The 57671-nt window shown below is 65.7% G+C and carries 55 protein-coding genes and 4 pseudogenes (1 of these 59 running past the window's edge); 33 read left to right on the top strand and 26 right to left on the bottom strand.

All coding sequences use genetic code 11. The annotated features are described in order from the left end of the window. Both AU072_RS20075 and AU072_RS28365 read left to right on the top strand, forming a co-directional pair. A protein-coding gene (locus AU072_RS20075) for a TIGR03617 family F420-dependent LLM class oxidoreductase (protein ID WP_064415425.1) crosses the window boundary here: on the top strand, positions 1-848 show its 3' portion. 169 nt of this gene lie to the left of the window's left edge; the window shows 848 of its 1017 coding nt (coding positions 170-1017); its start codon lies off the left edge, out of view; the stop codon is at positions 846-848. A gap of 485 nt (positions 849-1333) precedes the next feature. Continuing rightward, positions 1334-1651 (top strand): hypothetical protein, encoded by a 318-nt coding sequence (locus AU072_RS28365; protein WP_165596289.1) that lies wholly within the window; start codon positions 1334-1336, stop codon positions 1649-1651. A gap of 162 nt (positions 1652-1813) precedes the next feature. On the opposite strand, the gene AU072_RS20065 is transcribed toward AU072_RS28365, so the two are convergent. Further along, a complete protein-coding gene (locus AU072_RS20065) occupies positions 1814-2167 on the bottom strand; it encodes a hypothetical protein (protein ID WP_064400417.1) in 354 nt (117 codons plus the stop codon). 77 nt (positions 2168-2244) lie between these two features. Between AU072_RS20065 and AU072_RS20060 the strand changes: the two genes are divergently transcribed. From AU072_RS20060 to AU072_RS20050, 3 genes are read left to right on the top strand one after another with little or no spacing between them, the layout of a single operon-like run. After that, on the top strand, positions 2245-2589 hold the full coding sequence (locus AU072_RS20060) for a type VII secretion target (RefSeq protein WP_064416707.1): 345 nt from the start codon (positions 2245-2247) through the stop codon (positions 2587-2589). Between the two features lie 9 nt (positions 2590-2598). After that, complete coding sequence (locus tag AU072_RS28060; protein ID WP_064415422.1) at positions 2599-4323, top strand: WXG100 family type VII secretion target; 1725 nt, start codon at positions 2599-2601, stop codon at positions 4321-4323. A gap of 5 nt (positions 4324-4328) precedes the next feature. Next, positions 4329-4739: a hypothetical protein gene (locus tag AU072_RS20050; protein WP_064400414.1), complete on the top strand. Its 411-nt coding sequence runs from the start codon at positions 4329-4331 to the stop codon at positions 4737-4739. A gap of 233 nt (positions 4740-4972) precedes the next feature. On the opposite strand, the gene AU072_RS20045 is transcribed toward AU072_RS20050, so the two are convergent. Next, a complete protein-coding gene (locus AU072_RS20045) occupies positions 4973-5728 on the bottom strand; it encodes an SseB family protein (RefSeq protein WP_064415421.1) in 756 nt (251 codons plus the stop codon). A gap of 145 nt (positions 5729-5873) precedes the next feature. Continuing rightward, complete coding sequence (locus AU072_RS20040) at positions 5874-7610, bottom strand: DUF4407 domain-containing protein (RefSeq protein ID WP_064415420.1); 1737 nt, start codon at positions 7608-7610, stop codon at positions 5874-5876. Positions 7611-7821: 211 nt separating this feature from the next. On the opposite strand from AU072_RS20040, the gene AU072_RS20035 reads away from it, so the two are divergent. The 3 genes from AU072_RS20035 to AU072_RS20025 all read left to right on the top strand — a co-directional run bounded on the left by AU072_RS20035 (position 7822) and on the right by AU072_RS20025 (position 11217). Beyond that, complete coding sequence (locus AU072_RS20035; protein WP_064415571.1) at positions 7822-9114, top strand: alpha/beta hydrolase; 1293 nt, start codon at positions 7822-7824, stop codon at positions 9112-9114. An 84-nt stretch (positions 9115-9198) separates the two neighbouring features. Further along, a complete protein-coding gene (locus AU072_RS20030; RefSeq protein WP_064345961.1) occupies positions 9199-9510 on the top strand; it encodes a hypothetical protein in 312 nt (103 codons plus the stop codon). A gap of 87 nt (positions 9511-9597) precedes the next feature. Further along, a complete protein-coding gene (locus AU072_RS20025) occupies positions 9598-11217 on the top strand; it encodes a peptide chain release factor 3 (RefSeq protein ID WP_064415419.1) in 1620 nt (539 codons plus the stop codon). 23 nt (positions 11218-11240) lie between these two features. On the opposite strand, the gene AU072_RS20020 is transcribed toward AU072_RS20025, so the two are convergent. Both AU072_RS20020 and AU072_RS20015 read right to left on the bottom strand, forming a co-directional pair. After that, complete coding sequence (locus AU072_RS20020) at positions 11241-11939, bottom strand: mycothiol-dependent nitroreductase Rv2466c family protein (protein WP_064415418.1); 699 nt, start codon at positions 11937-11939, stop codon at positions 11241-11243. Between the two features lie 127 nt (positions 11940-12066). Then, complete coding sequence (locus tag AU072_RS20015) at positions 12067-12612, bottom strand: TetR/AcrR family transcriptional regulator (protein ID WP_064415417.1); 546 nt, start codon at positions 12610-12612, stop codon at positions 12067-12069. Positions 12613-12762: 150 nt separating this feature from the next. On the opposite strand from AU072_RS20015, the gene AU072_RS20010 reads away from it, so the two are divergent. The 5 genes from AU072_RS20010 (at position 12763) to AU072_RS19990 (ending at position 18377) form a co-directional block, all read left to right on the top strand. After that, entirely contained in the window at positions 12763-13098 is a 336-nt protein-coding gene (locus AU072_RS20010) for a hypothetical protein (protein WP_328586837.1), read from the top strand. A 176-nt stretch (positions 13099-13274) separates the two neighbouring features. Then, complete coding sequence (locus AU072_RS20005; RefSeq protein WP_064415415.1) at positions 13275-13559, top strand: type VII secretion target; 285 nt, start codon at positions 13275-13277, stop codon at positions 13557-13559. Between the two features lie 49 nt (positions 13560-13608). Beyond that, positions 13609-14934 carry a hypothetical protein gene (locus AU072_RS20000; protein WP_235629846.1) on the top strand — a complete coding sequence of 442 codons (1326 nt, stop codon included), beginning with the start codon at positions 13609-13611 and terminating at the stop codon, positions 14932-14934. After that, entirely contained in the window at positions 14922-15704 is a 783-nt protein-coding gene (locus AU072_RS19995) for a hypothetical protein (protein ID WP_064415413.1), read from the top strand. Before AU072_RS20000 ends, AU072_RS19995 begins: the two co-directional genes overlap by 13 nt. A gap of 153 nt (positions 15705-15857) precedes the next feature. Further along, positions 15858-18377 (top strand): SEC-C domain-containing protein, encoded by a 2520-nt coding sequence (locus AU072_RS19990; RefSeq protein ID WP_082680768.1) that lies wholly within the window; start codon positions 15858-15860, stop codon positions 18375-18377. A 213-nt stretch (positions 18378-18590) separates the two neighbouring features. Here the strand turns inward: AU072_RS19990 and AU072_RS19985 are convergent, their stop codons facing one another. The 7 genes from AU072_RS19985 to AU072_RS19945 form a co-directional block, all read right to left on the bottom strand. Further along, positions 18591-19001, bottom strand: coding sequence for a PIN domain-containing protein (locus AU072_RS19985; RefSeq protein WP_120271078.1), 411 nt, complete (start codon positions 18999-19001; stop codon positions 18591-18593). Continuing rightward, positions 18998-19255, bottom strand: coding sequence for a type II toxin-antitoxin system Phd/YefM family antitoxin (locus AU072_RS19980; RefSeq protein ID WP_064415412.1), 258 nt, complete (start codon positions 19253-19255; stop codon positions 18998-19000). The genes AU072_RS19985 and AU072_RS19980 overlap by 4 nt, the downstream gene beginning before the upstream one ends. 72 nt (positions 19256-19327) lie before the next feature. Continuing rightward, positions 19328-20014, bottom strand: a complete 687-nt coding sequence (locus tag AU072_RS19975; RefSeq protein WP_133147305.1) for a hypothetical protein — start codon at positions 20012-20014, stop codon at positions 19328-19330. A 266-nt stretch (positions 20015-20280) separates the two neighbouring features. Beyond that, positions 20281-21432, bottom strand: coding sequence for a serine hydrolase domain-containing protein (locus tag AU072_RS19970; RefSeq protein ID WP_064415410.1), 1152 nt, complete (start codon positions 21430-21432; stop codon positions 20281-20283). Between the two features lie 130 nt (positions 21433-21562). After that, positions 21563-23842, bottom strand: a complete 2280-nt coding sequence (locus AU072_RS27720; RefSeq protein WP_082680767.1) for a DUF2357 domain-containing protein — start codon at positions 23840-23842, stop codon at positions 21563-21565. A gap of 2 nt (positions 23843-23844) precedes the next feature. Then, positions 23845-26001, bottom strand: a complete 2157-nt coding sequence (locus AU072_RS28195) for an McrB family protein (RefSeq protein ID WP_133147304.1) — start codon at positions 25999-26001, stop codon at positions 23845-23847. A 155-nt stretch (positions 26002-26156) separates the two neighbouring features. Further along, a complete protein-coding gene (locus AU072_RS19945; RefSeq protein ID WP_064415405.1) occupies positions 26157-26747 on the bottom strand; it encodes a TetR/AcrR family transcriptional regulator in 591 nt (196 codons plus the stop codon). 73 nt (positions 26748-26820) lie between these two features. Between AU072_RS19945 and AU072_RS19940 the strand changes: the two genes are divergently transcribed. Both AU072_RS19940 and AU072_RS19935 read left to right on the top strand, forming a co-directional pair. Continuing rightward, entirely contained in the window at positions 26821-28383 is a 1563-nt protein-coding gene (locus AU072_RS19940) for a phytoene desaturase family protein (RefSeq protein ID WP_064415404.1), read from the top strand. Positions 28384-28505: 122 nt separating this feature from the next. Next, positions 28506-29096 (top strand): DUF7255 family protein, encoded by a 591-nt coding sequence (locus AU072_RS19935; protein ID WP_456237912.1) that lies wholly within the window; start codon positions 28506-28508, stop codon positions 29094-29096. Between the two features lie 63 nt (positions 29097-29159). Here the strand turns inward: AU072_RS19935 and AU072_RS19930 are convergent, their stop codons facing one another. Both AU072_RS19930 and AU072_RS28425 read right to left on the bottom strand, forming a co-directional pair. Further along, positions 29160-29714, bottom strand: a complete 555-nt coding sequence (locus AU072_RS19930; protein ID WP_064415402.1) for a class I SAM-dependent methyltransferase — start codon at positions 29712-29714, stop codon at positions 29160-29162. Positions 29715-29979: 265 nt separating this feature from the next. Beyond that, positions 29980-30417, bottom strand: coding sequence for a VldE C-terminal domain-containing protein (locus AU072_RS28425; protein WP_328586836.1), 438 nt, complete (start codon positions 30415-30417; stop codon positions 29980-29982). A 473-nt stretch (positions 30418-30890) separates the two neighbouring features. On the opposite strand from AU072_RS28425, the gene AU072_RS19920 reads away from it, so the two are divergent. From AU072_RS19920 to arr, 7 genes are all read left to right on the top strand, one after another. Next, positions 30891-31352, top strand: a complete 462-nt coding sequence (locus tag AU072_RS19920; RefSeq protein WP_064415401.1) for a DUF3592 domain-containing protein — start codon at positions 30891-30893, stop codon at positions 31350-31352. A gap of 1 nt (position 31353) precedes the next feature. Further along, positions 31354-32058 (top strand): peptidoglycan recognition protein family protein, encoded by a 705-nt coding sequence (locus AU072_RS19915; RefSeq protein ID WP_235629844.1) that lies wholly within the window; start codon positions 31354-31356, stop codon positions 32056-32058. A 467-nt stretch (positions 32059-32525) separates the two neighbouring features. Then, entirely contained in the window at positions 32526-32825 is a 300-nt protein-coding gene (locus tag AU072_RS28360; RefSeq protein ID WP_064415400.1) for a DUF732 domain-containing protein, read from the top strand. 36 nt (positions 32826-32861) lie between these two features. Continuing rightward, positions 32862-33953 carry a hypothetical protein gene (locus AU072_RS19905; RefSeq protein WP_064415399.1) on the top strand — a complete coding sequence of 364 codons (1092 nt, stop codon included), beginning with the start codon at positions 32862-32864 and terminating at the stop codon, positions 33951-33953. Positions 33954-34015: 62 nt separating this feature from the next. After that, the gene (locus AU072_RS19900) at positions 34016-34714 is read left to right on the top strand and encodes a M15 family metallopeptidase (RefSeq protein ID WP_064415398.1); all 699 of its coding nucleotides are present in this window, start codon (positions 34016-34018) and stop codon (positions 34712-34714) included. 290 nt (positions 34715-35004) lie between these two features. Continuing rightward, positions 35005-35946 (top strand): alpha/beta fold hydrolase, encoded by a 942-nt coding sequence (locus tag AU072_RS19895; RefSeq protein WP_064415397.1) that lies wholly within the window; start codon positions 35005-35007, stop codon positions 35944-35946. A 193-nt stretch (positions 35947-36139) separates the two neighbouring features. Next, the gene (gene arr, locus AU072_RS19890) at positions 36140-36568 is read left to right on the top strand and encodes an NAD(+)--rifampin ADP-ribosyltransferase (protein WP_064415396.1); all 429 of its coding nucleotides are present in this window, start codon (positions 36140-36142) and stop codon (positions 36566-36568) included. A 9-nt stretch (positions 36569-36577) separates the two neighbouring features. Here the strand turns inward: arr and AU072_RS19885 are convergent, their stop codons facing one another. Together AU072_RS19885 and AU072_RS19880 are read right to left on the bottom strand one after the other, a co-directional pair. Beyond that, positions 36578-36751, bottom strand: coding sequence for a CsbD family protein (locus AU072_RS19885; RefSeq protein WP_064415395.1), 174 nt, complete (start codon positions 36749-36751; stop codon positions 36578-36580). A gap of 58 nt (positions 36752-36809) precedes the next feature. Then, on the bottom strand, positions 36810-37619 hold the full coding sequence (locus AU072_RS19880; protein ID WP_064415394.1) for a DUF1206 domain-containing protein: 810 nt from the start codon (positions 37617-37619) through the stop codon (positions 36810-36812). Positions 37620-37739: 120 nt separating this feature from the next. Between AU072_RS19880 and AU072_RS19875 the strand changes: the two genes are divergently transcribed. Beyond that, on the top strand, positions 37740-38165 hold the full coding sequence (locus AU072_RS19875; protein ID WP_064415393.1) for a lipoprotein LpqH: 426 nt from the start codon (positions 37740-37742) through the stop codon (positions 38163-38165). A gap of 62 nt (positions 38166-38227) precedes the next feature. Next, the gene (locus tag AU072_RS19870; protein ID WP_235629843.1) at positions 38228-39766 is read left to right on the top strand and encodes an MFS transporter; all 1539 of its coding nucleotides are present in this window, start codon (positions 38228-38230) and stop codon (positions 39764-39766) included. Here the strand turns inward: AU072_RS19870 and AU072_RS19865 are convergent. The 4 genes from AU072_RS19865 to AU072_RS19850 form a co-directional block, all read right to left on the bottom strand. Next, positions 39749-41134 (bottom strand): WS/DGAT/MGAT family O-acyltransferase, encoded by a 1386-nt coding sequence (locus AU072_RS19865; RefSeq protein WP_064415392.1) that lies wholly within the window; start codon positions 41132-41134, stop codon positions 39749-39751. The two genes, AU072_RS19870 and AU072_RS19865, sit on opposite strands and share 18 nt — an antisense overlap. A gap of 58 nt (positions 41135-41192) precedes the next feature. Further along, positions 41193-41654 carry a cyclic nucleotide-binding domain-containing protein gene (locus AU072_RS19860; RefSeq protein WP_064415391.1) on the bottom strand — a complete coding sequence of 154 codons (462 nt, stop codon included), beginning with the start codon at positions 41652-41654 and terminating at the stop codon, positions 41193-41195. Positions 41655-41760: 106 nt separating this feature from the next. Next, on the bottom strand, positions 41761-43311 hold the full coding sequence (locus AU072_RS19855; protein WP_064415390.1) for a serine/threonine-protein kinase: 1551 nt from the start codon (positions 43309-43311) through the stop codon (positions 41761-41763). A 142-nt stretch (positions 43312-43453) separates the two neighbouring features. After that, complete coding sequence (locus tag AU072_RS19850) at positions 43454-44002, bottom strand: YceI family protein (protein ID WP_064415389.1); 549 nt, start codon at positions 44000-44002, stop codon at positions 43454-43456. A gap of 130 nt (positions 44003-44132) precedes the next feature. Here AU072_RS19850 and AU072_RS19845 point away from each other — a divergent pair, with 130 nt between their 5' ends. The 4 genes and pseudogenes from AU072_RS19845 (at position 44133) to AU072_RS19830 (ending at position 48019) form a co-directional block, all read left to right on the top strand. After that, positions 44133-44405 carry a hypothetical protein gene (locus AU072_RS19845; protein WP_064415388.1) on the top strand — a complete coding sequence of 91 codons (273 nt, stop codon included), beginning with the start codon at positions 44133-44135 and terminating at the stop codon, positions 44403-44405. A 38-nt stretch (positions 44406-44443) separates the two neighbouring features. After that, positions 44444-44959: a 2Fe-2S iron-sulfur cluster-binding protein gene (locus AU072_RS19840; RefSeq protein WP_064415387.1), complete on the top strand. Its 516-nt coding sequence runs from the start codon at positions 44444-44446 to the stop codon at positions 44957-44959. Continuing rightward, positions 44956-45942 carry an FAD binding domain-containing protein gene (locus AU072_RS19835; RefSeq protein WP_064415386.1) on the top strand — a complete coding sequence of 329 codons (987 nt, stop codon included), beginning with the start codon at positions 44956-44958 and terminating at the stop codon, positions 45940-45942. The genes AU072_RS19840 and AU072_RS19835 overlap by 4 nt, the downstream gene beginning before the upstream one ends. Beyond that, positions 45939-48019: pseudogene (locus AU072_RS19830) on the top strand (xanthine dehydrogenase family protein molybdopterin-binding subunit). Before AU072_RS19835 ends, AU072_RS19830 begins: the two are co-directional and overlap by 4 nt. Positions 48020-48046: 27 nt before the next feature. Here the strand turns inward: AU072_RS19830 and AU072_RS19825 are convergent. The 3 genes from AU072_RS19825 to AU072_RS19815 are packed head-to-tail and all read right to left on the bottom strand — an operon-like array spanning position 48047 to position 51140. Next, the gene (locus AU072_RS19825) at positions 48047-49012 is read right to left on the bottom strand and encodes a quinone oxidoreductase family protein (RefSeq protein WP_082680765.1); all 966 of its coding nucleotides are present in this window, start codon (positions 49010-49012) and stop codon (positions 48047-48049) included. Next, a complete protein-coding gene (locus AU072_RS19820) occupies positions 49009-50535 on the bottom strand; it encodes an FAD-dependent monooxygenase (RefSeq protein WP_064415384.1) in 1527 nt (508 codons plus the stop codon). The genes AU072_RS19825 and AU072_RS19820 overlap by 4 nt, the downstream gene beginning before the upstream one ends. Then, positions 50532-51140 carry a TetR/AcrR family transcriptional regulator gene (locus AU072_RS19815; RefSeq protein ID WP_064415383.1) on the bottom strand — a complete coding sequence of 203 codons (609 nt, stop codon included), beginning with the start codon at positions 51138-51140 and terminating at the stop codon, positions 50532-50534. The genes AU072_RS19820 and AU072_RS19815 overlap by 4 nt, the downstream gene beginning before the upstream one ends. A gap of 45 nt (positions 51141-51185) precedes the next feature. On the opposite strand from AU072_RS19815, the gene AU072_RS19810 reads away from it, so the two are divergent. Further along, positions 51186-52067: an alpha/beta fold hydrolase gene (locus AU072_RS19810; RefSeq protein WP_064415382.1), complete on the top strand. Its 882-nt coding sequence runs from the start codon at positions 51186-51188 to the stop codon at positions 52065-52067. Here the strand turns inward: AU072_RS19810 and AU072_RS19805 are convergent. Then, positions 52042-52971 carry an NAD(P)/FAD-dependent oxidoreductase gene (locus tag AU072_RS19805; RefSeq protein WP_064415566.1) on the bottom strand — a complete coding sequence of 310 codons (930 nt, stop codon included), beginning with the start codon at positions 52969-52971 and terminating at the stop codon, positions 52042-52044. The two genes, AU072_RS19810 and AU072_RS19805, sit on opposite strands and share 26 nt — an antisense overlap. Before the next feature lie 415 nt (positions 52972-53386). Here AU072_RS19805 and AU072_RS28965 point away from each other — a divergent pair. Together AU072_RS28965 and AU072_RS28960 are read left to right on the top strand one after the other, a co-directional pair. After that, positions 53387-53479, top strand: a pseudogene (locus AU072_RS28965) (DUF2510 domain-containing protein); the annotation flags it as partial. A 231-nt stretch (positions 53480-53710) separates the two neighbouring features. Beyond that, on the top strand, positions 53711-54013 hold the full coding sequence (locus tag AU072_RS28960; RefSeq protein ID WP_234787617.1) for a hypothetical protein: 303 nt from the start codon (positions 53711-53713) through the stop codon (positions 54011-54013). 52 nt (positions 54014-54065) lie between these two features. On the opposite strand, the gene AU072_RS19795 is transcribed toward AU072_RS28960, so the two are convergent. Beyond that, positions 54066-54683 (bottom strand): rhomboid-like protein, encoded by a 618-nt coding sequence (locus tag AU072_RS19795; protein WP_064415380.1) that lies wholly within the window; start codon positions 54681-54683, stop codon positions 54066-54068. 65 nt (positions 54684-54748) lie between these two features. Between AU072_RS19795 and ppk2 the strand changes: the two are divergent. Both ppk2 and AU072_RS19785 read left to right on the top strand, forming a co-directional pair. Beyond that, positions 54749-55636, top strand: a pseudogene (gene ppk2 / locus AU072_RS19790) (polyphosphate kinase 2). Positions 55637-55675: 39 nt separating this feature from the next. Further along, positions 55676-56779: pseudogene (locus tag AU072_RS19785) on the top strand (DUF222 domain-containing protein); the annotation flags it as partial. On the opposite strand, the gene AU072_RS27710 reads toward AU072_RS19785, so the two are convergent. Further along, complete coding sequence (locus AU072_RS27710; protein ID WP_082697459.1) at positions 56734-57570, bottom strand: DUF222 domain-containing protein; 837 nt, start codon at positions 57568-57570, stop codon at positions 56734-56736. The pseudogene AU072_RS19785 and the gene AU072_RS27710 overlap by 46 nt on opposite strands. Positions 57571-57671: the final 101 nt, after the last annotated feature.

Below are 57671 nucleotides of genomic sequence, written 5' to 3'. Positions count from 1 at the left end.
CGGGTGTCGCGGTGGCGTTTCCGCGCAGCCCGTTCGTCACGGCGGCGACGGCGTGGGAGTTGCAGGAGGCGACCGGCGGCCGTTTTCGTCTGGGGTTGGGTACGCAGGTCCGCACGCACGTGGTGCGGCGCTACGGGATGGAGTTCGAGCGACCGGGCCCGCGGCTGCGGGACTACGTGCTGGCGGTGAAGGCGTGCTTCCATGCGTTCCGGACGGGCAAGCTCGAGCATCGCGGCGACTTCTACAGCCTGGACTTCATCACGCCGCAGTGGAGCGCGGGACCGATCGACGCGCCTGATCCGAAAGTGGATGTGGCGGCCGTGAACCCGTGGATGCTGCGGATGGCCGGCGAAGTGGCCGACGGAATCCACGTGCATCCGCTCGGCGAGCCGGGATACATCGGGCGGCATGTGCTGCCGAATCTGGCGCAGGGCGCGGCGAAGTCGGGACGCTCGGCCGATGACATCGCGGTGATCGTGCCGGTGATGACGATCGTCGGCGACACCGACGCGGAACGCGATCGTGAGCGGGAGCTGGTGCGCACGAGCATGAGCTTCTACGGCAGCACGCCGAACTACGCGTTCATCTGGGACGAGGCGGGGTTTGAGGGTACGACGGCGCGGATCCGGGAGAAGCAGAAGGCCGGCGACTACAAGGGCATGGCCGAGCAGATCACCGACGAGCACATCGCGGTGTTCGCCACGGAGTCGACGTGGGACGGTTTGGCGGACGCGTTGATCTCACGGTACGGCGGGGTGGCATCACGCGTGGTGCTCTACAACGCGCTGGCCGATCCGGCGCGGTTCGAGCCTTACGGCGAGGTGGCGCAGCGCATTCGGGCGCGATAAGTGGGGCGGCCACCGGACTCGCCTTGGCTGGGTCACCATTGGCTGCCACATTCGGTGCAGGTCCAGTTGTCCTTTCGACGGGTGCAGCCGCGGTAGTCGTCCCACGGCGGGAAGTCCAGATGGAAGACCTGTCCGAACTGTGCGCTTTGCGTGCTTGGGCGCCGCAGTACGGACACCGCGGATGCTGGGAGAACAGGTAGTCGATCAGGCTTGTGAAGCCGCCGTCGCGCATGGCGGTGTCGCAGCGCAGGCACAGTACGCCGGGCCAATCGGCGGGAAGTTCTGGCAGCCAACACTTGTCGGGTATCGGGCCGTAGAAATAGCTGGGCACGTTGGTGGCTTCCATGATCACCGGCTGAGGTTGCGGCCGCTCGGGAAAGTCGACCGTGCGGATGCGGAAGGCGTCGCGGGCACGCTCGCCGAGCAGGTCGAGGACGGCTCCGCATCCGGTGCACCGGCCGCAGGAGTGAAGGAGGGTGGCCGCCGTGGCCATCGTCGAATGGCCGAACCGCGTCGAACGCTTGCCGTCGGCGTCGCAGTCGGTCAGCGCGAGGACCATGCGCGTGGCCGCGTCGCCGCGAAGCTGCCACACCTTGCGAGGGTCCTCGTCGCCGGCGAACCTGACCACCCGCGCCAGGGTGCCGAGGTCCACCAGACCGGGGCTCGGTAGGCCCCAGGTGATCTCGGCCCGGTCGAAGCGGCCGTCGGGACCGATGCGGCCGAGTCGCGTCATGACCGACGGCGGATCGGTGTTCAAAACGATGGCCACCGGGTCGCCGATGTGGGCTTCACCGAAGCCGTAGCGCCACGGCCGGTACGACGAGCGATCCTCCAGCAGAGTGATCACCGCGTCCTTCCAGTCGGCTCCCTCGACGATGTGAAGACGTTCGATTACAGTTTGCGTCACTACACCATTATTCCAGGTGCATATGACAATTCACTGATTCAGGCGTTTGCTGACCGGGTCACCAGAGGACGGCGATGGCTGCAGCGGCGAACGACAGGACGCCGATCGACCAGAACATCGGGCGCGGTATGGGGTTGCCGGTGCGCTTCTGGCGAGCGCTGCCCATGCCGAGGACCCCGCCCAGGATCACGAGGATGACGAGCTTGATCCCGATCTTCGGATAGTTGAGTTCGATCCCGGCGGGCCACGGCGCGGCGAGCGCGAGGCCGGTGAGCAGCGAGAGCAGAAGGCCATAGTCCATGGCGCGGGTGGTGCGGAAGCGCCGGGCCAGGGCCTCGGCGGCCCAGCCGCCGAACGTGATCGCGAAGCCGACGATGTGCAGCAGTACAACTACGTTGCGTAGTAGTTCCATGGGATGAGCTTAACGCCTCCCCCGGAGATTTCCGGGGCCGAAATTGCTGCGTTGGCGGCCCCTCGGGCGGTGTTAGTGTGCGGCTGACGCTGGAAAAAGGGGGCATGGTGTCTGACTCGAACGAGCCGCTGAAGGTCGATCCGACCGAGCTGCGCATGGCCGCAGACCGGCTCGACGGCCAGGCCAGCGGGTTTCAATCAGCGCACCAGGCGGCACATTCACGAGCGGGGAACACCGCTCTCGGATCGGGGTCGGCGGCCGCCGCGTTGCCAAAGATGCTGGCGGCGTGGGAGGCCGACGGCGCACGGTTCGCCGGCGATTTCGCCAAACACGCGCAGGGACACCGCGAGGCGGCAGACAGTTACGTGCGCACCGACGCCGGCGGCGCCGAGGCGGTAGAAGACGCCGGCTCTGCGATGTGAGGTGCGGGCATGGCGCTGAGCCTTGGGGAGCTCAAACAGTGGCCTCCCGAGATCGCCGACGTGGCCCAGGCAGCACGCGAGGCCGCGGACAATCACACCGGCTCGGCTGAGTTCTATCGTTCGCTGATCACGGTGTCGACCTGGGAGGGTCAGGGCGCAGAGGCGGCCAAGTCGGCGATGACGGCCACGGCCGCAGACCACGAAGCGGTGGCCGACAATCTCGGCGCGGCGGCCCAGAGGATGGAGAACGTCCACCGCGACGCGGAGGCCCTCGCCGAGACCATCAAGGGCATCCTCGACGATGCCGCCGCCCAACCGGCAGTGGGCATCGATGAGTCCACCAATCAGGTGATCCCGCCCGATACCAGCCACATGACCGAGGAGTACGCCGCACAAGTGGCGGCCAAGGTCACCGACCTCAGGGAGCGCATCGCGGATGCGCTCGCCGACGGCGAGCGCATCGACACCGAATTGGCGGGTGCGATCACCGCGGCCAGCGGTGAACGGGTGGTGAAGACGGCGGGGTCGCTGGAGGACATGCTGCTGCCTGCCACTGGCGGGCGGCGTGACGAACCGAAGCCGGACGAGCAGTCGTCAACGCCGAAGAATCTCGATGAAGCACTGGACCGGATCGCCGAACCTGGCCAACCAGCGCAGCCGGTGCGGTTGGACCCGGCCGCGGTCGAGCAGTTCAAGGACCTCGCGCGCGAAACGATGTTGCACAGCGGGGTTCCGCCCGAGCAGATCGAACAGCGGCTCGACGCGATGGTCGCCGCAGCGCACAAACCGCTTGCCCCAGTCAAGACGCCCGAACGCGATGCAATGCCGAAACCCAGCTTCGAGGACGGCTTCGCCGACGGCTGGTTCGGCACCGAAGAGAGCATCAAGAATCTCATCGGGGCCAACGGGTTGGAGGACTTGAAAGAGTCGTGGACCGACTTGGCCAAGGGCACCTGGGAACGGGTGACGAACCCGATCGACTCGATGAAGGAGGATATCGAGCACCTGACGAAATACCCCGAGCACTATTTCGGTGAGGTCGCCGGCAGTACGGCCCTCACCGCGCCGAGCGCGATGTTCGGCGGCGAAGCTGCCCTCGGAGCGCGCGCTGCGATCCCCGATGACGTTATCGACATGCCAAGTCACACAGGCACAGTCGAGCACTCGACTCCGCTTGCTGATCTTCCGAGCCACACCGAGGCGCCATTGGCGACCGGTCATCCGCCACTGCCGCTGGGCGACGCGGGTTACTCACCCGATGCGCCCCTTGTTGCCTCGAACCTGAACGAAGCGTTCGTGAACGGAAGCCCGACGACAGATCTCGCTCGCGAGGTCGCGCAACTATCCACCCACCGATTCGGCGACGTAGATCGCGTCGTTCTTGGCAAATGGGATGGTCTTGACGGTGGATACATCGGCGAGGCTCGCGCTAATGGCGGGATCTATTACGACACGGGACCAGACACCTGGAACGCAATCGGCGACGGCCTCAGCAAGCCTGACGCAAACGCGGTCGGATGGCTCGTCAACGAGCAGTTCCTCAAGACCCAGATGGAAAGCGGTGTTGCCCGTATCGACTACATAGTCGAGGGCACGCGTTTTTCCTCAGTGGATGACGTTGTCCGAACCGACCCAGATTCGTTCTCCGCAATGGAGATAAAGTATTTGGTGCAGAATGCGCCATCATATGGATACGAGCGAGTTGGTAATTCATGGGTGAAAAAGGAAGGCTGACATAGATGGCCGACGACTTCTCAGATCAAGTGCAGTCTATTGTCGGGCCTCTTTTGTCCGAACTCGGCTTCAGACTCGATGGCGTTGACCTCAACGTTGACGAAGGCGGCAGGCTAGGCGCTGTTGTTTACTACCGGTCGGCAGACTGCAAGATACAGGTCTACCAATCCGCACGCGAGGGCAGTACAAATTGCATGATCGCGCCACTCGATGCGCCTAACGTATTCGGACCTCATGACAGGTCACTCAGCTGGCAGTACTTGACGAAATTCGTCCCCTTGCCGGATACGCCTCTCGAGGAGTTGGTTGAGTCGGTCAGCTTCAAGCCAAAGACGACAGCCGAGCAATTGCGTTGGGTTCGCGACATCATCGGCGAACACTTCGAAGCCGCGCGCGCCGGCATCCTCGGGCGGTGACTCAAGGCTTCCTACAAGGGGATTCGCGGACGTCGGATGACCTTGGCTGAAGGCGTCAACGACATCATCAGCAGGTTCAGCGTCCTTCATCCCGAACTGTCCCCCGAGGCTCTCGACCAGATTGGTCGATGCGTCGGATGGCAACTTCGCTGACTACTGACCCGCGTTGACTGTCCCAGGAGGGGAGCCTGGGCAGTCAGTATCTCGGGATACATTGACTCAGCCCGCGAGAGTCAATCGCCAATCTCGGCTGCCGAGAATGTAATTGACGGCCCAGCGGGGTTGATGACGATTCCTCCGTGTCGGTTCTTGCGGATCATGTCCAGCACCCGGAGCGTGGTGAATGAGCCCGGGCCATCGAACGCGTTGTGCGCGGCGACCTCGGGAGCGCTGGTGAAAGCGACCAGGGCGGTTGAGCCATCACTCAAAGTCATTGATCGGAGCAAAGTTTTGCCCGGTACGGAGTTCCCGTCGGCTCCCAGCAGTAACGGCCCCTCCGTCAGCAGAACTTCCAGAACGTCCTGCCTGTCGGCGTCTCCGGCATCGAATGCGGCGAGCGCCGCTTTCAACGGCTCGTTGCTCGGGTTGCCCAGCGCGAAATCGATGTCCGCCGCCGACAGCGCACAGGTCGGACCTGCAGGATCTATATAGAGCCAAGCATCCCGACGGCTCCGAGCGAAACTCAGCGCGCCAGTCGCCGGCGTGGCCATCGACTGAATGCGGGTGTCCGAATCGTAGAGGCGCGCAATCTCCTCCTGCCGGGTGAACACATAGAGTGCTCGGCCGCCATCGGGTCCCGCACCGCCGCGGAATTGCAGATGCGCTCCGGCGGCGAAAGTACCGTCCTCGGGCTCGTCGGACCCGGTGACGTCGAAAAGCAGTTCGCCGTACATGCACGACCGCAGCACATCGAGGACACCTCGCTGGTCAGGCTTCGCCCCGAACGCCTCAACCGCTCGACGAACCGTCGCGTTGTCGACGAGAGTCATGCGCCTCCGATCACGGTGAAGAACCTCCGTACGCATGAAATCACTCGGGCGCCGCAGGTACACACCGATCGATCAAGCGGGTTGGCACTCACGGACGACACCTGTCGCACCCACCATTCAGATGACGAGTCTTACGGCTTCTGGGTCAACGCCCCGGCGGAAGTTCCCGTGGGCCGCGACGTTCGTTCAGCTCACGCGTGCCACCCGCGCTCAACTCAGGGCGGCCCTCACCCCTCGTCACGGCCGACGACGTGTGTTCCGCGCCCACGCCTACCTGGCCGTAATCGTGACGACGGTCGTCGCCTCGGACGGTAGACACTGGCCGCACCTCACCCGTCGGATCCGAAACACGTTCTCTCGCATCGACTTCGCCCTCCTCGACGTGCGTCGTCACCTTGCGCGTGCGTCGCATCGAGAAGTGGATCTCCTCGGTCTCCTCGAGGACCTGCCGTGCGCTCCGCAACGGTCTTGTGGTGGTGTCGATCGCGTTGACGATGATCGGCGGCACCAGTGGACGTATCCAGCGCGCGGCGGCACGCGTGACATCCGGGATGCCCGGGATCAGCGGACGTCCGGACTCCTTGGCGGGCTCTACCGCGCGGTCTTCCTCGACGGGTGCGGGCAGGTTCTCCGCCACCTTCACATCAGGCGCCGGCGCCTCGGCCGCAACGAGGCTCGCCGCCTCGGCCTCCGCAGCTATCGGCAGGTACACATCCTCGGGCTCCGAAATACGTTCCGCACGTGTGGGAATCGCGGTGTCGACCGCTTCTATCACTCGGCGGCGCTGCTGCTCGCGATCGATCTCCAGCTGCGCCTCGACAGCCATGCGGGCGCTCGCCAGCTGCTGCTCGGCCCACATGGTGTCGATGGCCGCACGCACCTCGGCCCGCTTCACCGCGACCGCCGTGTCGGCCTCCAGCTCGGCGCGATCCCGCGCGACGTCGGCGGCGATCCCGCGATCCTGCGACGTCTCACCGCGCCACCGCCGAAGAATCAACGGCAGGAGGCTCAGCAGGACGAAGAAGCCGTCGACAAGGATCCGCAACACCAGCGCCCCCGGGTTCGCCAGCGTGTGGTCGTTCATCGCGACCCACTGCGCGCCGAGTCCCCGATCCGCATCTGTCGTCGCGGCCTGCCGGGCTTGCGCCAGCGCCTGCTCGGCGTCGGCGATCTGCGCATCGAGCGCAGGCGCGCGAAGATCGCGGTCGGCCAGCGCGGCGTCGAGGCTCCCCTGGGCGTCGGCGAGGAAGTCGTTTGCCGTCCGGTTCTCGGGCCCGGCGCCCGGCACGCCGGTGATGACGGTCTGCGGGCACTCGGGCCGGGGATTGAACTCGCAGCGCGCCACCACCAGCGCGTCCTGCCGGCGCTGCACGGCCCGCTCGACAGCGGCGTCGAGCTCGCTGCGCGCGGCCCGGCTGCGGTCCACGTCGGCTGCGGCCTGCGCGACAGCCGGGCTGGAATCGGCGGCCCGCGCCGCCCGCTCGTCGAGCAGCCGATCGACCGATCCGGAGAACACGACTACGGCGGCAAGCTCACCGATCACAAGCCCGACCGCGACCGCGACGGCAGCGCGTCCCGCGACACCAGAGCCACGTACGGGCCGCGCGGCGATCGCCCGGCTCAGGGCACCGATCAGCAGCCCGAACACCGAGGTCACCGCGATGACGGTCGCCAACGGCCAGGATGTCGACTGAGCCAGGGCGGAGGCGGCCACCAGCCATGCCAGCAGCGCCGTGACCAGCACCACCACACCGGCGCTGACCAAAGTGGACAGCTCGTGGCGGGCAGACACGTCGCGCGGCTCGCCGCCAGAGAGCCAGATGAGGCCCGACGCGGTCGGCGAGGCGCCAGTGCCGGCCTCAGAATTCCTGTGGACGCCCATGAAAACTCCAAACGTGCAGGTCAAGGCGTGACAGAGCGCTACCGACGGCCTTGTCGGCGATGTGCCAGGCGGAACCCCCCGCGGATCGCACCATCACGCCGTGCGAATGCGGGAATTCTCCCACAGCGGGGTGTCGGCCGTTCTCCGCGGACAGCGGGTCGCGCACGTATGGCCGTGTCACCGCACCGGCGCCGGCTCGTATGGTGACCGCATGAAGAAGGCGCGAATCGGCCGCATCGCCCAGCAGGTCGCGGCAATAGTTGTCACGGCAGTCACCGCGGCCTCGACGCTCAACGGCTACCGACCGCTGGTGCGCAAGGGCTACCCGTCGATTTTCTCGTTCGGGTTCGGTCTGGTGGTCAGCGAGTTCCCGCTCCAGACGCTGGCGAGCCAGCTCGGCGGGCTGGCGCTTACCGCTCGCCGGCTCACCCGGCCCGTGCGCGTGCTGTCTTGGGTGGTGGCCGCCGTCTCGGCAATCGGTCTGCTGAACTTCAACCGCGCCGGCCATAAAGCCGCTGCGCCGCTGACCGAGGCGTTGGACAGCGGCCTTGGTGCCGATCGCCGCAAGGATGCGACCGGCCTGTGGCGCCGGCCCGCCGGCGGTGGTACCGCCAAGACGCCGGGCGCTCTGCGGATGATGCGGATCTACCGCGACTACGCCCATGACGGCAACATCAGCTACGGCGAATTCAGCAGCGCCAACCAGCTCGACATCTGGCGGCGACCCGATCTCGACCGAAATGGTAAGGCGCCGGTCTTGTTCCAGATCCCGGGCGGCGCTTGGGTGACGGGAAACAAACGCGGACAAGCACATCCGTTGATGAGCCATCTCGCCGAGCTCGGGTGGATCTGCGTGGCGATCAACTACCGGCACAGCCCGCGCAACACGTGGCCCGACCACATCGTCGACGTCAAGCGCGCGCTGGCGTGGGTCAAGACGCACATCGCCGAGTACGGCGGTGACCCGGACTTCATCGCGATCACCGGCGGCTCGGCCGGTGGGCATCTGTCGTCGCTGGCGGCGCTGACGCCCAACGACCCGCGGTACCAGCCGGGCTTCGAAGACGTCGACACCCGGGTGCAGGCCGCGGTGCCGTTCTACGGTGTCTACGACTTCACCCGCTTCGACGACGCGATGCATCCCTCGATGCCCGAGCTGCTCGAGCAGATGGTCATCAAGCAGCCGCAGAAGTCGGCCTTCGAGACCTACTTCGAGGCCTCACCGGTGAACCACATCACCGCCGACGCGCCGCCGTTCTTCGTCCTGCACGGGACTAACGACTCGCTGGTGCCCGTCGAGCAGGCGCGGGCGTTCGTCACCAAGCTGCGGGATGTCAGCACCCAGCCGGTCGTGTACGCCGAATTGCCGTTCGCCCAGCACGCTTTCGACATGTTCGGGTCGGCGCGCGCCGCGCACGCGGCCGTCGCCGTCGAGCAGTTCCTCGCCGAGGTCTACGCGAACCGGCAGCAGGCGACGCAATCGAAAAACCTCCGCTCGTCGTGAGGCAGGTGCCGCCGCTATTGCCGTGACGAAACGGCCACGATTTTATGTGTCAAACAGGGCTGGGCCGGCGGTAGGCTCTCGAGCGTGGAGCCTGACAATCTTGAAGCCCGCGTGTCGGCGCTGGAAACCCAGGTGCGTGGGCTTGCGCAGCGGGTACAGGCGAGTGAGCAGGACGCCGCAGCGGCCCGTGTCCTCGCCGGCGCGGCCGACCGCGACGTCACCGAATTCCACACAGAGCTTCGCGACTTTCGTCGGGCCACTGTCTCCGGCTTCAACGCCTTGCGCGATGACATGACTGATTTGCGCAGCGAAATGCGCGGAAAACTCGAGGTAGCGGCCGCAGGCCAACAGCACATCGTTGACCTCTTGGAAAGGCTCATCGGCGATCAGGGCTGACGCTCGGCGAGCCGGCCAAACACGCCGTCTGCCATGCAACGTCTGATTGCTGGTTTGCGCCACGGAGCCAATACCATGGCTACCGCTATGACCGACACTGCTCTGACGGCTGCGCCGAGCGCCGACGCCGCGCCACCTGGCCGCATCTCCGCTGAGGCCGGCCGCCGCAGGACCTTCGCCGTCATCAGCCACCCCGACGCCGGCAAATCGACGTTGACCGAGGCGCTGGCGCTACACGCGCGGGCGATCACCGAGGCCGGCGCGGTACACGGCAAGGCGGGTCGGCGTGCGACCGTGTCGGACTGGATGGAGATGGAGAAGGCCAGGGGCATCTCGATCACCTCGACCGCGTTGCAGTTCCCGTACCGCGACTGCGTCATCAACCTGCTCGACACCCCCGGCCACGCCGACTTCTCCGAAGACACCTACCGGGTGCTGACGGCCGTCGACTCGGCGGTGATGCTCATCGACGCGGCCAAAGGTCTTGAGCCCCAGACCCTGAAGCTTTTTCAGGTGTGTAAGCACCGAGGGATTCCGATCATCACGGTGATCAACAAGTGGGACCGGCCCGGACGCCACGCCCTGGAATTGATGGACGAGATCCAGGAGCGAATCGGGTTGCGCCCCACGCCTTTGACGTGGCCGGTCGGTATCGCCGGCGATTTCAAGGGTGTGCTCGACCGACGGAGCGGAAACTTCATCCGGTTCACCCGCACCGCGGGCGGTGCCACCGCGGCCCCCGAGGAGCACATCGCAGCGGCCGATGCCCACGCTGCTGCCGGCGACGACTGGGACACCGCCGTCGAGGAGAGTGAACTGCTGTCGGCCGACGGCGCCGATTACGACCGCGAGCAGTTCCTCAGCGGCGAGGCCTCACCGGTGCTGTTCACGTCGGCGGCGTTGAACTTCGGCGTAAATCAGCTTCTCGACGTGCTGGTCGGACTCGCGCCGGCGCCCAGCGGAGCCGTCGACATCGAGGGCGCACGTCGCGCGGTCGAATCACCGTTCAGCGCCTTCGTTTTCAAGGTGCAAGCGGGCATGGATTCGGCACACCGCGACCGCATCGCGTACGCACGGGTGGTGTCGGGCACCTTCGAGCGTGGAGATGTCCTGACCCACGCGGCGACGGGCAAGCCGTTCGTGACGAAGTATGCGCAGTCGGTGTTCGGCCAGCAGCGCGCCACGCTGGACACCGCGTGGCCCGGTGATGTCATCGGCTTGGCGAACGCCGCCGCGCTGCGCCCGGGTGACACGCTGTATCGCGATGTGCCCGTGCAGTATCCGCCGATCCCGAGCTTCTCCCCCGAGCACTTCGCGGTAGCGCGCGGCACCGATCCGAGTAAGCACAAGCAGTTTCGCCGCGGGATCGAGCAACTCGAGCAAGAAGGCGTTGTGCAGGTGCTGCGCTCAGACCGTCGCGGCGATCAGGCGCCGGTGCTGGCTGCGGTCGGCCCCATGCAGTTCGAGGTGGCGGTGCACCGGATGGCGGCCGAGTTCAGCACCCCGATTGCGTTGGAGTCGCTGCCGTATCAAGTGGCGCGGGTCGTCGACCCCGCCGACGCCGAGTTCATGGACAAGCAGGTGTCGGCCGAAGTGCTCACCCGCAGCGACGGCATCATGCTCGTGCTGTTCTCCACCCCGTGGCGGCTCGACGGCTTCCAGCGCGACAACCCCGACATCAAGCTCGGGTCATTGGTCGCGGCGTAGGACGACGCGCCTAGGGCGCCGTATCAACCCGGCGGGTCGAACGTGACGACCTCGCCCCGATTGATCGACACCCAGTCCCTGGCCTCCAGATACGGGCGGAAGGTCTCGGTGATGGCCTGCTGGTCGGCGGGCGTTTTCGGCCGCTGCAGCTCGTAAAGGTGCGGGAACTCAGTCCAGGCGACGACGGAGTCCCACAGCCGCAGCGCCGCCTCCCCCGCCGGCGGGTCAATGAGCACCGGCCCGAACAGGCACTGCCCGTCGGGAAAGAACAGCGTCGGCACGCCGTAGCCGCCGGCGTCGACGACGCGCTGGTGGTCGGCCATCACCTCGTCGTTGGTGGTCGGGTCGGCGATGGCCTGGTCGACGAGCCCGGGTTCGAAGCCGAGTTCCTCCAAAAGGGCTCGGGCGACGGCCTTTTCGTGTGGTTTATGTCCTTCGACGTGGAGCGCTCGTGCTGCGCGTTCGTACCATGCGTCGAGGTCGGCCATCGACTGCCGGCGCAACAGCGCGCCGATGCGCATCATCGACCAGCCGTACGACCACTCGCGCTCCCACGGATGCTTCTTGCCGTCCTGGCGGTTGATTTCCTCGAGGCTGAAGAAGCGCCAGTTCACCTCCAGGCCGCTCAGAGCGCGCACCTCGCGGATCCACCGCGATGTCTGATATGCGAACGGGCACATGACGTCGAAGTGAAAATCAACGGCGACAGGACGATTAGTCACATCGGAACCTCGGATCTACGCGGCCAACGGTCGCCATCCTGCCAGCTGGACATGCCGGAGTCGACGGCCGCCGTCCCGTCCCGCGCGTCAGGCAGGCCGGCAGCGTGCGCCGTGAGTAACGGTGGGTTCAGGCCCGCACCGTCGGCCAGAGGAGGTCGAACAGTCGCTCTTCCCAGCCGTTCGCAATGCGGCCCGTGCGAGCGCGCTCGGCGATGACTGCGCCGACCACGGCGTCGATGAGGGTGGCGCTGTCGATGTCGGCGCGGAACGATCCGTCGGCCTTGGCCGCGTCGATCACTGATGTCAGTTCGGCCCGCTCCTTGGCCAGGATGCGGCGGAAGAGCTTGGTGAAGTCGGGGTCGTCGTCGGTGAGCATGGCGGCGAGACCGCCGAAGCCGATGCCGACCTCGATGGCCTTGACCGCCTCTGCGATGAGCCAGCGGAACCGATCCGGTGCCGGGGTCGATGCGGCGAGGGGTTCGGGAGAGGTCACCCGCGTCAGCGCGGCGGCAAGCATGTCGCGGCGGTCGCGATGTCGCCGGTAGATGGTGGTCTTGGCGATGCCGGAGCGCGCCGCCACCGCTTCGACGGTCACGGAGCTGGGCCCTTTGGTGCGCAGGAGCGCCAGGGTGGCCTCGGTGATGCCGTCGTCGACGTCGCGTCGCTGTGCCATCGCACCTCCTCTGGCCGGGAATATCTTCGGCTGCAAAAACGCTACACTAAGCGTAGCGCTACGATGCGCGTAGCGTTTCGTTGAAGCTTACGAGAGGTGCTTTTGATGTTGAAGGCGATAGGACGAATTCCACCGACTGCGGTTGGGTATGTGTCCCTGCTGCTGAGTTTCGCGGCGCTCGGGACGTTCGTTTACGCGCTGGCCGCGCAAAGTGCGGTGGCGGGGATCATCGGGGCCGGCATGGTCGTGTTGATGGTGGCGGCAGTGGCGGGCTTCCGCGTTGGTGCCCGCAAGCGCGCAGAATCCAACGACAGCGGTATCGAGATCCCCAGCGAGAACATCTGGGCGCGACCGCTGCGCCGCGAGCAGATCGACCACTATCTGTCGACCTACCGCGGTGCGCGCGACAACCACGAGCAGTTGTTGGACGCCGCCACGTCCATGCCCGCCGAGCCGACGAGGGAGCTCGAACGGCACGCCGCCTGACGCTTGGCACGCTGCGCCCGGGTGACACGCTGATCGCGATGCACCCGGGCAGTTCACATACCGAGCCTCGGTGCGAGACCTCCGGGGCGGTCCCAGAGGCGAAATTGGTGCGTCCCGGTGCGCCGTGGGCGTGTTAAGAATCTAGACACACCATCAATTCGAGGCGGGGTATGTCTGTGCTGGTCGATCCGGAGGTCCTGCGGGCCTTCGCCGCGCACGTCGATGTCATCACCGGTCGCATCACCGGTGCCGCGGTGGGCCCCACGACCAGTTCGGCGGCCGACGGATTGCCCGGGTCGACAACGCAGTGGGCGGCCCGGTCGGTCGGTGAACATTTCACCGAGGTGGCCGAGAACCTGGCGCAGGATGTAGCTCGGATGGGCAAGGCCGTGCGCGGTGCCGGGGACACTTTCGAGGTGACTGACGAAGCCTTGGCCGGCGAATTCGACGGGCTGTTCTGATCCGATGCTGCCCTCTCGCCCGACTCTCCAGAGTTGGAATCCAGAGTCGTTGACGACGTCGGCCGCGGCGATTACCACGGCAGCGCAGACAGTCGTCGATGGCGTGTCGGGTATCGACGACGCGTGCGAGCGGATGCCGGAAACGCGGGCATGGTCAGGCAACTCGCACGCCGCGGCGAGCACAATGTTCGGCCGAGCGGAGCGCCAAGCGTCGGCGTTCTCGGATTACGCCAAAGCGGTCTCAGCGGCGTTGAGTCGCGGTGCCGAGTCGCTCGGGAGCGCGCGTAAAGCGTTGTTGGCCAAGGCCGACGAACTCGACGCGGGCCCGTTGAACGTCAGCGATCAATGGGTCGTGCTGGTCGACCCCGTGTACATGTCTGAGGAGGCGATGGCCAAGCTGCAGGCGTTGGCTCTGCAGGAGCAGGCCATCGTCAACGCGATGCTGATCGCTGTCGGTGACGCCGACGACGCGACGGCGAACGCGGTGACGGCGGCAGGGAGCCAGTTCGGGTTCGTTGAGGCGGGATCGCCAACCGATCTGGGCGGCATCCTGCTACCCACGGCGCAGCGGCCCCCCGACGAGGTGGTCGACCCCCGAACACCCGTCGGCGCGGTGGCGCAGGAGGCGATTCGTTCCGCCGATCAGCAGCAGAATGTGCGGGAAGTCGTCGAGTCCACGAACGCGTACGGCGAGGATGTGACGACGGTGATCAAACAGGACGGCAGCAAGGCCGTCACCACCCGCATGGATCCGTTCGAGTGGCCCAGCAAGCAGAACTTCTACGAGCTCGAGGAGTTCGACAAGAACGGTGACTTTGTAGCGCGGACCAGTTCGTGGCATGACCTGTCCAACGACTGCGACTACACGTCGATCACTTTCGCCGACGGCTCGAACTGGACGATGTCGATGGCCCCCACCGGCCACCGACAGGCCGGCTTCACTACCGCAGACGGTCGGCACAGTGCGGTGCCCGTCGAGCTGATCGACAACATATCGACAGGTACCACAGCTGCCATGTCGGGCCTGGAGAAGCACATCGCGCGTGGCGGATCCTTGCCGATGGTCACCGCGGAAACGGCCGAAAATATCGGAAAGACAATGAAGTTCGGCGGACCGGCAGTGACAGTCGCGACAACGGTCTTTGACATGGTGATGGCTGAGTCGGACAAAGATCGGTGCATTGCACTGGTCGCCGGGGTGGCCGGCGGCGGTGGAGGCTGGGGCCTCGCTGAGTTCGGTGCGGCAGCTGGCGCAGCGACTGGTCCCCTGGCGGTAGGAGCCGTGCCGCTTCTTACCATTATCGGGGCCGTCGCCGGAACTGTAGGCGGCGTGGAAATGGGCAAGTTCATTGGTGAGGTCGTGTGTCCGTACTGAATCTTCCCGAACCCGCGAACTGGGCCAAGGTCAACCGACGCCTGTATTGGCTAGTCATCGGCGTATCGGCGGGCCTGCTCTATTTTGTCGTTCGCGGTATCTTGGCCGGCCTCCGAGGCAACTACTTGACGACCGTACTACTGATCGGCTTCGTCACTTTTCCAGTGTTGATGATGGCGGGCCTACTGCTGGCCGCCACAGGCAAGGCGCAGACCCGAACATCCCACGATCCAACGGGATTCACCGTCTGGCCGGACAAGCGGGTGGGCGTGCTGTACGTCGTGGGGCTGATTGTCATGGCCCCATCGGGTGCCCTTCTGGCGTTCTATCTGCCGCGAGGAGCAATCGATATCCCGATGTCCCGTGGGTTGCAGATCTTCTCACCACCGCTCTTTGCCCTAACAGCTTTGTTCTCCGTCATCGCTCTCGTCGCGTGGGTGCGGCGTGGCGGCATCGGCTACCTCAAGTTCACCCCGGCGATGGTCGAGATCGCCGACGTTCTGAAGACGAGGGTCTTGGAGTGGGACGACGTTGTCGATGTCAAGGACCACTCAGACACCAAGGACGGAAGGAAGGCCGGTAGGTCAGTGGTGCTGTGCTTGCGCGATGGCACCGAGGAAGTCATAGGCGGACTGAACTTGTACGTGCCGACCGGTGTGCCGCTCTATTGGATGGTGCGCCACTACTGGAAACATCCCGAGGATCGGATGGAGTTGGTGGATCGCCGTGCGACCGAGCGGTTTCGTGAGGGGCGATTCGCGCTCGATTGACGACCGAAGCGCTCGGTGGCGACAGGGCACGGTGCGCCGTTAGCCCTTCATCGCGTTCGTTTTAGGGCCCACCGGTAGGGACTCCGCGCACCGCCCGTCTCTGAGGACGTGACAGCTTCCCGGCCCGCCCCAGCCCGGCATAGGGTGGTCGCTGTGGCAGACACGCTCGACCCGATGCAAATCGTGGTCCGGATCCTGACCGAGAACGGCCCGCTGGGCAAGGACGTCATCGTGGCGCGCCTGAAAGACAACGGCGTGGCTGACGCTGGGGACGTCATTGATGAGTTGCTCGACGAAATGGCGAGCCCAGTAAGGCAATTGATCGACGAGCGCTGGACCTGGCTGCCAGCGGTGGTCGATGGACGGATGTTCACACACCGTGTCGACGCCGACGAGCTGGACCACGATTTCCTCCGGGTGTACCCGGACCTGGACTCCCTTACCGATCTTTGCGAGTACGTGGAATATCAGCGGTTCGCTGACGGCACAGCGGCGCACGTGGCAATGCCCGGCTACGACGATGATCTGCTCGAGGAGCGGCACATTCCGCTGGACGTAATTGACGAGCCCGGAGTGCTGCTGCTCGCGCCGGGCACGCTGGGAAGGCTGGGCGTGCGCGAGGGCGAGATGGTCGGGTTGCGACTGGAGTCGCAGGGGCTGGTGGTCGAGCGCATCGCCGCGACCGCGCAGGTATCGACTGTCGGTGCGCGGCTCAAGGCTCTCGTCGACGACGCCGACGAGCCGGTGTCCCTCCAAGAGGCGGTGTGGACGGAGTTGGTCGAAGATCCGAGCGCATTCACCGAGCCGCTCTCGCCGCTGGGTGAAATCATCGAGGAGAGCGGCCTCATCCATCAGACCGGTTTGCTGGCACCCGCCGAATTCGATTTCGATGCTTGGCGTTTCGAGCTGAACTGCAAGATGCTCGCCCGAGAGCATGACCTCGATCAGGACGACGCTTTCGCCCTCTACACGCTGATCAGAATCTTCGACCGGATGTCGATGGCGCTGGAGTCAGGCGAGGAATCCGTTCCTGAGTCGCTCTTCGCGCTGACGGCCGAGGTCGGGGGTGTGCTCGCCGATCCGCAGTTGGCGGCAGTATTCGCGGACAGGACGATCCGCGCAGGGCGCCGCGGCGCGGCCGCGCTGGGTCTGTTCGCCGAGACACTGGAGCCGAAGGTGCCTCGCGCCGCACGCGTCGCCTACCGGTGGCTGCGGGCCCTGGCGCTAGAGCAGCTCGGCGAAGTCGAGGCTGCCGAAAGCGAACTTCTGGCCGCCGAATCGATGGATCCCGACTGGCCGATGACGTTGTTGGAACTGGCGCGTTTCGCGTCCGATCGCGGCGACGCAGAACGTGGATTGTCGTTACTTCACCGTGCCGGTATCCCGCCCGATTATCACTTGGTCCAGTTACTGGAGCAGCACCGGGCCGAGGCACGCGCCGACATCGGCCGAAATGAGCCGTGCTGGTGCGGTTCTGGGCGCAAGTACAAGAAATGTCACCTCGGCCGCGAGGCGTTGCCGCTGCAGGATCGTGTCCGCTGGTTATTCGCGAAGGCCGCCCAGCACGTGTCGATGACTGACTGGGAGGAAGTACTTTTCGAGGTCGCCCTCGAACGCAGCCAATACTTCGAAGGTGATTCGCGCGAGGCCTTGGACGCGGCGATATCTGACTCGCTGGTAATGGACGCGGTGTTGTTCGAGGGCGGGGCGTTGGCCGACTTCCTCGATGTGCGTGGATTCCTGCTGCCCGAGGACGAGCGACTGCTCGCCGAGCAGTGGCTGCTGTCGGACCGGTCGGTCTTCGACGTCGAGCAGGTCCGCCCCGGCCAGGGTGTCACTGTGCGCGACGTGCGCACCGGCGACACCTACGACGTTCGGGAGCGCCAGGCCAGCCGCGGTCTGAAGCCTGGGCAGCTGATCTGCGCACGGGTGATTCCCGCGGGGGACACCATGCAATTCTCCGGATCGGTCGAACCCGTCGCACTGCACGAGAGAGACGCGTTGATCGAGCTACTCGACAACGAGCCCGACCCGGCCACGTTGGTGGAACAGTTGAGCCGACGGTTCGCGCCGCCGAGGCTGACCAACACCGAAGGCGAACCGACCATCCTCTGCGAGGCGACGGTGCGCGTCGGACCGGGGATCGAGGCAGCGCTCGACGAAAATTACGACCGGCCGGATGAGTCGCCGCTGTGGTTGGAACACGTTGTGACCCATGGCATGCGGCGGGTACGTGCCACGCTCGAGCTCGACGGGGACGCGTTGCGGGTCAGAACCAACAGCGAGCAGCGGATGGACCGAGTGCTGGCTGCCCTGGTGGCTCTTGACCCGGAAGTGGAGGTGCTCGACGACGCCCGCGTCTCCGTGCCCACCGTCCGCGAGGCCACCGCACTTGCCGAGCGGATGCCGCAGACCGGCGAGGGCATGCTGGACCCAGCCGATCCGCAAGTGAGCGCGGCGCTCACCGAGTTCATCCGGGAGTACGAGACCAAGTGGCTCGACGAGCCGATCCCCGCCCTGGACGGTCACACGCCGCGGCAGGCCGCCGATGATCCGACGCGGCGAGACGACTTGATCAGGTTGCTAAACACCTTTCCCGTCGGCGAAGCCGCGCGCGGGGGCATGGACAGCGACCGGTTACGGGCCGCGCTCGGCTTGATTCAACCCGGGTGACGTCTCCTGCCATGGAGCCGCGCCCACTCGATCAGCGGCCTCCTTCACTCCCGCGGCTGAGACCGTCGCGAGATAGTGCCCTTTCACTGCCGGCTCCCCTACCGCGACGAACTCATCAACGGGCCGGCCCCTTAAGCGTCTCGACGTCAGCCGCCTCAGCGGCGCGCCTCGCAGTGCGGGCCGACCAGCTCGGGCCGTCACCCAGAGTCGTTGTCAGACATGGACTATCGTCAGGCCCGCCACACCCTCTAGGACATCGAAGTCCTCGTCTTGCGTGACTACCGGCAGCTGCCTGGCGGCGGCGATTGCAGCGATCCATAGGTCATTGATCCGGACCCGTCGGCCCGCCTCGGCCACGTGCACGCGTAACAGCGCCCAAAGTCGAGCCGCCTCTTCGTCGACCGGAAACGCGGTCATATCTGCGACCGCATCCAGCGTACGAAGGCGACGCGCCCGGATCTCCGAGGTCCGCGCCGCGAGGACACCTGCATTCCGTTCGGCGAGAGTCACCACCGTCGTGGCCAGCTGCTCCGGAATCAGTGACGTCTCCAGTTGCCGCCCGTTCTTATCGGCGATGAAGACCGAGGCATCGAGGATACCGGCCACGGGCCGATCGGTCGTCACAACTCGTCGAGGTCCTCGGTAGTTTCACCGGCGAGCTCTGCGAGGTCATCACGCAAACCGGGGTCCGCCTGACTGGCATGGAGCCGCTTGACCAATTCTGCCTTCGACACCCACCGCCGACGTTTCGGCTCGACAGCGGTGATCACCGCGACGGCTCGTCCATTCACCGTGATCGTCACCTCTTCGCCTGCTTGAACGCGACGAAGCACGCCGGCCGTGTCGTTTCGCAGTTCGCGGGAGGCCACCGTGGACATGCTATGAGCGTAGCTTTATGTAGCACATAGATGTCCCGACCGAGTAAGACGCCGACAGGTCCTCCACAGTGGTCATGCGGTCGCTTCCCAGTCGTAACGGCTGTCGAGCAACGCCGTCACGCTTCTTGACTGCCAAGCGCGACCGTCAGGAGCGCGTTGACCCGACGAATTCAGCACCCGCGCGGCCGCTGCGCGAGTCACTCCGCAACCCTCTACCAGCCAACACACATAGCCGAGGAGGGCCTGGCGGCGCTCGGACCACGGCAACCCCGCCTGGGGAAGTGTTGGTGGCCAATCATTTTCGTGCGAGCCCACTGGCATGGCAGTCGCAGCCTGCGCGACGACCCTCTCGAGGCTGTCCACCCCGGCCGCGGCCAGCGCCGCCCGATCGAGAGCGTCGACGGCCTGCACCTCGCACCGCAACGCGTGGTCGATTTCGTTTATGCCACCCGCGTCTGGGACGGGCCAGAAATCGTGGCCCACCAGCAGGTCGAGTCCATGGCGTTGCAGCACCAGGCTCAACCGACGGTAATGCTGCTCGCGTCCGAGGTCCGCGAGCGGATCAGGCATCCATATCGGCAGCCGGGTCGCGATCGCCCGGGCTACCGCTGCGACGACGGCTTCGACCTCGGTCAAGTGGTCGTGCGAGGCGGGCGCGCCTGAGGCGAAAGCAAACATCGCGGCGATCGTGGCTGAACGCGGCTCGGCGCGAGCCGTCAATTGTTCACAGCGGCGGACGGTTTCGTCGTCGCCGAGCACGATGACCGGTGGTGCGGTCGCGTTGTTGGGTCGAATCAAGGCCAGCTCCCCTCGGCAGGCGAGACACCGGGCCGGGCTGAGGCGGGGCGTCTTCGAAGTTGATTCGACGGTATCGGCACCTGCCGACAATTCTGTGCGCCCGCGACGAAGTCGCGAAGTCCCGCCCCGAGGAATGGGAAGACGCCGCGGGAAAGGTTTGAGAACACGCGCGTCGCCGACACCCGCCTGTACAACGCCTGCGAGTGCGGGACAGGTCTATGGCGTGGTCAGGACACCGCCGCGCCGAGTTCTGCGTAGACGGCGGCTTCGAAGCCGAGGATCGTCTCGACCATCTTGGCGTCGAAGAACGGCAGCAACTGCGTGGCGATGACGGCGCCGATCCCCGCCTTGCGGTCGATCCAGAAGAAGCTGTTGAACAGTCCTGACCAGTCGGCCGAACCGGCGCTGCGCATCCCGGGTAGATCCGTCAGGTACAGGTGAAAGCCGAGGCCCCACCCCTGCGGCACGTCGAGCAGCTCGACCGGGTTGGCCAGCTCGGGGACCGTCGGTTCCATCTTCTTCGGTAGCGGCGCCCCGTCGAGATGGTCGCGCAGGGCGAGTTCCACGGTCTCCTGTTGGAGGATGCGGGTTCCGTCGAGTTCGCCGCCGTTGAGCCAGGCGCGTACGAATCGTCCGTAGTCGGCGATCGTGCCGTAGGAGCCGTGGCCGGCGGCGTCCCACTCGGGGTTGGCGGGCAGGTCGAGGTCGGTCGGTACGAGGCTGCCGTCCGGCGCGCGAAAACGGATGGGCAGCAAGCGAGAACGCTGCTCGCCGCTCGGGGCGAATGTCGAGTCGGTCATCCCGAGTGGTTCGTAGACGTGCTCGGCGAGGTAGTCGGCGAGCGTCTGGCCGCTCACGGCCTCGACGACCACGCCGAGCCAGTCGGTGCTGACGCCGTACTCCCAGACCGTGCCGGGATCGTTGACCAGCGGCGCGTGGATGCCCTGCTTGAGTCCGTCGAGCGGGGTGGGAAAGCCTTGCTCGGTGCAGAAGGTGAAGAGCTTTTGGTTCATGAAGTGGTAGCCGCAGCCGGCCGTGTGGTTCATCAGCTGGCGGACGGTTGCCTGCGTCTTGGGCGCGCGGAGGACGGGTTCCCCGCTCTCGAAACCGCCGAGCACTTTGAGCTCGCCAAATTCGGGCACGATCGAGGCGACGGGTGAGTCGAGGTCGACGCGTCCCTCTTCGACGAGCTGCAGCGCGGCGGTGGTGGCGACGGCCTTGGTCATGGATGCGTTGCGGAACATGCTGTCGGGCTTCGCATCTCCCGCAGCACTCTGGTAGAGGACGCCGTCGCGGCCAACCACTGTGGCCGCAACACCGTGTAGCGAGCCACCGGCGGTCACGCCGTTCAGCAGGTCGTCAATACGCTCAAACCCCATCTCAAGCTCCTTTGCCTGGCAGGATGCGGATCATCATTCCACGCGGCCAAGGGTATGCCCAGCAGGGTCGAGCGGCACTGACCGGCAAGTCGGGACAGCAGCAAGGTTGCAAGGACCCGACTGATGCCGATCACCCCATCGCCTCAGACTCGTTCATCGACGTAGCACGGATAAGGTCCGACCAAGTCACCGCCACCGGTCCTCCAGGGTGGGTGTTGGCGGTCAACGACTCCAAGTTGATTGCGTGTGCCCATTTGGGCAGAGTGTCGATGAGCTCCAGGTCGGCCACGAAGTAGAGATCGCCGCGAGGGCCAGGGTAGCCACTCGCGATCAATTGAGCTGCGGTTGCTGGGCGCCAATGAATAATCCTTGCCGCGCCGGCTACTTGTAAAAGTTCGTTCCGGCGCTCGTATAACAAGAGCAGCTTCGCGCCGAGTTCTCGCCCACCCATTTCAACCGCGCCAGCTCGATCTCCAGCACGAATGTTGTACTGCCGCAGGCGTTCTATCCATTCACGATGCTCGAGACCTCGGACAAAACCGAGAAGCACATCCGTGTCGGCGGGAGGTGCGTCCAGAAAGGCTGTTGTCAGTGATGAGCTGGGCGTGGGTTCACCAGGTTGATGTACAGTCGCGGTCCAAAAGCGGTGCCGTTCATCGCGCGTGACCTGGTTGGAGACATGTGTCAGCACATCGGTAAAAAATTGGTCGAGCGCCAGCGAGGACGCTGTGAGGCCATCTCCACTCGGCCTCAGCGGGAACGCGCCCAGTCCTGGCAACAATTCTTTAAAGCCCGGATGACGTTGGATGTTCACGATCTCTGAGCCTGGGTATAACACGTACGCTCCCGCTGTTCGCGAGATCGCGTCTCGATAGGCGTGCATCTTGAGCAGATCGTCCCGCTTCGCCCTACCAGACGTGGTCGAATCGTCCGAGGACAAGTCCGGATCAGGCGTTGTTGATGTCAGCTGTGCGACAAGGTTGTCGACACGGTACTTCGCATCGAAGTGCAGCCAAACCTCCAGCTCTTGTGCGGAAACACGTGAGGGCGTGCTACTTTCGGGTTGAATGCGTACTGAGCAGTCGGGGCGCATCGCCCGACTCCATGAGCCGCGTCGGCCATCGTTTCCTCCGAAGTTTCGGTTGAAGAACACCTCGACAGTAAGAGGCCGGTCGGCTCTCTCAACTGACCACGACAGTTTCGACTTGTCGCCTGATCGCATCGTTACGGCGGTGCCGTCACTCGCGACGGCAAATGCACGCGCCATCCGGTCTTCCCCGCACACACGCCCTAGTGAATCCACCACTGCAAGAAAGCACCAAAACTCGTATAGCGTTGCGACGTTGCGTTGCGAGGCGGCGAAGACATCCGTTATGTCCGCGCGATCAAACATCACCGTCGGGCCCGACTCCGTCATCGCAAACGTCCGAAATATTTCGCGGTAGCCGGCGCGTTTGAGCAAGACTTGATCCGAAATCGGCAGCCTCCGTAATGCACTTACCTCTTGGTAGATGGGGTGCGCCAGGTACTCGTCGAGTTGAGCGCCGACGTCAGTAGCGATCTGCAAACCGCGGCGCAGTGGTCCGGACTCAATGCTCTCGGACGACGATCTCAGCCGGTCCAAGAGCTCCAAAGAAACAGCTCGCCAACGCTCCAATGCGAATTTGACGAACTGGTTGGCCGGGTTGTCGACGCTCGCTTCGGCACGATCACGGATGAGCGCGGCAGGTAGCGATTCAAGCGTGGCAGGACCAGCTAACCACGGCACCCGCCGACCGGGGGCGCATACTGCTCGGCGAAAAGCGGACCCCGCAGGGAAGGGCGACCCAATCGGACGAATCTCTTGCTCAGAAACCCATGTGCGGTGTGGTTGCGAGGTCACATGCGAAAGTGCGGCCTCGAAGGTCGGATCCTGCAGGTGCGCCGCAACCATCGCGAACCGAAGGTACAGCAGTTCCGCGGTCATCTCGCTTGGTGCAAGATCAATGAAGCTTGGTGCGAACCCTTGCAATACTGCCTCAGCAGCGAACAACGAAATATCAACGAGCATTTGCCGATACTCGGTCTCGTGCTCGAGTTTGACCGCGAGAACATCTATCTCAGTCGCCCCTCTTCGGCGGGTCGTCCTGTCAACAACTTGGATTCGGAGACGTCCCACCGCTTGTCCAGGACGTAGCCGTCCTCGCTTCCGACTCGCATCGTCAGGGTCGAACAATTCACGCGGCTCAATGTCTACATCGGATGCAACGGTGCAGATTTCGTAGTGGTAGATCCCCGCTTCACGCAATGCCGCATCACCGGTCACCGGAAATGTGCTGTCCTGCCGACCCGGCAGGTTGGCGATCAACAGCTCACCGACGGCTTCGCCTTCGTTGTCTCGAAGCGCCAACCGGATCGGTTCCTGTTGCACGGCTACTCAGCAAAGCTGACGAACTGGTTCGCACGAACGGACTCGATCATGCGCACGATTTTGTGATGCGTAACGGGCAGCCGCGGGGACGTATTGGCTCCCCCCTCGGCTAGCGCCTTCAGCTCGTTGAGGACCGGCTCGATCCTCCGCCGCGAGCCGTGCACCTTCGGCAGGACTTTCTGCATCATCACAAGGTCGAGCGCGGTACGACCGTCGGTGTCTCCTGTCGCTCCAAAGAACGAACAGAACCGGAGGATCTCGTAGAGTGTTCGGTGCCCAAACTCTTGGTTCGCGCGGGCCAAAATCGTATGCGCATCGCGAAGCATCGACACGATTTCGTCGCGAGCCGGGTGAGGATGCTCTTGTTGCCAGTCGTCGCGCTCAGCAAGCGATGCGAAGGCGCGGACTCTCTCGTCGGCTCCCGCGGCTATAGCACTCGGCCGCTGGAGCTCAGGATCGAGTTCGTAGGCACTCACCCGAAATTCGAAAGTAAAGGCCCTGTCGAGGACCTTTGGGGAGAACATATAGGTTGTCTCGTCCACGTTGACTGTCCCGACTACGAAAAGGTTTCGCGGCAAGGGGAGCCTTTGCGCCTCTACGTCACGCAGAACCCATTGACGAGCACTTTCTTCGAAGACAAGATCCGGCAAGACCGGGCGTCGTGATTCGACCCCAGAAAGAAAGTCTGAGAAGTACCGCTCCACGTGCGCCAAGTTCATTTCATCCAGGATGAGCAAGTATGGGTGCTCGGGATCGTTCGCTGCGCGGAGGATAAACTCGAACGCCTCCGGGACAAACCACACCGGTGCCCCCGAGGCGGATGTACGGAGCGCGTCCTCGTACCCGAAGATTGATTCCGGTCCCGTCCAGTCAGGGCGCACGGGTACAACGACGTGGCGATGACGCCCATGGTCATCTGTGCCGAACCACTCGCCGAGTCTCATCGCGAGCTGAGTCTTGCCCGAGCCGGCCAGCCCCGTCAGGATCGCGAACGGCTTCGCAAGGAGGCTGCTCACGAACGATCTCACCAAATTCGAGCCCGCTGGAAAACGAAGTCCCGAGTCATCTACAGCGTCGGCAAACTCATGAAAAAGTTCAGCCGGCGTAGGAAGGTCCGATGACCTTGAGGTTGAACGTCCAGTAGCTGGAACCGGAGGAAGGTGTGCGGCGAGTTCGGGAAACCGCAAGGCCAGTTCGCTCACGAAGTCGTCCCGAAGGCGAACGAGATAAACCTGCTGAACGGATCCAGTGACTGTGAACGGCGCCCCCTGCTTGATCCGCGCGCCCTCGTCAATAGCGCCAAGTGCAACTGGTTCGTTCAGCTCCTCATACTGCGTCTCGACTAGCCGACCCGCTTCCTCCCAGGCTTGATCACCCAGCGGATTCGGTGCAGGCTTCGAAGCAGCGCTTACATGGCTCGCGGCCCGCAACGAGCCATTGCTGTAATGCAGAACGACGTCGCCTTCACGGACTTCGTCCATGGTGTCCCAGTGATATTGCGGACGACCTGCCTTATTACGCATTGGTGCCCAGAGAAACCCGCCATCGCGCTCTTTCGTGTATGTGGCACCTTGATTAACCCACCAGACCGACACTGGAGGCCCGAGGAAAGCGACTCCCTCCTTCGTAACGGCACCGTCTCTATCGATGAGCCCACTTTCTATGAGGAGTTCTCGGTAACGCGCACCTTGCGATTCGAAGGTCCGGTCCGCTTGCCACTGGTCGGTATCCCCATGCTCCGAAAGCGCTCGCCCTAGATCGTCATTGGAGAAGTCGGGATTCAATTCACGTACAACTTGCAGAGCAATTCGGACATCCCTAGCCAAGGGGGCACTGCCGCTAGACAAACGGTCACGAAGCACGCGGCCCTGATTTTCCTTAACTATCCACGGATTGCTCACTTCAACCTCTTCGGCGTACGCGACTCCGGCGTTAGTGAGCTTCCACCTGCGTACATCCTCCGTCACCAGATCAAGCATCCGTGCGAATCGAAGACAGTCGCGAGCCCGCCTCTGCGGGTTCTCGAACGGACCGTCGGATTTGAAGAGTTGTGCTGGATCATCTCCAAGGAGCTCCTCGGTACTGGCCGAACCAAGCTCTCGAAGGCGGGCGAGCAGCAGATTGCCATAACTGAACTTGAGCGTAGGGATAGCCAGCACCGTTTCAGGCTAAATGCGCGAGCCGGCAACGCGCAGCATCCTCGAAGCATCCGCGATTTACCGTTCAGCGGATCAGCGTCGAGGTTGCTAGCCAACTTCGGCAGTTCACGAACCTGCCCGGCTGACAACCAAACGCGACAGAAGGATGAGGGTCACTACGGGTCCAGCCCCGAGCGCACCAACTCCACGCTCTCCGCAACTATCTGTCCAAGATCCCCCACGCACCCGCCGCGGCCCCAGTTTTCCACGGCCACAACGAGCGCCGCCGCCAGCACGGCGCCTGTCACTTCTGCTTTCAACTCAACCCCCGGCACGTCTACATACCGCGCTCGCACGAAGTCGGTGATCACCGCCGCGAACGACGCCTGCACCACCCGCAGATGACCGGCCGCCCGCTCCCCGATCACGCTCGCCCGCAGCAGCGCCGCCTGGCGCACCACCTCTAAGTCGTGCGGAAAGCTCCCGACGCTCGCCATCACCGCGTCGAACAATGACTCCGACGCCGGTCGCCGCGCCAACGCCTCGGCCAGCCACTCCAAGTGCGTCTCGTAGTCCGCGAACAGCACCGCTTCCTTCGTCGGGAAGTGCCGGAAGAACGTCCGCTCGGTGACGCCGGCCTCCTCGGCCAGCTGCGACACCGTCACGTTCGCGAACCCGTCCTTCGCGAACCGCGCCAACGCCACCCGCCGCAGCGCCTCTTTCGTCGCCTGACTGCGCTGCTGATGCAGGTTCACGGGCATCGCCATAGTCCCGTGATCGTATCCCACATATTTGTCAGTACCGCCACAATTATGTCAGTACTGACATAGCCTGCCCCGCATGAGTGACTATGACGCGATCGTCGTCGGCGCCGGACATAACGGGCTGACCGCCGCCGCCATCCTTCAACGCGCCGGCCTCAACACCTCGATCCTCGAGGCCAACACCTACGCCGGCGGTATGGCCGCCACCGTCGAACTCATCGACGGGTTCCGCTACGAGATCGCCGGATCGGTGCAGTTCCCCACCCCAAGCGAGATCACCAAGGACCTCGGCCTCGACACCCTGCCCACCGTCGACTCCGACGTCATGTCGGTCAACATCGGCGAGGCCTGCGAAGAAGCCATGGTCTTCTACCGCGACCCCATGCAACTCATGACCCACCTCGCCGAGAAACACGGCACCGACGCCGTCACCGGCATGGCCGAACTCATCGCCTGGAGCCAGGGCCCCGCCCGCGCGCTCGGCCGCTTCGACGTCCGCAAACCACCCAAGACCATCGACGAGATGTATGCCTGCGCCACAGACGAATCCGAGCGACACGCCATCCACGAAACCCTTTTCGGCTCCGCGATGGACGTCATCGACCGCTACCTGCCCGACCGCAAGCGCCACGCCGTCATGCGCGGCATGCTCGCCTTCCTCGCCATCAACTCCACCTACCGCGGGCCCTACACCCCCGGCAGCGCAACCTGCCTGGCCTTCGCCCTCGCCGTCCCCGACGAAGGCACCGCAATGATGACCAAACTCGAAGGCGGCATCGGCGCCCTCACCGAGCACCTGCGCGAGATGTTCGAAAGCCGCGGCGGCGAGATCGGCTACCGCACCAAGGTCGAACAGATACTCGTCGACAACGGCAAGGTCACCGGCGTCCGCTGCAAGGACGGCCACACCATCACCGCACCCGTCGTCGTCTCCAACCTCTCCCCCGACACCACGCTCACCGAACTCGTTGAGCCCGAACATGTCTCACCCCAACTGCTCGAACGACTCCAAGGACGCGACCACCGCGCGTCCTTCGTCCAGATGCACTTCGCCCTCGACGGCCTCCCCGAGTTCGCCCCGCCGTACGACCTGCTCAACGAGCCCGGCATGCAGCCGTCCGTCGGCATCTTCGGCTCACCCGAAGAACAACAACGCCAATGGGAAAACGCCTGCCGCGGCATCGTTCCCGACAACCCATCGCTAGGCATCCAGATCCCGTCAGTGCACGACCCGAACATGGCCCCGCCCGGCAAGCACGCCGCCAGCGCCTACGCCTACGCATTCCCCGTCGAGACGCCCCGCGACCAGCACGGCCACCTCAAGAACGAGATGGCGCAACGCGTCATCGACAAGATCACCCGCTACGCGCCGAACTTCAAAGACATTCAGATACGCCACATCACCTTCGCGCCGTACCACATGAACACCATGTTCGGCGCCCCCGCCGGCGACTTCTGCCACGGCCTGCTGCACCCCGACCTCATGGGCCCGAACCGGCCCGGCCCGAAGGGTTTCCGCGATCTACCGGTCGGCATCGACGGGCTATACCTCGGCGGCGCCGGCTGTCACGGGGGCCCCGGCATCACCTTCATCCCCGGATACAACGCCGCCTACCAAGTGCTCGACGACCTCAGCTGAAACCTCGCCTCAACTTTCCGAGCGGTCAAACAGCGCGTAGCCGCGGAGAGTAAACCCGCCGAGATGCCACACTGATCCCCGTGGTCCGCACAGGCGCTCGAGCACAGGCTCTGCAAAATCTCATGGCCCGCGCCGGATTCACTGTGGCCACTAGTGCTCCACCTGCTCCTCGGCTCGAAGCCCTCGGCTCACGAGCTCGTGAGCGGGTCGCCGAGTTGTTTGAGTCGCTCGGCGGACAGACACCGATGTCGCGATTGCGACCCGGGGCGTGGGACCTTGCCTTCTCGGGTGGGCTGGTGATCGAACTCGACGAGGAGCTCCACTTCAACCGTTACCGGGCTCAATCGCTCCAACCGCAGTGGGCGACAGCCCTTCCATGGCGCGATACCTATCTCGACTTCTGCAACGACTTCGAGAAGGAGTGCCACGCGGCAGGCAGATGGGGGAAGCGGTGGACCACTCCGTCCTGCGAGGCGATGTTCGGGCCGCCGAGTCCACCCGGTGTTCTGGACGGGCTTGGCTCACCTCGATGGAAGCAACGCGCGCTCTACGATGCGGTCAAAGACATTGCGGCGCTGCAGGCGCAGACGCCCCGGCTCTGCCGGCTCTCGATCTGGGACCGGGTCGGCGAGACGACGATCGGCGGCGCACTCGCTGGAGGCGCCATCGACCTTCGCCACTTCGCCGACTTCGTCGCACAGCGGACGATCTAGCCGCGCCTCACCCACCCGACGCGCGGCTTATTCCGCGTCAGACAGACCGCACGGACGGTACCGCTATCGCGCCGGTTTCCTTGCCAGCAGCCACGCTTCGCCGTCGCCTTCGCCCGCGGCGATGACCTCGAGCTGAGGGAACGCCGCAGTCAACTCGCCGGGCTGCACCCGGAACCGCCCTGCGCCCGCGCCGACCACGCTCAGCGCTGAGATCGCCAGCAGCCCACCGGGTGCCAACTGGTCCGTGATGGACCGGTCGAGCCGAGAATCACGGAAGCGGTGACACATGACGACGTCGACAGGCGGGCCCCCTGGTAGGCCACCGTCGAGATCGACCACATCGAACTGGCACCGCTCTCCCACGCCGGCCTGCGCCGCCAGTTCCCGTGCCTGATCGATGGCTGTCGCCGAGATGTCGAAACCCCAAACGTCGAGCCCGCGACGGGCAAGCCACACGCTGGCGGCCCCGGGCCCACATGCCAGATCCATTGCCCGACCGCGAGTCGGGAACTCGGCCTCGAAGGGAGCGAACACCGCAGGAATCTCGGGTGCGGATACACCCGGCGTCGTACGGTTCCGGTATCGCTCTTCCCAGCGGATGCGATCCTGCTCGCTCACGCACTTCAGCGTACGTTCGCGTTCCGCCCATCCACCCCGAGACCCGCAGCTCGCCAATGCGGACACCAGACACAACCCTGATCTGGCCGCAGAGAGGTTGGGGCACAACGAGAACGCAACGCGGCCAGCTCTGTTCGCACGAGGCGACAAGGTCGCTCGTCCGACGCCTCCGCGAACGACACCGGGTCACGAGAGCGCCGATCCGCCAAGCCACACCAAAGATGCCGATGCGCTGGGTGATTGACGACTTCAACCCCAGTGCGTGTCAGCGGAGATAGACCTGGCCCTCTTGCGGATATCCGCCGCCGGCCGTGGCGATGTGCACATGGTCGTAGTGGTTGGCGGTGTCTGAGCCGCGGTCCGACATGACATTCTTCGAGCCGTTGGGGCGGTAGATGGTCTGGCGCCAGATGGCGTGCTCTAGGCCGAAGCGTTCCGCGTTCGCCATCACGTAGGCAAGGACCTTATCTCCGAGTTCGATTCCCGCCGCCGAGCGAGCATTCGGGATCATCACGTCGATCGCCAACCCGTGCGGATGCCATTTCAAAGAATCGGAGCGCACGCCGCCGATGGTGAGGATCTCGGGGAACTCCGCGCTGACCGCACGCGCCGCCAAGATCGTGTCGACCTGCAGTCCCGTTTCCGGCGCCCGGCCCTGCGGCAGCACTGGCGGGACACTCGGGGCGGGCGGTTGTGCGGCCATCAGGTTCACCGCCGGTGGCGGTGGTTGTGGCGCCGTTGCGACGTCGCAGCACGCAACCGCGTCACGGACGGGCGGATAACTGTCTGCGCCGACCACAAACAATGTGGCGGCGGTAATCACGCCTGCAACGACCGCCAAGCGCGGACGCCGCCGCATCTTGGCGAATGAATGTCGTCCCATCGACGGCGGACGATACCCACCACCCCTATACGCTGACCAATCGCTCACGAGTCTTTCAGCAACCGAAGGCGCCGCCCCTGGTATCGCCGAAAGCGTACGTCACAGACGTTTTAAAGGTACACATAGCGGACTGAAGCAAAGTCCGGCGACGGTTTGCTCGTGGTCCAGATCATGTGCCGCACGGCAATGTGACGCAGCCCGAACTGCCGCCCGGACCACATCGAGAACTGCGTTTCGTCCGCCAGCTCAACTGAACGACCGCACGGCGCTGATCAGGGCGTTAGGCTCCGGCGGTGGCCAACTACGTCACCGAGATCGGCCTGTTGATCATCGGGATCTTCCTGCTGTTCCGCGGGCTGCCCGGTGTGCTGCAGCTTCTCGCAGCCCTCGGCTGGCAGCGCGTCTCGGGAACCATGCTGGGCTCGGGTGTCGCCGGCTACCAGACCCAAGCCGGAGCCGGACGCATGGGCGCCAACGTGCAGCGCTCCGTTGTCGCCTATCAATACCAAGTCAACGGCCAGACCTTCGTCGGGCAGCGCGCCGCGTTCGGCACACCCCTCGGATTCGGCATGGGCTTGGGCGGTATCGCCTCCGCACAAGCCTCTCGATACGCACCCGGCCAAACCGTCGACGTCTGGGTTGACCCGAAGAACCCTGTGAACTCGGTGCTACGCCGAAGCGCCCCTTCGTCATTGGTGATGACGGCACTCGGCGTCGCTGTGCTGATCGCCGCTGTCATCTCGTTGATGGGCTGACGTGCTCGCCGACGACCGCTTCGCACTCAGCCGCCGACGCCTCCTGCAACTGTCCGGCCTGGCGGCCGCTGCCACCGTCGTACCGCCACCCTTCGCAACGGCGGCTCCGCCGAACACCCCAAACATCCTGTGCCGCACCGCCTGGGGTGCCCAGCCGCCCCATCCCGGTGGCACGCAACACATCCCCGTCCGCATGACGATCCACCACACCGCGGTGACCCTCGGCGACAACGCCAACGCGCCGGCACGCCTGCGCCAGCATCAGCACTATCACCAGGACACCCAGGGCTGGATCGACATCGCCTATCACCTCAGCGTCGACCGCAACGGCAACATCTACGAACTGCGAAAGCCCGAACTCGTCGGCGACACCGCCACGAACTACGACCCGACCGGTCACTTCCTGGTTGTCTGCGAAGGCGACTTCGACAAGGAGGAGATCACCGAGGAGCAGCTCAACGGTGCTGCGCTCGCCTTCGCCTGGGGAGCACAGCGATTCGACATCCCGACCGACACGCTCGCCGGGCACCGCGACGCCAGCCACGACACCTCGTGTCCAGGTGCGAACCTCTACACCCACGTCAACGACGGTGATCTCAAGAACCGCGTCGATGCTCTCCTCGCCGCCGGAACGGTCGACCTCCGCACCATCTGCGGGCCCGAGGCGTCCAAAGCAGTCGCAGACATCGAGTCCGGCCTCCGCTGACCGCACGCCGCTGCGACGGCGACTGCAGACCCACCGATCGACACCCGGGCGCTGCCGCGCACACCTGAGCGTCGTCACGATCCAGGCGGGGTCGTCCGAGCCGGCGTTACGCCTGTGGCGCATGAGGTACGACTGTCGTCGACTCCCATATCGGCGGCCTCCAGCAAACTAATGATAGGGAAATCCCTGATTTCTCGGCCTGGCTATCTCCGTACCGTTTACCTCAGAGGAACCTGAAACGGCCTGCTCGTCACAGTTTCCGCAATCAAGCACAAGTGAACAGACAAATGATGCGCCGGCTAAGACTGGCGCCACGATTCGCCGCAGCAACGTTCAACGCGACCGTCTTCGCCGTGTCGCGCCGAGCACGAGCACGGCCCGACACGACGTCGCACCGCTACGCGATCGCGTCTCGCCCGAAGTCGACGCATCCGCCGCACGAACCCGTACGACCAAGAAGTACAGCCATGAGAAAACTGCTGACCGGCCTCACGCTGGCACTGACCCTGGGCACCGCCACCGCAATCGGAACCGCCGCATCGGCATCCGCCGACGAGTTGAGCTACCTGAACGCCATGTCCCGCCTCGGCATCACGCCCACCGACGGCAACTACGTCACGCTGCTGCGCCTGGGTTACGCCATATGCGCGGACAAGTCGATGTGGGTCCCGCTCAACACCACCGTCGACAACGTGGCCTGGAACAACAACGTCACCTACACGCAAGCCCAGGCAGTGGTGATCGCCGCCAACACATACCTCTGCTAGCCGCGCGCCAATCCGACACTCCCGAAGGACACCACCATGGTCTACCCCAACCCGTACTACGACCATCAGCAGCCGACCGTCCCGTGGCCCGATGGCTATGACGATTCAGACCCCAAGCGCGCCAAGCGAAATCCCGTCGTCGCCGCCTCACTATCCGGAGGCGTCGCGGTCCTCGTGCTGGCGGTCGGCGTCCTGGTCGGTCTTCAGCTCAGCGGAAACGGGCCCACCGACACCGACTCGCCGGATCCGTCCCCGACCGTCGTCGCGAGCGCACCGGCGCCCACGGTCCCGCAAGAGCCCGCCGGGCCGCGGCCTGCCCACGACCCGACACGCCTGGACCGGTCGACATACCGATCGCTGACCGCGCGCGAGTTCGCGCTCATGGCCAAGGATCCCGACGCGTGGGCCGGCCGAAAGATCGTCGTATACGGGGTGATCACTCAGTTCGACTCCGCCACGGGCACGACGCTGTTCCGCGCGGACACCGGGCCAGCGCCGATGACGAATGTTTACGACTACGACCAGAACACCTTGGTCACCGCTCATGACGCGGACATGGTCGCCGACTTCGTCCAGAAGGACAGGGTGACGATGTACGTCGAGGTGCAGGGGGCGACGACCTACGAGACCCAGATCGGCGGATCGACGACCGTACCGTCGCTGATGGCCCACATCATCGAAAGCACCAGCCGTCCCACGACACGGCCCGCGCCCTCGACGTACCCGGCCTCACAACCCGACGCCGAAACCGCAAGCGGGAATCAACTTCGCGCGATTGCCGCGAGCGATCGCCCGATGGTCCTGGCAACCATCGCCGATACCTGGGTGCCGCAATTGAGTTCCAAGCGGCTCGGACTAGTCGCCGAGGGACGCACGTGGACAGCCTCGGCGATCCTTTCCGAACACCAGCGGCTTCGTCAGGCCTACCCCGGTGCTCGGTTGCTGTGGTCCGGAGACTGGTCGACCTTCTCCCATTCGGATTTCTGGGTGACGGTCGCCGGGGCGACGTTCCCGACCGCCGACGGTGCCTTGGCGTGGTGCAGGAGCAACGACTTCGACCGCGATCACTGCTTCGCGAAGCTGATCAGCACCACTCACGCCGTCGAGGGCAGCACGGACTACAACTGATCGCCGCCCCACGCGGATACGATCCATTGGTGGCCCACCGCCGTCGTCGGATAGTCGTCGTGATGGCGGCGGCCGCCCTGCTGGTGCAGTGCGAGTCGCCCGCACCGCCGGCCGAGTCCACGCCGCCACCGAGCACAACCACCACTACGCAGACCACAGCCGCCGCGCCACCTCCCCCGCCGTCGACCACTCCGCAGCCGACACCTGCCCACGTTCTGCCGGTCACCGCCGCCGAACTCGGCGAAAGTTGGCGTCCCGGTTGCCCCCTGGAGCCTGAGAGACTGCGACGGGTTGAGATCGACTACCTCGGAATGGATCTCCAGACACACCGCGGCGAGTTGATTGTGCACGAAACCCTCGTACCCGAGGTGATCGAAATCTTCGAAGAGCTCCGCCAAGCGCAGTATCCGATCGAGAAGATGCAGACTCCCGATCATTACCCGGGCGCCGAAGACGAGCTGTCCATGCGCGACAACAACACCTCGGCGTTCAACTGCCGCGACATCCCCGGCTCCGGCAACTGGTCCCACCACGCCTACGGCCGGGCCATCGACATCAATCCCCTTCTCAACCCCTACATCGACGACGCGGGGGACCTCCAGCCCGCCAACGCCGGACCCTATCTCGACCGCACCCGCATCGACCCGGGCCTGCTGCACGACGGCGATCCCGCGGTGCGGATCTTCACCGACCGCGGCTGGACATGGGGCGGTAACTGGCGCACGCCCAAGGATTACCAGCACTTCGAGCGGCCCGAATGAACTCAGGCACACAAGAATTCATGTTCTGTATTCGCGACCCATTCCATATCGGATAGTTACCCGACACTGCTAACCGGTGCGTAGCGTCATGGGCTGTTGCCCACGCCGATGGAGAGCGTATGCCGTTTCCCTGGGAATTGAATTCCGAGTACCCCTACCATCACGAGACCTATCCCGATCAGCGCTGCCAGCCAAGCGATCTCGCTCGTCCGGAGGAGCCTCTTCCACCGGTCACCGAATAGCCCATTTCCGACCGGACGCCGACTGGGCGTGCTTAGGATTCAGCCGGAATGGTCAACCTGGTCCGCCACCCGGTTCGCGTCCCTCGGGTCGAGAAGCCCCGCGCCGAGGGGCGCTTCTACCTGCCCGGCGGCCGCCGCCTCGGTTTCGCGGAGTTCGGAGCCCCAGATGGTGACCCGGTGTTGTGGTTTCACGGCACGCCGGGCGGCCGTCGCCAGTTCCCACTCCTCGGTCGCCGCGCCGCCGAGAAGCTCAACCTGCGCGTGATCGTCATCGGCCGCCCGGGAACCGGCCTCTCCGACCCCCACCCCTACGATTCCGTGGCGGACTGGGCGGCGGACATGACGCACGTCGCCGACGACCTCGGCGCCGAACGCCTCGCGGTGGCGGGCCTGTCCGGCGGCGGCCCCTACGCCCTGGCCTGCGCCGCCGTGCCGCCGCTTTCCAGCCGAGTCGCCGCGGTGGCGGTGCTCGGCGGCGTCGTCCCGTCGGTGGGACCCGACGCCCTCGCCACGGGCGCCATCGACCTCGCCCGCCGATTCGCACCAGTCCTGCACGGGTTTCGCCGGCCCATCGCCGAAACGGTTCACGTGTTGCTGTTGCCGGTGTTGCCGCTCGCGCACTACGTCTGCCAGGCCTACGCCAGTGTGGTGCCCGAGGGCGATCGGCGGGTGCTCAAGGATTCCGAGATGGAGGGCATGTTCATCGAGGACCTCGTCCTCATCTCCAAGGGTCGCTTCCAGGCGATCGTCGATGACGCCCGACTCTTCGGCCGCGACTGGGGTTTTCGGCTCGGCGACGTCAGCGCACCGGTGCGGTGGTGGCATGGCGATGCGGACAACATCGTGCCCCTGCGGTGCGCGGAGGCCGCCATCGACCTGTTGCCCAACGCCGAACTCGTTCTGCGACACCAGGAAAGCCACCTCGGCGGCTTCGCCACCGCGGACGAGGTGCTCGGTTATCTGCGGTCCCAGCTCGACTCCGCTCCATGACCGCCACTTCGCCGAGCATGCCCGCCGGATTCGACTGCCCAGGCCCTCTACGCGCACCGGCTTCCGCCGAGGAATTCACGAGCTGACAGGCTTTCTCCCACTCTCACTTTACGACAGCGGGTGGGGCTTGCGGCAAGGCCCCTGACGTGCTGCACAATCGTCCGGCCACGCACACGACGAACAAAGGAGCAGTGTGTCGAACCCGCCAAAACCGTTCGAAGTCCACGACTCTGGTGCCTACCTTCACGGCACGAAGGCCGACCTCGCCGTGGGCGACCTGCTGGTGCCGGGGCGCCCCTCGAACTTCGAGGACGGGCGCATCTCCAACCACGTCTATGTGACGCAGACGCTGGACGCCGCCACCTGGGGAGCCGAGCTGGCACCGGGCGAGGGACGCGGCCGCATCTACATCGTCGAACCACTCGGCGCCGTGGAGGACGACCCGAACGTCACCGACAAGAAGTTCCCCGGCAACCCGACGCGCTCGTACCGCACCCGCGAACCGGTCAGAATCGTCGGCGAGATCACCGACTGGGTGGGCCATCCACCCGAGCAGATTCAGGCCATGCTCGACGGCTTGGAAGACCTGCGGCGCCGAGGACTGGCCGTCATCTACGACTGAGCCAGGTGACTACTTCTTGAAGGCGTCCTTGATCTTCTCGCCGGCATCCTTGAAGTTGGCCTTCGCCTGACGCCCACGGCCCTCGTCGCGGGTGCGCGGGTCGCCGGTCATGTTGCCGACGGCCTCCTTGGCCTTGCCGGCGAGGTTGTCGACCTTGTTTCTGGCTTTGTCCGTTGCGCTCACCGTTCCTCCTCGAAGTCGAATTGCCCCTCGGATACCTCGACGGCGACGGACGAAAACCTCACATGCGGGAGTACCGCGCCAGCGCGAAGCTGTACAACCCGTAGGCCGCGAAACCCGTTGCCGCGACGATCAAGATCGCCTCACCGTAGTGTGCGCGTCCGAGCGCCTTGACCGCTCCGTCGAGTCCGGTGGACTTGGCCGGATCGCTCACGTAGGTCGCGACGACGACGGAAAGGCCCGCCGCGAACAGCACCAAACCCTCGGCGACATGACCACAGATGCCCAGCACCGTGATCAACCGGCCACCCGGGACGGTGAGGTCTTTGAGGAACTTCCGCGACGCGCCCTTGTGGACGAAGTAGGCGCCGATCACCGCGATCGACAGCCCCGCTAGCACCAGAACCGCCTTGCCGCCGTCGGACTGCATCAACCGCGCGCTCAGACCGGACGTCTGCTCGCTGCCCTTCGTCCTGGCGCCCAGCGCGAACTGGATCGCGGTGAAAGCCACCGCGCAGTACACCAACGCCAGCCCAAAAGCCCTGAGCCGGTTCATGAGTGGCGAGTCGCGTTTGTGCGCCTCGGTACTTTCACCGGGATGCAACCCCAACACCGTTTCGGCGAACCGCCACATCGCCAGCGCGACGAGCCCACCGGCGACGATCCACAGCGAGAAGGTCCCGCCGCCCTCGGTGGCCAGCGTCGCCAACGCACCGGACTGGTCGGCGTCCCCGCCCAGGCCCAGCGCGATCCGCAGGATCGTGTAGCCCACGAGCAGGTGCAACGTCCCGCTGACGGGATATCCCGCACGCGCGAAGAACTGGACCACGCGACTTCCGGTGGCATCGTTGACCGCGCCCTTGAAGCTCATGCTGCCGCCGGACCGCCTGACACCCGGCTTTATTACCCCGGCCCTTTTCCGGCAAAACGGCCGATGACCACCCTCGGCGACGCCCCGCCGGGGTAACCTCCCCACGCCAGGAGGTGTCAGATGCGATTCCGGTCCAACTGTTTACCGGTGTTGGCGGCGGTGGCCGTCGTTTCGGGGTGCGGCCTGGTGGGGCCGACACCGAGCGAGGAACCCGCCCAGTCCGGCCGGATCGTCATCGACGGCACCGGTGTGGACACCCAGTCCGTTGAGTGCACCCAGCACGAGTGGTCGATGCAGATCGACGCCAAGGCGAAGACGGGCAGCGCGCAGGTGTTCCTCGAGCTCGGCGGTGATACGCCCGTCGTGCGGACCGTCAACATCGAGAACGTCAACGAGATCAACGGCGCCGCCGGCGGTGAGACCGGTGATGCCGAGGCCACCACCAAGGGCAACGTCTACACCATCTCGGGCACCGTCGTCGGCGCCGACGGGCGCAATCCCGCCCAGGCCCGCACGATGCCCTTCGAGATCAAAGCGCCCTGCTGAGTCGGTCACCTCTGCTTCAAAAGGGATGATGGGGCGCCCTTTCCACCGGTAACATCCCGCGCGTGCCGGACGGTACTCGCGTCGACGCCGAGCAGCGTCAGGTATCGGGGCTCGCCGCTGTCATGACGGTGCTCGCGATGGGCCTGGGCTATGCGATCGCGATCGGCGACCCGACGACCTTCTCGGCCAACCTGCAACTGGTCTCGAGCGGTGTGGGCATCACCGGATCCACCGCGACCTTCGTCGCCAGCCTGGCCACGCTGACCATGGCGGCGGCGGTCCTGAGCGCCGGCGCGCTCGGCGACCTTTACGGCATGCGGCGGATGTATCTGCTCGGGCTGGCCGGGGCCATCGCGTTCAGCGTGCTCGCCGCCGCCGCGCCCGCCCCTGCGGTGCTGATCGTCGCTCGCGCGGGCGCCGGCGTGATGCTGGCGTTCCTGATCGGCCTGTCGCTGGCGATCACCAACGCGGTGTTCCCCCCGGGCCGGCGGGCCGCGGCGATCGCCGCCTACTTCGGCGTCGGGTACGCCGTCGCCACCCCGATGCCCGCGATCAGCGGCATGCTCGGTCACGCGATCGGTTGGCGCGCCTGCTTTTTCGTGGCGCCGGTCATCGGTGTCCTCGGGTTGCTCGTCACGTGGCGGTTCGTACCCGAGACGGTGCGCGCGGGGCGTCGGCTCGACGTGCTCGGCATGGCGTTGTTCGCCGTCGCGCTGCTGGGACTGATCTTCGGCGTCTCGCGCATCGAAACCGGCATCAACACCGTCGGCCTGGTGGCGATCGGAGTCGGCCTGGTGGCCGGATGCGCATTCGTCATGCAGGAGTTGCGCGCCACGGACCCGGCGCTCGACATGCGGGTGTTCCGGTCGGGCCGGTTCAACGCCGCCGTGACCGCCGGTGTGTTGTTCAACATCGTGCTCGGCGGGTCGATGGTGTTGCTGTCGTTCTATCTCGTCACGGTCCGCAAGGAGTCCCACGAACTGTTCGGCCTGCTGCTGATCCCCGCCACCGCGTTGGCCGCCGTCGCCGCCACGTCCGCCGGCCCCACCGCGAACCGGTTCAGTCCCCGCACGGTGATGATCACCGGGCTCATCGTCATGCTCGGCGGGCTGCTGACGATGCGGCTCTACGACCTCGACACGACGCGTACGACGGTGTTCATCACCACCGCGCTGATCGTGGTCGGCGGCGCCCTCGTCACCACCCCGCAGGCGATGATCATGATGAGCAGCGCGCCAACGGATCTCGGCGGCGCGGTGTCTGCGGTCAAGAGCGCGGTCAACGAGGGCGGATACTCGCTCGGGCCCGCGCTTTTCGCGCTCGTCGGCATCAACCTGTTCCTCACCGACAGCGCGCACGACCTGTCCCAGTCCGGCATCACGCGCGCCGAGACACGCGAGGCGCTGCTGACGGTGCACGGCGGTCACGGAGCCCAGATGGTCAACCCCGACCAGGCGCGGCTGGTGGTGGAGCAGGCCCCGCACAACGCCGTCGACGCCATCCACACCCTGAGCCTGATCATGGCCGTCGGTCCGGTCGCCGCGATCATCCTGGCGCTGTGGTTGATCAAGCCCGCAAAGCGCTCAGCAAGCGGCCAGTAGATCGTCCAACGCGCCTTCGAAACCGTCGGCAAGGTCCCAGAGATCGTTGACCAGTTTGCGGCACGCGATGATTCCGACGTTCAGCTTGCCGGTCAACGACATCACGGTGATGTTCAGCCCGGAACCGTGGAAGATCGGGCCGAGCGGGTAGAGCGCTTTCATCTCCGCGCCCATCGCGTACAACTTCTCCTGCGGCCCCGGCACATTCGAGATCACCACGTTGTGGATCGCGGCCCGCTTCAGCGGGGTGTGCGACAGCACCTCCATCGCCACTCCGAACAAGGCGGGTGGCAGTGCCTGAGTCACGTCGGCCAACAGCGTGGGAGCGATGTCGGCGCTGTGAGCCTTTGCGCGCGAGCTGGATTCGGCGATGGTGCGTAACCGCTCGGCGGGGTCCTCGATGTGGGTCTGCAGGTTGTTGAAGAAGCCCGACAGCTGATTACGGCCCGGACGGTCGGACTTGTCGTGCACCGACGCCGGAACCACCGCGATCAGCGGCTTGTCCGGCAGCTCTCCGCGCTTGAGCAGGTACTGACGCAGGGCGCCGGCGCACAGCGCCATCACCACGTCGTTGACCGTGACGTCGAACGCGTTCTTCACCTTCTTGACGTCGTCGAACTCAAGCTGTGCCAGCGCGATGGTGCGGTCGGAGGTGATCTCGGCGTTGAACACGGTCGCGGGAGCCGAGAACGGGGCAGCCATGGCCTTGCCGCTGCGCGCGCGGGTGATGGTGCTGACGATGGTGGACATCGTCGCGGGCACCGCCCTGGTGAGTTGCAACGGACGCATGAACGCCCGGATCAGACCATCGGCGGCGATCTCCAGTGGCCTCGCGCCGCCGAAGCCCTCGACGGGCTCGGGTGGTGGACCGTCGGGTGCGACGTCGCACAGCTTGCTGATCAGGTTGGCCGCCGACACCCCGTCCACCGCGGCGTGGTGCACCTTGATCATCAGCGCGACGTCCCCGGCGTTGAACGGGTCGGTTTCGGAGATGCCCTCGATCACCCACATCTCCCACAGCGGCTTGCTGCGGTCCAGCGGCGCCGCCGCGATGCGCGAGCAGACATTGACCAGTTCGTTGCGCCCTCCCGGCGCGGGCAGCGCGATGCGATGCAGGTGATACTCCAGGTCCAGCTCGTCATCGTCGACCCAGACCGGATGGTCGAGGTTCAGTTGACTGTTGGCGAGCTTTGCCCGCAATTCGGGCAGTGCCTTCAACCGCATGGCCAGGTGCTCGCGAACCCGCTCGAAGTCGTAGCCACCGGGGATGGTCGAGGTGTCAAGGCACGCGATTGAACAGACATTCAGTGGGACACTGGATGATTCGCTGTAGAGCATCGTCGCGTCGAACGCACTGAGCCGTTCCATTGACGCGGCGTACCCGGGTTGACACCCGCGTCAAACCATGACCGCAGTTAGGTCGATCTCAGCCCTGCTTGGTGGCCTGTGGGGCATGGCGAGCTACGGTCGCGTCCATCGCCTCGCGCAGCGCCGGTATCTCGTCGACCAAGCGGGCGAGGTCGTCGCGGTTGATGTGGAGCACCTCGGCCCGCCCCGTCGTCGTCACGGTCGCGTTGCGCAACGCGCCGCGGCGCAACACCGATTCGCCGATCACCTCGCCCGGGCCGACGACGGCGATGCGGTCGTGACCGACGTACACGCCGACCTCGCCGCTGAGCAGGATGTAGCAGGCGTCCGACGGGGTCTGCTCCTGGATCAGCGGCCATGGCCCCGACGTGGACGTGCGATGCGCGGCTTCGACCAGGCGCCGCAGGTCGCTGTCGGAGAACTTGGAGAAGGTTTCGAACTCGCGAAGACGGCGGGCGTCCTGTTCGATTTCCTGTCTGCGGGCCTGTTCACTTTCGCGGGCGTATTTGCGGTTGTCCATGAGGTCCCCGATCTACGGTGTTTCCCTGGCCGAACCGTAGTCCTCCTGCTGCGATTTGTGCACAGAAACGAGCGCTGAGCGCGCCTAGATGTGCACAAGTCGCCGGTCAGCGGTTCGCTGAGCCGTACTCCAGCGCGGGTTCGGCCGAGTCGACCTTGCCGTTGCTCGAGATCGTCAGCAGGCCGGGTTGCACGTCGTAGCGCGCGCCGTCGGCCGGATTGGTGGCGACGAACCCGTTACCCACCGGTCGCGCGTTGTTGAGCTGCACGTTGGCCCCGTCGCGCAGCCGCTCTCCGCGGTACTGATAGCTGCCCGCACCCGTTTCGCAGATCACCGCCAGCGACTGCGCCGTCCGGATCGCCGCGACCGGCGTGCTCCCCGAGTCGCAGCGCGTGGTGTGCCCGATGAAGCCCTGCGAGTCCGTGCCTGACACCCCGGCGATCGGCGGTCCGGTGGTCGTCGGCGTCGTCGTGGTTGTCGTGGTTGTCGTCGTCGACGGCGCGGTGGTCGTGGGCGGGGTCGTCGTCTCGGTCGTCGTCGACGGCGGCACGGCCAGCGGCGTCTGCGGCGCCGAACCGCTCCCGTTGTCGCTGAACGCCAGCACCATGGCCAGCACCACCGCCGCGGTGAACAGCACGACCGTCGTCACGACCAGCCCAACCTGCGCCGGACCGAAACGCTTGCGGTTTGTCGGTGGCGGCGGCTGCGGTGCATACATCGGCGGATAGCGGGTGCTCGCCGGGTTTGGGTCCACCGCGGAAAACTGGCGCGTCGACGGAGCCAGCGGCGGTGGCGGGGCTACCGGCATCGCGACCGGTGGCTGCTCGGCCGCAGCGGCGGCCGCCTTGGCCAACTCGCCGGCCGTCGTGTAGCGGTCCGTGGGCTTCTTCGCCATGCCGCGCTCGATGACCTCGTCGAACGCCCGGCTGATGCCGCGTCGCATGATGCTCGGCCGCGGCGGCGGCGAGAACAGGTGCGCGCCCATGATCTCGCGCAGATCGCCGGAGTCGTACGGCGCCCGGCCGGTTAGGCATTCGTAGAGCAGGCAGGTCAGCGAGTAGATGTCGGAGGCCGGGCCGCCCCGTTCGCCGCTGATGCGTTCGGGCGCCATGTACGCACACGACCCGATCACCAGGCCGGTCTTGGTGACGTTCGCTTCGCCGCCGCCGTGCGCGATGCCGAAGTCGACGATGTAGGCGAAATCGTCGTGGGTCAGCAACACGTTCTCGGGCTTGATGTCGCGGTGTACCAGCCCATTCGAATGCGCGGCGTCCAGCGCGGCCGCGACCTGGGCGATGATCGACACCCCCCGCGTCGCCGGCAACGGACCGGCCGTCCGGATCAACTCCTTGAGGCTGGCCCCCTCGACCAGGCGCATGTCGATGTAAAGCACACCGTCGATGTCGCCGAAGTCGTGAACCGGGATGACGTGCGGTTCCTGCAGGCGCGCGGCGACGCGCGACTCCCGCCGGAAACGTTCCTGGAAGGCGGGATCGGCCGCCATATCCGGGCGCAGCAGCTTGATGGCAACGGTCCGTTCCTTTGCGGTGTCCCAGGCGCGGTAGACCTCGCCCATCCCGCCGACGCCGATCAGAGACTTCAGCTCATACGGCCCGAATCGCGTGCCCAGACGGGAACCGCCCTTCGGGGAGCTCACATGCCATCCTTTCTCTTCTCGACACCAGCGCAGCAATCAGTGGTGTTCCCGCAACGCCGTCCTACGTAACCCGCTCCCCGCAGCGGGTGGCCTGCCGACTCCGATGTCGCAGCAGCACAGGCGATTTCCTCAGTGCGCCAGGCTACCGATTATTTCGCTCGGCGGTGAACGCGACGGTCACCGCGTCGGCGACCTTCATCGCGCCCATCAGCATGGAGTACGGCTTGAGGCCGAAGTCAGAGTGCCGCACGGTGGTTTCGCATGACATGCGCCACACATCGTCGAGGTCCTGCACGATCACGTCGACGACCTGGTCGCGCGTCTTGCCGTTGATCTGCAACGTTCCGGTGAGACGGTATCCGTCTTCGATCTTCTTGATATCCCTGGTTTCGAACTCGATACGCGGAAACCGCTTCGCATTCAGCACTTTCAGCGCATTCGACCGCGCGAGCGCCTTCTCGGGTCCGGTCAGCGGCGTCACGCCGCCCTCACCGCTGAGCACCTCGAGCGAGTCCACCTCGACCGTGAGCGCCACCTCGGCGGGTTCGCCATCGGACCAGCCGACCGTGGCATGCCAGGAGTTCAGGGCGATGGTCAGGCGGTGACCCATCTTTGCCGCCCGGCCCTCGACACCGGTGCGGATCTCGAGGCGGCCCTCGGATTCATCCATGGTCCAGGTCTGAGCGTTCATGCATTCATTGTCGCGGTTCCCGGAAACTGATCGTGACTGTCGCAACCACGACTAAGGCCTTTTGTCCCTACCCGTCGATATCGGGCGAACGCGACACTTCAGTGAAAGGGGACGGAAGGACCGGTGAGCGATGACCCCGATCACGTGTCCGCAGTGCGACGAGAACTTCGATGAACAGGAAGTCCACTGGGTGACCAATGCCGAGGGCGGGATCATCTATCGCCTGCCCTGTGAGCACATGGCGGTCGGTACCTGGAAGGACGGCGTCGTGAGCTACGGACCCGAACACGTATGGGAGCGTCCGGTCGATCCCGTTCACCATCATCGCTATTTCCACGACCACCACCACAGCTTCATCGACGACCTGGACAAGATCCTCGAGGAGAAGCTGCACGAGGAGTAGCGCCGTTTCGTGACGTCTCCCCCGGGTACCTCCACGCGATGGAGTCAGCCCACTTCACCGACATCACCGTGTCCGTCGATGGCACCGAGCACTCCGTGCGCGTCGACAACCGCGTGACCCTGCTCGACCTGCTCCGCGAACACCTCGGCGTCACCGCACCCAAGAAGGGCTGCGACCACGGTCAGTGCGGGTCGTGCACGGTTCTGCTCGACGGCCGTCGCGCCACCACCTGCCTGGCGTTCGCGGTCGCCCACGACGGCGCCGAGATCGTCACCGCCGCCGGCCTCGGCGACGGCGACACCCTGCATCCCGTCGCCCAGGCGTTCCTCGACCACGACGGCTTCCAGTGCGGCTACTGCACGCCCGGCCAGATCTGTTCGGCCGTCGGCATGCTCGACGAGGTCAAGTCCGGCGCGCCCAGCCACGTCACCGACGATCTCGAGAAGCCGCCCGAGCTGTCCGCCGAGGAGATCCGCGAACGCATGAGCGGCAACCTGTGCCGGTGTGCCGCCTACCCCAACATCGTCGCCGCCATCAGCGAGGCCGCCCGATGATCCCGTTCGCCTACCACCGCGCCTCCAGTGTCGCCGACGCGGTCACCACGGTCGCCGACCGTCCCGACGCCGTGTTCCTCGCCGGCGGCACCAACCTGGTCGACCACATGAAGCTCGGCATCCTCGAGCCGTCCCTCGTGGTCGACGTCGGCCACCTGCCCCTCTCCGATGTCGACCAGTTGCCCGACGGCACCCTGCGCGTCGGCGCCGACGTCCGCAACAGCGACCTCGCCACCCACCCGGTGGTCCGCAGCCGCTACCCGGTTCTCGCGCGTGCGCTGTTGTCGGCGGCCTCCGGCCAGCTGCGCAACCTCGCAACCACCGCGGGAAACCTGTTGCAGCGCACCCGATGCGTGTACTTCCAGGACGTCACCACACCGTGCAACAAGCGCACGCCGGGCGAGGGGTGCTCGGCGATCGGCGGCTACGTGCGCTACCACGCGATCCTCGGCGCCTCGGAACACTGTGTAGCCGTGCATCCTTCGGACATGGCCGTGGCGATGGCCGCGCTCGACGCGTACGTCGTGTTCGTGGACGGCGATGGCGAACACCGCCTGCCGCTGACGGAGTTCCACCGGCTGCCCGGCGACCGGCCCGACCGTGACACCGAGTTACCGCCCGGCGCGCTCATCACCGCGGTCGAGATCCCTCCGCCCCCGCACGGCGCTCGATCGACGTACCGCAAGGTGCGCGACCGCGCCTCCTACGCGTTCGCCTTGACGTCGGTGGCCGCAGAACTCGTCGTCGACGACGGCGCAGTCACGAGCGCCCGCATCGCGCTCGGCGGCGTCGCCCACAAACCGTGGCGTGCCCGCCGTGCCGAAGAGATCCTCACGGGCGCGCCGGCCACCGAGGACTCGTTCCGCCGGGCCGCGGACGCTGAACTCGAGGATGCACAACCGCTGCCGGGCAACGAGTTCAAGGTCGAGCTGACCCGCCGCACCGTCATCGCCACCCTGACCGAACTGAGCGAGCAACGATGACCAGCCTCGAACCCCGCGTCATTGGCACGCGTGTCACCCGGCTCGACGGGCCCGCCAAGGTCACCGGCACCGCCGACTACGCGTACGAGTACGCCGTCGAGAACGCCGCCTACCTTCATCCGATCCAGGCCACCATCGCCAACGGCAGGATCACGACGATGGACTCGTCGGTGGCCGAGGCGGTCGACGGAGTTCTCGCCGTGCTCACCGCTTTCGACAAGCACCGGCTGGCCGACACCTCGAACGGCGACCTCACGATCCTTCAGGGACCGCAGGTGAACTACCGCGGCCAGTTGATCGGTGCGGTGGTGGCCGAGAGCGCCGAGACCGCCCGTCAGGCCGCGGCACTGGTGCAGGTCGAGTACGACGCTTCCCCGCACGACGTCGAACTGCGTGCCGACCATCCGAAGCTGTACGCACCCGAGCAGGTCAACGCGGGCCACCCGACCGACACCGCCGAGGGCGACGCCGAAGCAGCGCTGCGCGACGCGCCCGTCGTCGTCGACCAGACCTACTCCACCCCGCACGAGCACAACAATCCGATGGAGCCACACGCATGCATCGCGTTGTGGGACAACGAAACCCTGACACTGTGGGATTCCACGCAGGGTGTCCATGTGGTTCGCAAGGAGATGGTGACGACGTTCGGCCTCGACCCCGAGAAGGTGCGCGTGATCGCGAAGAATGTCGGTGGCGGGTTCGGCTCCAAGGGCGCCCCGCACTCGCACAATGTGCTCGCGGTGATGGCCGCGCAACGGGTTCCGGGTCGACCGGTGAAGTTCGCCGTGACCCGGCAGCAGATGTTCGACTTCGTCGGATATCGCACGCCCACCATTCATCACCTGCGTCTCGGTGCCGAGCGTGACGGGATGTTGACGTCGGTGAGCCACGACGTGATCGCCCAGACCGCCACGGTCAAGGAATTCGCCGAGCAGGCCGCGGTTCCCACCCGGATGATGTACGCGGGAGCGAACCGCAAGACGTCACACCGGTTGGCGGCCCTCGACGTGCCCGTCCCGTTCTGGATGCGCGCTCCCGGTGAGTGTCCGGGCATGTTCGCTCTCGAGGTCGCGATGGACGAACTGGCCGTCGCGTGCGGCCTCGACCCGATCGAGTTGCGTATCCGCAACGAGCCCGCCGTCGACCCCGAGACCGGCAATCCGTGGTCGGACCGCCGCCTTGTCGAGTGCCTGCAGACCGGTGCGCAGCGGTTCGGCTGGGCATCGCGTGATCCCGAGCCGGGAACCCGTTGCGAGGGTGAGTGGTTGGTCGGCACCGGTGTGGCGTCCGCGGTGTATCCCGCGATGATCCAGCCGGGTAACAGCGCCCGCATCGAATGCGTCGCTCGGGGTCGCTACACGGTCGCGATCGGCGCCGTGGACATCGGGACCGGCACATGGACGGCGTTGAGTCAGATCGCCGCCGACGCGCTGGGCTGCGAGCTCTCGGCGATCGACCTGCAGATCGGCGACACCGATCTGCCCGCCGCGTCGGTCGAGGGCGGCTCGTCGGGTATCAGCTCGTGGGGGCGCGCGATCGTCGCTGCGGCACAACAGTTCCGGCACGACCACGGGGATCACCCGGACGTCGGCGTCACCACCACCGCGAGGCGCCGGAGAACGAAGAGGCGCCGAACTTCGGGATGTATTCCTTCGGTGCCCATTTCGTCGAGGCACGGGTCAACCGGTACACAGGTGAGATCCGGGTGCCTCGGATGCTCGGCGTGTTCTCCATCGGGCGGGTGATCAATCCGGCGACGCTGCGCTCGCAGCTGATCGGCGGCATGACGATGGGGTTGTCGATGGCGCTGCACGAGGAGAGCGTGCGTGATCCCCGCTTCGGCCACATCGTCACGAGGGACCTGGCGACGTACCACTTCAGCTCGCACGCCGACGTCCCGGCGATCGAGGCGATGTGGCTCGACGACGTCGACAAGCACTCGAACCCGATGGGCTCGCGCGGCGCGGGCGAGATCGGCATCGTCGGCTCCGCCGCAGCCGTCGTCAACGCCGTCTACCACGCCACCGGCATCCGGGTGCGCGACCTACCCGTGATGTGTGACGCGCTGCTGGGTTAGGTCGGGACGGCGACCCTGCTGACGACGCTAGCGAGCCGGCACCAACACGATGCTGCCCATGGTCTGCCGATTGACGAGGGCGCGGTGTGCCTCGACGACGTCGTCGAGGCAGTACTCGGTAACACTCGGGCGGAGGCGGTCGTCGGCGACAAACGCGATGAGCTGCTCGAGGGCCTGACTGATTGTGTCCGGGCGACTGCGCCAACCCATCAGCGAATAACCGCTCACGGAGAGATTCTGTGCCATCAGCGCCATTCCGGGGTACGTGGATGCGGTTCCACTGGCGGCTCCGAACGTCACGATCCGACCGAACGAAGCCATTACGTCCATGGTGTCGAGCGAGATTTGACCGCCGACGGAGTCGAGGACGAGGTCGACGCCGCGCCCGTCGGTCAGCTCGAGCACGGTCTTGGCCCATCCGGCTTCGGAGTAGTCGACAGCGAAGTCGGCGCCGTGCGCTCGAATATGGTCGAGTTTGCGCGGCGTTCCCGCCGTACCGATGACGACCGCCGCGCCGAGCAACCTCGCCAGCTGGATCGCGAGGGTCCCGACACCTCCTGCGGCGGCGTGCACCAGCACGGTATCGCCAGACCTGACTCTCCCGGCTTGGCGCAAGGTCTGGTATGCGGTCACTCCGTGAATCCAGAGGGTGGCCGCCTCACGGCTGTCCACCGTGTTGGGCAGCGTCACGACCGAATCCGATTGGGCTACGGCGAGTTCGGCGTAGCCGTGCTCAACCATCGCCGCCACCCGCGATCCGACTGCCGGCCCACCGGGGCCGGAGCTGCGCACCATCCCTGCGATCTCTTGCCCGACCCCGGCGGGCAGGTCGAAGGTCCCGAACGCGCCCTGCCGCTTCATCACATCGCCGTAGGTGACGCCGGCGGCTTCCACCTCGATCAGCACCTCATCCGGTCCGGGTACCGGCACCGCGCTGTCGCTGACTTGCAGCACCTCCGGTCCACCGAACTCGGTCATCCAGACGGCTCTCATCTTCCCTCCTGAACAGGCTGGGCGAGAACGCGATCCACGTCGTCCCCCACGGATGCGGGGCCGCTCTCGGTGCTGCGGTAACCGATGTAGCCGTCCGGCCGGATGAGCACGTAGCCACCGTCTGGCAGGTCATAGGCGGCGCTGACCGCGTCATCGGCTACCTGGACAACGCGTACCCAATCGGGCAACTCCGTCGGGGCGGGCGCGGCTCTGCCCAATATCAGCAGAGTGTGCCGCGTGGTGTCCAGCAGGTCGAAGAGTCTTGTGGCGGTGCCCTCTTGCGCGCTGAGTTTCACGTCGGGTGCGCGGTCGCCGACGGCGATCCGACCATGGGGGGCGCTGCCCGATCCGTCGTGATAGGACACGTCGATCTGTGAGATCGCACGCAGCAGGGCCCGTTGAACCGGTTGACGCGCCAGAATGCGCGGAGCGACGGTGCGGCGCATCTTCGTGCTCACCGGGTTGCGCAGCAGGGTCATCCGGGTGACGCGCCGGGTTCCTTTGACGAGTCGGCGGGCGACCGGCGCCCGCTCGGCGGCGTAACTGTCCAGCAACGCCTGGTCGGCCTCGCCGCGTACCACCGCCGCGAGCTTCCAGCCGAGGTTGAAGGCGTCCTGGATGCCCGTGTTCATCCCCTGCGCACCCACCACCGAGTGAATATGGGCGGCGTCACCGATGAGGGAAACCCTTCCAGCCGAGTGGGACTCGACCCTGCGCTGGTTGATCCGGAATCGGCCAGCCTGCCTGATCTCCGCGATCTTGGCCCCCGGTGGGGCACAGATGTCGACGGCGCGCTGCAATTCGGCGTGCGTTACGTCGCCGGTTGGGGCGGGTCGCTCGTTCTGTGCGACAGCAATCCGATGCCAGCCGTGCAGCATCGGAAAGTAGGCCACGAATCTGCCCCGGTTGAGGAAGGCGAAGAACTCGTCGCCGGGCAGATCCCAGTCCATTCGTAGATCGGCGACCGCGAAGTTCTCCTCGAACGCCGAGCCGAGGAAGCGCAGCCCGAGCTGTCGTCGGACGGCGCTGTGCGCTCCGTCCGCACCGACGATCCAGCTTGCCCGCACCGTGTCGCTGCCGCCGTCGGGGCGCCGCACCTCGGCGCTTACGTGGTCGGCGTTTTGGGTGAGTGCGACCATCTCGACCCGGTGCTCGACGTGTGTGCCGAGCGCGGCGAGGTTCGCGGTGAGGACCTCTTGCACCTCGTTCTGCGGGATCATCAGCAGAAACGGATAGGGTGACGGCAGAGCAGCGAAGTCGGCTCGCAGGATCTGCCGGTTTTCACTGAACACGTTGAACACTCGCGCTTTCAGCCCGCGCGCGAGTAGCTGCTCGGTGATCCCCTGCCGGTCAAAGAGTTCGAGGCTGCGAGCCTGTACGCCCAACGCACGCGTCTCAGTGTTGGGCCCGGTCGCGGCGTCGATGATTCGGGTGCGGATACCGCGGCGAGCCAGTTCGTTGGCCATCGTCAGGCCGGTGGGCCCCGCACCGACGATCAGCACATCGGTGTGGGCGGAATTCATGAACCCTCCTCTGCGGGAATTTTGGCGGCCAGGAGTCGCTCGAACATCTCGACGAGCTTGCGGCGGTGCGCGGTCTGGTCCAGATCGGTGATCGGGGCATAGGTCTCATGTAGTCCCTGAAGGGCGCCGAGCAGGACGACAGCGGTGAACTGCGGATCGCTGACGGTGAATTCGCCCTGTTGCACGCCCTCGTCGATCAGCGCGGTCACGGCGGGTAGCACGTCGGCGACGACTTGCGCGGTCACGCGGTGGTGCATATCGGTGAACGCCCGCGAGTAGAGATCGGCGATCAGGCCCGAGGTGGCGGCGTCGGTCAGTTCCCGGTAGCTGAAGTGGAAGTCCATCAGGCGGGCGGTCGGGGTCCGCGAGTGGTCCGTCAGCGCCGCTATCCAGGTGTCGGCGATCTGTTGCGAAGCCGCCAGCACACACGCTTCGAACACTTCGTCCTTGGATCGGAAGTGGTGGTAGAAGCAGCCTTTCGCGACGCCGAGTTCTCCGATGATCGCTGCGACGGTGGTTTTCTCGTAACCGTTCTCGGTGAACAGCTTGAGCGCGGCGCCGACGATCTCGCTCTTTCGCACTTCGGGTTGCTTGATCTCCCGCACCTGCCCTACGCTACAGACCGACGGTCGGTCTGTCTAGGAGGTGCCATGCGGAGCGTTCCTCGAACCGAACACCGGGTCGATCTGAGCGGCGGGGTCATCGAATACACGGATACCGGTGGCGACGGTCCTGTCGTCGTGCTGCTGCACGGGGTCAACATGGATAACTCCCTGTGGGACAACGTTGTTGCCCGGTTAGCACCGGCGCATCGGTGCATCTGTCCCACGCTTCCGCTCGGCAGCCACCGCCTGCCGATGAGGCGTGGGGAGCTGGTGACCCATACGGGCGTCGCGGCACTGGTCGGCGAGTTCATCGACAGGTTGGATCTACGCGACGTGACGCTGGTGCTCAATGACTGGGGAGGTGCGCAGTTCCTGCTCGCCGAGGGCGCCGAGCGAATCTCCGCACTCGCCCTGGTCGCCTGCGAAGCTTTCGACAACTTCCCGCCGGGACTACCGGGGAAGGCCATCGCCTCCAGCGCGAGAATCCCCGGTGTCCTGTGGCTGACGATGCAGCTTCAACGGTTCGGCTGGTTCCGCCGCGCCCCTGGCGGCTGGGGTTGGATGGCCAAGCACCCGATACCCAAAGACGTGATGGATCAATGGTTTCGCCCAGCGCTGGTCGACAGCCGAGTGCGGCGCGATCTGCGCACCTTCGCCGGCTCGACGCCCAGCCGCGCGCGATTGAGCGAGCTGACCGATCAGCTTCGGACCTTCGACCGGCCGGCACTTGTGGTGTGGGCGACCGAAGACAAGGTGATGCCGGCGGAGCACGGCCGGCGTCTGGCATCGCTGTTCCCGCGTGGCCGCCTGGTCGAAATCGGCGACAGCTACACCCTGATACCGATGGATCAGCCCGCTCGCCTCGCCGACGAACTGCGAGAGTTCATTGCCGCGGGGGCCCTCAGATCGGGGGGTACGGCAAGCTGAACTCGTCGGCCAGCAGGCTCTGCACGACAATCATCGCCGCCTTCGATCCCGCGGCGATCGCGCCTGCCACGTAGGGCTGCTCGCTGCAGAGATCACCCGCGGCGAACACGCCGCTGGCCTCCGTGCGATGGATCGGGTCGATGCTGATGGTGTCGGCGGCCAATGGGCCCGGCGTGCACGCGGCACCCAGCTGCTCGGCGAGCGCTGAGCGTTGTTTGAGGGGCGCCTCGACGAGGAGCCCGTCGCGGGCCAGCCGGTCACCGTCGGCGAACGCGATCGCGCTCAGTTGTCCGTCCTCGCTGAGCAATTCGACGACTCGACGGTCTTCGATGGTCACGTCGGCGGCCTTCAGCACCTGCTTGTCCGCGGGTGACAGGTCGGTGCGCCCGTCGGTCAGCAGCACGACGTCGTCGCTCCAGCCGCGAAGCATCAGCGCGGAGTGCATCGCCTCTTCGCCGGCGGCCATGGTGGCGAGCCGCTTGTCCCGCATCTCCCAGCCATGGCAGAACGGACATTGGAAAACCGAGGTGCCCCACAGCTCGGCGAGCCCGGGCAGGTCCGGCGGGCAGTACTGCATGCCGGTCGCGAGCAGCACCCGCTTGGCAAGAATGGGATCACCGTCATCGGGCTCGAGGATGAAGCCGTTGTCGACCGGGCGGCCACTGACGATCTGGCCGTGCCGGTACTCGACGCTGGGATAGGCCGTCAGCTCGCATCGTCCTTGGGCGTACAGCTCGGCGGGCGGACGCTGGTCGTAGCCGAGCATGCCGCCCATCACCTTCGCGGCGCGGTTGCTCTGTTCGTCGGCGTCGATGACGACCGTGCGCCGTCTCGCCCGCCCCAGCACGAGGGCGGCGCTCAACCCGGCGGCCCCTCCCCCGACGACGGCACATTCCCAATCCATGGCCACATCGTTCCCGAGGTGGAGGTTGTGAAACCTTCGCGTCGATGTGCCGAGGTCAGCGGGGTATGCCCGGAGAGCGTCCGATCGTCAACAGAGCCTTGAAGTGAAGTCGACGGACGGACCGGGCCAGCAAATTCTTCATAGGGAAACCCCTGATTCCCCGGGCCCCGGTATTCCGTAGCGTCTGTGCCGGGCAACTGATCAGCGTCGCGTCCGCGAACGCTCATGGGAATGTAGTGCTGTCGGGGCGCTTCAAACAGTGCCGGGTGGGCGCGGGAGCCGGACCAGTGCTCACATTGTCGATGACCGTGGACAACCGAAGGGGAGGCGCTGTGTGCCGAGAAGAGATTCCCAAGCTAGCTTTGCGGTGCTGCGCTGGGCGCGCTGGAAGCTGTGACACCAAAGGATTTGCGCAGTGAACGCGGGCTGGTTTCCCGACCCGAGCGGCCAACCGGGGCAACGCTATTACGACGGTCAGCGGTGGACACAGCACTTTGCGCCTACTCCGCCGCCGAGCGCTGCACCACCAACGGCGGTGGCTGTGGCGGTGTCATCAGGCGGCGGAGCGAACCATGCACTGCACTTAATACTGACGATTCTCTCCTGCGGCCTCTGGCTCCCGTTTTGGATTCTGTTCGCCATCTTCAGCGGGTCGGCTGGATCATCGATCGCGGTTGGCGGAGGTCCCGGTGGTGTGAACGTAGATACGCGGTCCCGGACGCCATTGATTGTTGCGGGCGTGGTTCTGGGACTCATCGTGCTCGGCATCCTTGCCGAGAACCCCTGGCTGCTCCTCGTGCTGGTCCCGATGGTCGGTGCCGGCGGATTCCTGTTCTGGAGGCATAAGACCGCCGAGGCTCGAAAAGCCCAAGAGTTACGCGAGCAATACCGCCGTGACGTCCTGGCCGCGCGCGCCGATTACGAGAGCAAGCTCTATGCCGAGGGCGATCCGGCGGGCATCTACGGGCGGTACCCGCCGCCGAATACCGGTGCACCCGTGACGCGGTTCAACGGTGAACGTCTGCCCACGGTGGAGGCCTGACCGCGGAGCAGGGCGCATGAATCCGCTTGCTTGAGCGGGTTGCCGTCGTAAGTCAGCCCTGTATGTCCGGGTAGGGATGGTCGTCGCGGTCGGGCGCGAGCGGAACCGCCGCGAGGCCGACGAGGAACGCGGTCAGGTGGCCGACTTCGGTGAACGTGGGCCGGGCGGCGGCGTTACCGGCCAGCGCCAGCGCGGCCACGGTCTGAGCGCCGGAGCGCCACGGCTTGCGGGTGTAACCCGACAGCGCACCGGCCACCCCGAGAACGAAGTAACTCACCCCGACGTCACGGGCATTCTCGAGCCGCTGCGGCGCTCGACCCTTCCGAATCAGGAACCGCAGATAGCTCTGGCCGACGTAGGTGGCGACGACGTGCGCGCCGATCCCGACGAGAAGCCAACGCCACCAACCCAACCGGCGCTCCGCCGGCGCGACGACACCGACGAACACCGGGACGTAGGGCCACCACCTGTGGTCGTCGAGCCAGAACAAGCTGGTGGTGAGCACGCGATGGGGCTCGCTGCGCAGCCGGCGCAGGTTCGTGGAGTTCCTGCGCTGGATCCGTCGCGACCCCCCATGTCCTGCCGAGCGCTGCACGCGGGTCGTGATGAGCAAGACGAGCAGCCACGCGAAGCTGAACGGGGCGCCGGCGACGGCGCGGAGTAGCCGCACCCGCTGAGATTAGCGCGATTAGCCACGCAGGCTTGCGGGTAGGCGAGCGTCGTTAGGAGCCGGTGATGACGACTGCAGACTCGGAGATCGACCTCGACGCGCTGTCGACCGACGACCACGGATACACCGTCACGACGAGGACGAAGACGACCCGGTACTGCTCGATCGTGACGGCAAGCCGATCGAGACGTGGCGTGAACGCTACCCGTACGACGAGCGGATGAGTCGCGACGAATACGAGCGGACCAAACGGCAGCTTCAGATCGAACTGCTGAAGTTGCAGAACTGGAGCAAGCGCACCGGAGCGCGGCACGTCATCGTGTTCGAGGGCCGGGATGCGGCGGGAAAGGGCGGCTCGATCCAGCGGTTCATGGAGCACCTCAACCCCCGCGGCGCGCGGGTCGTCGCGCTGGAGAAGCCGACCGAAGAAGAGAAGTCGCAGTGGTACTTCCAGCGGTACGTCAAGCATCTGCCGACGGGCGGGGAGATGGTGCTGTTCGATCGGTCCTGGTACAACCGCGCCGGCGTGGAGAGGGTGATGGGTTTCTGTACGCCTACAGCACGCCGAGTTCATGCGGCAGGCACCCGCGTTCGAGGAGATGCTGGTCAACTCCGGACTGCACCTGACCAAGTTCTGGTTCTCGGTGTCGCCGGCCGAGCAGCGGACACGGTTCGCCATCCGGCTGGTCGATCCGCTGCGGCAGTGGAAGTTCTCGTCGATGGACATGGAGGCGGTCAACCGCTGGGAGGACTACACCAGGGCCAAGGAGGAGATGTTCGTCGCGACCGACACCGACTATGCGCCGTGGATCGTCGTGAAGAGCAACGACAAGAAGCGGGGTCGAATCAACGCAATGCGATACCTGTTGTCGCGCTTCGACTATGACGACAAGGACGACGAAGTGGTCGGTGAGCCGGACCCGTTGATCGTGGGCCGGGCGCTGGAGGATTGACGCGCCGGATTTGTCGGACCCTTCTGTGATGATGTGGTCATGTCGATCGCTTCTGCGGATGCCCGGGTGGATGTGGGTCCCCACGAGCGTTTGGTGGGCCTGTTGGGGCAGTTGGCCGAGTTGTCGGGACAGCGCAACGCCATCGATGGGCGCATCGTGGAAATCATCGCCGAGATCGACCGCGACGGGCTGTGGTCAACCGCCGAAGGTGTGCGCTCGGTCAAAGCGCTGGTGGCCTGGAAACTGGGCATGGCAGATGCCACCGCCAAAAACGTGGCCGCCGTGGCGCAGCGCTTCGACGAGTTCCCGCGCTGCACCACCCAGATGCGCCAGGGCCGCCTGTCGCTAGATCAGGTCTGGGTCATCGCCCAGTACGCCGGGGCGGGCTCTGATGAGCACTACGCCCAGATGGCCTCGGTGGCCACAGTCAACCAACTGCGGTTCGCGATCAAACTCGAACCGCGCCCCCAACCCGACCACCGCGACCCCCCACGCGGCATCAGCAAAACCATCGGCGAGCAGGCCACCACCTACCGCATCACCCTGCCTCACCTCGAGGCCGCCGCACTCGAGGCCGCCCTGCAATCACACCGCGACGCGCTCATCGGCGAGCACACCGCCGATCACGGCCCCGACACCGGCGCTGACACCCACGAACGCCGACAGCTCGGCGATCTACGGTGTCGCCCGCCGTTTCCCACCTTGGCCGATGCGTTCATGCGCATGGTGCACAGCGCCTGGGACACCGAGGTGGCCCGACGCCCCCACGATCAACACACCACCGCCATCGTGCACCTGGACCTGGACAAGCCCGCGGCCTGGCCGCATCTGGGGCCGGTGCTCTGTGAAGCCGAGCGGCGCATGCTGTTGTGCGACACCACCTGCCAAGTGTGGCTCCAACGCCACGGCCAACTCATCGGATCGGGGCGCTCCACGCGGGTGATCAGCCGCCGACTACGCCGAGCACTCGAACACCGCGACCGCACCTGCCAAGTACCCGGCTGCTGGGCCACCCGCGGGCTACACGCCCACCACATCGTGCACTGGGAAGACGGCGGACCCACCGAACTGCACAACCTGATACTGGTGTGCCCGTATCACCACCGCATGCACCACCGCGGCCAGATCATCATCACCGGCCCCAGATGCGGCCAGGCCGCGGGCTTGTCCAGATCCAGGTGCACGATGGCGGTGGTGTGTTGATCGTGGGGGCGTCGGGCCACCTCGGTGTCCCAGGCGCTGTGCACCATGCGCATGAACGCATCGGCCAAGGTGGGAAACGGCGGGCGACACCGTAGATCGCCGAGCTGTCGGCGTTCGTGGGTGTCAGCACCGGTGTCGGGGCCGTGATCGGCGGTGTGCTCGCCGATGAGCGCGTCGCGGTGTGATTGCAGGGCGGCCTCGAGTGCGGCGGCCTCCAGGTGCGGCAAGGTGATGCGGTAAGTGGTGGCCTGCTCACCCACGGTCTTGCTGATGCCCCGCGGGGGGTCACGGTGGTCGGGTTGGGGGCGCGGTTCGAGTTTGATCGCAAACCGCAGTTGGTTGACCGTGGCCACCGAGGCCATCTGGGCGTAGTGCTCATCAGAGCCCGCCCCGGCGTACTGGGCGATGACCCCGACCTGATCCAGCGACAGGCGGCCCTGGCGCATCTGGGAGGTGCAGCGCGGGAACTCGTCAAAGCGCTGGGCGATGGCGGCCACGTTTTTGGCGGTGGCATCTGCCATGCCCAGTTTCCAGGCCACCAGCGCTTTGACCGAGCGCACACCTTCGGCGGTGGACCACAGACCGTCGCGGTCGATCTCGGCGATGATTTCCACGATGCGCCCATCGATGGCGTTGCGCTGTCCCGACAACTCGGCCAACTGCTCCAACAGGCCCACCAAACGCTCGTGGGGACCCACATCCACCTGGGCATCCGCAGAAGCGATCGACATGACCACATCATCACAGAAGGGTCCGACATTTAGCCTCTGTGTGAGTTCACGGGCAGGTCCGAGGGTCCGACTGGGACACGTGGTGATCCCTGAGATTTGAA

The organism is Mycolicibacterium novocastrense (assembly GCF_001499835.1).
GTDB lineage: Bacteria > Actinomycetota > Actinomycetes > Mycobacteriales > Mycobacteriaceae > Mycobacterium > Mycobacterium novocastrense.
Note: the sequence above shows the minus strand (reverse complement) of the source record. Positions and strands in the feature narration are given on the sequence as shown.

What these genes read in the sequence shown, in the direction of transcription:
- AU072_RS20045 (WP_064415421.1), bottom strand. Translation starts at nt 5,728, where the DNA reads ATGACTCTCGTCGACAACGCGACGGTTCGTCGAGCGGTTGAGGCGTTC.
- AU072_RS19825 (WP_082680765.1), bottom strand. Translation starts at nt 49,012, where the DNA reads ATGAGAGCCGTCTGGATGACCGAGTTCGGTGGACCGGAGGTGCTGCAA.
- AU072_RS20015 (WP_064415417.1), bottom strand. Translation starts at nt 12,612, where the DNA reads ATGGCACAGCGACGCGACGTCGACGACGGCATCACCGAGGCCACCCTG.
- AU072_RS28060 (WP_064415422.1), top strand. Translation starts at nt 2,599, where the DNA reads ATGGCGCTGAGCCTTGGGGAGCTCAAACAGTGGCCTCCCGAGATCGCC.
- AU072_RS19860 (WP_064415391.1), bottom strand. Translation starts at nt 41,654, where the DNA reads ATGGACAACCGCAAATACGCCCGCGAAAGTGAACAGGCCCGCAGACAG.
- AU072_RS28425 (WP_328586836.1), bottom strand. Translation starts at nt 30,417, where the DNA reads ATGGCCGCACAACCGCCCGCCCCGAGTGTCCCGCCAGTGCTGCCGCAG.
- AU072_RS19805 (WP_064415566.1), bottom strand. Translation starts at nt 52,971, where the DNA reads ATGGATTGGGAATGTGCCGTCGTCGGGGGAGGGGCCGCCGGGTTGAGC.
- AU072_RS19850 (WP_064415389.1), bottom strand. Translation starts at nt 44,002, where the DNA reads ATGAACGCTCAGACCTGGACCATGGATGAATCCGAGGGCCGCCTCGAG.
- AU072_RS19845 (WP_064415388.1), top strand. Translation starts at nt 44,133, where the DNA reads ATGACCCCGATCACGTGTCCGCAGTGCGACGAGAACTTCGATGAACAG.
- AU072_RS20035 (WP_064415571.1), top strand. Translation starts at nt 7,822, where the DNA reads ATGAAGAAGGCGCGAATCGGCCGCATCGCCCAGCAGGTCGCGGCAATA.
- AU072_RS19895 (WP_064415397.1), top strand. Translation starts at nt 35,005, where the DNA reads ATGGTCAACCTGGTCCGCCACCCGGTTCGCGTCCCTCGGGTCGAGAAG.
- AU072_RS20065 (WP_064400417.1), bottom strand. Translation starts at nt 2,167, where the DNA reads ATGGAACTACTACGCAACGTAGTTGTACTGCTGCACATCGTCGGCTTC.
- AU072_RS19810 (WP_064415382.1), top strand. Translation starts at nt 51,186, where the DNA reads ATGCGGAGCGTTCCTCGAACCGAACACCGGGTCGATCTGAGCGGCGGG.
- AU072_RS20050 (WP_064400414.1), top strand. Translation starts at nt 4,329, where the DNA reads ATGGCCGACGACTTCTCAGATCAAGTGCAGTCTATTGTCGGGCCTCTT.
- AU072_RS19880 (WP_064415394.1), bottom strand. Translation starts at nt 37,619, where the DNA reads ATGAGCTTCAAGGGCGCGGTCAACGATGCCACCGGAAGTCGCGTGGTC.
- AU072_RS28360 (WP_064415400.1), top strand. Translation starts at nt 32,526, where the DNA reads ATGAGAAAACTGCTGACCGGCCTCACGCTGGCACTGACCCTGGGCACC.
- AU072_RS19945 (WP_064415405.1), bottom strand. Translation starts at nt 26,747, where the DNA reads ATGGCGATGCCCGTGAACCTGCATCAGCAGCGCAGTCAGGCGACGAAA.
- AU072_RS19900 (WP_064415398.1), top strand. Translation starts at nt 34,016, where the DNA reads ATGGCGGCGGCCGCCCTGCTGGTGCAGTGCGAGTCGCCCGCACCGCCG.
- AU072_RS20025 (WP_064415419.1), top strand. Translation starts at nt 9,598, where the DNA reads ATGACCGACACTGCTCTGACGGCTGCGCCGAGCGCCGACGCCGCGCCA.
- AU072_RS19865 (WP_064415392.1), bottom strand. Translation starts at nt 41,134, where the DNA reads ATGGAACGGCTCAGTGCGTTCGACGCGACGATGCTCTACAGCGAATCA.
- AU072_RS19875 (WP_064415393.1), top strand. Translation starts at nt 37,740, where the DNA reads ATGCGATTCCGGTCCAACTGTTTACCGGTGTTGGCGGCGGTGGCCGTC.
- AU072_RS19835 (WP_064415386.1), top strand. Translation starts at nt 44,956, where the DNA reads ATGATCCCGTTCGCCTACCACCGCGCCTCCAGTGTCGCCGACGCGGTC.
- AU072_RS19905 (WP_064415399.1), top strand. Translation starts at nt 32,862, where the DNA reads ATGGTCTACCCCAACCCGTACTACGACCATCAGCAGCCGACCGTCCCG.
- AU072_RS19940 (WP_064415404.1), top strand. Translation starts at nt 26,821, where the DNA reads ATGAGTGACTATGACGCGATCGTCGTCGGCGCCGGACATAACGGGCTG.
- AU072_RS19970 (WP_064415410.1), bottom strand. Translation starts at nt 21,432, where the DNA reads ATGGGGTTTGAGCGTATTGACGACCTGCTGAACGGCGTGACCGCCGGT.
- AU072_RS19980 (WP_064415412.1), bottom strand. Translation starts at nt 19,255, where the DNA reads ATGTCCACGGTGGCCTCCCGCGAACTGCGAAACGACACGGCCGGCGTG.
- AU072_RS19820 (WP_064415384.1), bottom strand. Translation starts at nt 50,535, where the DNA reads ATGAATTCCGCCCACACCGATGTGCTGATCGTCGGTGCGGGGCCCACC.
- AU072_RS20040 (WP_064415420.1), bottom strand. Translation starts at nt 7,610, where the DNA reads ATGGGCGTCCACAGGAATTCTGAGGCCGGCACTGGCGCCTCGCCGACC.
- AU072_RS19935 (WP_456237912.1), top strand. Translation starts at nt 28,506, where the DNA reads ATGGCCCGCGCCGGATTCACTGTGGCCACTAGTGCTCCACCTGCTCCT.
- AU072_RS27710 (WP_082697459.1), bottom strand. Translation starts at nt 57,570, where the DNA reads ATGTCGATCGCTTCTGCGGATGCCCAGGTGGATGTGGGTCCCCACGAG.
- AU072_RS19840 (WP_064415387.1), top strand. Translation starts at nt 44,444, where the DNA reads ATGGAGTCAGCCCACTTCACCGACATCACCGTGTCCGTCGATGGCACC.